Below are 57,445 nucleotides of genomic sequence, written 5' to 3' on the forward strand. Positions count from 1 at the left end.
GTAGCGGTTATAAATGCGGATGTCCTTAGCCGGTATTCAGGTGCTGTTCGTCATGGCGACAGAGGCGGAATACGGGCCCGCCCTCCGCGCCCTCATCACGCCGCTCATCACCGGGGTCGGTCCGGTGGAGGGAGCCGTGACGCTGACCGCCGCCCTGGCCGAAATGCGGCAGCGACCAAGGTTAGTTGTTTCTCTCGGCTCTGCCGGATCGAGGAAGCTGGAGCAGGCGCAGGTCTACCAGGTCTCCTCCGTGGCCTATCGGGACATGGATGCATCGGCGCTGGGATTTGAACGCGGTCTTACGCCGTTTCTCAACCTGCCAGTGCGGATCGACCTTCCGCATCATATCCCCGGCCTACCCAATGCCAGCCTGTCCACCGGGGCAAATATCGTCAGCGGCATAGCCTATGATCGGATCGACGAGGAGATGGTGGACATGGAAACCTTTGCCCATCTGCGCGCGGCGCACCGGTTCGGCATTCCTCTGATCGGCCTGCGCGGAATATCGGACGGCGCCGCTGAATTGACGCACTACACCGATTGGACCCAGTACCTGCATGTAATAGACGAACGGCTTGCAGCCGCTGTGGTCATGCTCCGTGACGCGCTGGAAAGCGGAGCGCTGCGCCTCTGAGCGGCGCCCTTCGTCCCGCGTGACTGCTGCCGCACTGTGCAGAGGCGCTGAACTGCAGGCAAGCCCGATAGCGGCTTCAACGGGTTTCCTCCCTGCTAGCCTGCGAAAGGGCCGACCATGACGCGGCCTCCACCGTCGGCGTGTCGCGGGCAGCCAAGAGAGGCAAAAGCAGGGATCTGGCCTCCGATGCTGCGCCATCAGGGGGAGAATACCCGCTCTTCGGCCAGTCGATGTGTGCAGGTTGCTGAAAAATTCCATAGGTGTCGTCTATGCTCCGGGAATCGGGAAATCCGCCCGTGAATGACCCGAAATATGTGGGTCTCCCGCTGTAATTTAACAGATGAAACGATTTCCGCTTCGGCGTGGACCTGAAAATCTTTTCAATCGCCTGTTGGAGTCAGGGCGGCAGAAAATCGGTGGAGAGGTCGACCGCTGCAGATTATTGCAGCTCCGGCCATCACCAACAATCTTCGGGGCGAAGCGCAGGGCCGACGATCCGCAAATGTGGCGCTGCATGGGCAGAAGGTCCATGCAGCGCTGTCTATCAAGACGCGAACATCAAGCAGAGCCTGGCAGACTGCTTAAAATGGTTTTATGGCCTGTGTTGGAGCGGAAATCGTTCGCAATTTGACGAATCCAGCCGAAAATCCATGCACTTCCGAGCATTTACGGGCCTATTTTCTGCTTCCCGCACATAGGCATGACACTTCAGGACTTTTCAGCACCCTGTTAGCGGCCCGCCTGCCGAAAGCGCATGCCCGCCCGCCCTATCCAAGCGTCTTGCGGACGGCATCTGCGGTTACGCCGACGATGATATCGGCCTCCGCCTCCGTCAGGCACAGGGGTGGCGCAAAACCCAGAATGTCGCCTTGGGGCATGGCGCGGGCGATGACGCCGCTTTTCAGCATCTCGGCCACCACTTTCGCCCCGACGCCGTCCGAAGGGTCGAAGAACATGCGGGCATCGCGATCCTTTACCAGTTCGACGGCGCACAGCATGCCTTCCCCCCGCACATCACCGACATGCATGTGATCCCCCAGCGCGGCTTTCATCCGGGCATTCAGATAGGCCCCGACGCGGGCGGCATTGCCCACCAGGCCCAGCTCGTCGATAAGGTTCAGGTTGGCGATACCGGCCGCTGCCCCAAGAGGATGGGCGGAATATGTCCAACCGTGGCCCAGCACGCCATTCTCGTCCGTTCCCTGCATCAACACCTCCCAGACCCGCTGGCCGATGATGGAACCCGACAAGGGCGCATAGGCGCTGGTCAGACCCTTGGCACAGGTGATGATATCGGGCGTCATGCCGTAGTGATCACTGCCGAACATGCTGCCAAGCCGTCCGAACCCGGTCACCACCTCATCGGCGATCAGCAGGATATCGTGTTTCGTCAGCACCTTCTGGACCGCATCCCAATAACCCGCAGGCGGGGGCACGATGCCACCTGTGCCCAGCACCGGTTCACCGATAAAGGCGGCGATGGTGTCAGCTCCTTCCGCGACGATCAGCTTTTCCAGCGCATCGGCGCAATGGGCACTGAACTGCTCCTCTGTCATTCCCGCATCGCTGCGGCGGAAGTAGTATGGCGCTTCCGTATGGATCACCTGCGCCAAGGGCAGGTCGAACTTCTTATGGAACAGGTCGAGCCCGGTCAGGCTCCCCGTCATCAGGCCGGAGCCGTGATATCCGCGCCAACGGCTGATGATCTTCTTCTTCTGCGGCAGGCCGCGAATATTGTTGTAGTACCAGACGAGCTTGATGTTGGTCTCGTTCGCGTCGGACCCGCCCAGACCAAAATAGACCCGTGCCATTCCCTTGGGCGCGCGCTCCATCACCATCTTGGCCAGGGTGATCGCGGCCTCGGACCCGTTCCCCGCATAGGCGTGGTAATAAGCCAGATCCTGCGCCTGCCTGGCGATGGCATCCGCGATTTCCCTGCGGCCATAGCCAACGTTCACGCAGTAGAGGCCGGCAAATCCATCAAGCAGACGGTTGCCGTCCCTGTCTATGATATGGACACCCTCCGCGCCTTTGATGATGCGCTGCGCTCCCTCTCCGCGGGCGAATTGGCCAAGGTTGGTCGAGGGGTGAAACAGGCTCTCGCGGTCCCATCTGGACAGTTCGTCATTGGTCAGCATTCTCATGCCCTCCTGTGGTCCGCCCAGTCGCGGCAGACATATTTGATTTCGGTAAACGCCTCCATGCCGTGACGGCTGCCCTCGCGGCCCAGACCGGATTGCTTCATGCCGCCGAACGGAATCGGGGCTCCGGTAACCTTGGTGCGGTTCACGGCGACCATGCCGAATTGCAGCGCCCGGCTCAGCCGGTAGATCCGGCGCGGGTCGCGGGAATGGACATAGGCGACAAGGCCATATTCGGTTGCGTTCGCGATACCGAGCGCCTGTTCCTCGGTATCGAAGGGAGCAATCGCCGCGACCGGGCCAAAAGTCTCCTGGCGGAAGATCAACGCATCAGGCGGCACATCGGCAAGAACCGTGGGCTGATAGAACAGCCGCCCCTGCACGTCCCGCCTGCCACCCGTCAGCAATGTCGCGCCGAGCGAAAGAGCATCGGCCACGTGTTCTTCCTGCTTGCGGACCGCGGCTTCGTTCATCAAGGGGCCGAGGTCCCGATCCTGATCCCCCGGGCCGAGGGTGAGCGCTGCGGCCGCCTGAGCGAAGCGGTTGCAGAAGTCCTCATAGATCGGCCGTTCCACGAGAAAGCGGTTGGCACCGAGACAATCCTGCCCGGATGTCGCGAACTTCGCCTTGATCGCCTCGTCCACCGCAAGATCGAGATCGCAATCAGCGAAGGCAATGAACGGCGCATGTCCGCCCAGTTCCAGCACCAGTCGTTTCACCGTGTCGGACGACTGCCGATACAGCAGCTTGCCGATTTCGGTCGATCCTGTGAAGGACAGCGCCCGGACGCGCGCATCGCCGCACCAGGCCCCCACGATCTCGGGCGCATCGCCCGTGACGACGTTGAAGACGCCGGGTGGGAAGCCGGCGCGGTGGGCCAGCTCTGCAAGCGCCGTTGCCGAAAGAGGCGTTTCGGCGGAGGGGTGAATGACCACGGCGCATCCCGCCGCCAACGCGGCCGCCGCCTTGCGGGTGATCATCGCGCAAGGGAAGTTCCACGGCGTGACGAGCGCGGCGACGCCGAGGGGTTCGCGCCACAACTCCATCTCTGCCGTCGAAAGATGAGAGGTCACGCTCTCGATGTTCGGGCGCTTGGCTTCCTCGGCATAGAATTCGACAAAGCTCGCTGCATAGTCGATTTCTCCGCGCGATTCCGACAGGGGTTTGCCCTGTTCCGCCGTCATGATCCGGGCCAGATCCTCACGGCTGTCGCGCAGGAGCAGGAACCATCGGTGGAGAACCGCCGCGCGTTCCTGCGGCAGCGCGAGCGCCCAGGCGGGGAACGCGGCGGCGGCAGCATCGACGGCGGAACGGGCGCCTGCGGCATCCAGCTTTGCCATCCGCGCGATGGTCTCGCCCGTGGCCGGGTCGGTGACGGCGAAGCGCTCAGCCCCGATCCATCTGCCATCGACAAACGCGTCCTCCCGCCAGAGGGTGATGTCGGAGATCATCCCTCCACCTCCACGCCGATGACGGCAACACAGTCGCCGGGTTTCACGATACCCGGGAAATGCCGCGCCATCATTACTCCGGCACGCCCGGCAGTGACGGTCACAGGGAGCAGTCCTGTGCGGGCGACGGGAAAGATGCGGGCAACGGGCTGATCCTGAACGACGTGATCGCCCAGATCGGCCAGAAATTCGATCAGCCCGCCGTCCTCCGCGAAGGTGAAGCAGTCGGCGTCCGGCATGTCGAGCCACTGGGTGGGCTGTGCATCGACATCGCCCTTCAGCAGGCCGGCCGCAATCAGCAGGTTCTTCAGACCGCGTTTGGCGATGCCTGCCGTATGCGCTGTGGCCGTGCCGCCGCCGCCCAACTCGGTGGTGACGAAGATCTTGCCCATCTCCTCTGCCGCCGTGTCGTACATCCCGACCGCGTCGATCTCGAGCATCCTGACCGACCAGGGCGCGCCGAAGGCCCGGACGAGATCGAAGCTCTGTGCCTCCTGCCGTTTGTCGGGCAGGATATGGGCCGCGCAATAGGGCAGGAAATCCAGCGTTTTGCCGCCGGAATGAAAGTCGAGCACGATATCGGACATGGGCAGAAGCACCCTTTGAAAATAGTCCGCAATCTTCTGGGTGACGGAACCGTCCGGGCGCCCGGGGAAGCTCCGGTTCAAATTGCCCCGGTCAATGGGAGAGGTCCGCGTCCCCGCACCGAAGGCCGGATAGTTCATGGCAGGAACGATGATGATCCGCCCCGATACATCCTCCGCCCGTATGGTCGAGGAGAGATCGAACAATGCGATCGGGCCTTCGTATTCATCACCGTGATTTGCCCCGGTCAGCAACGCGGTGGGGCCGTCGCCGTTGTTGACGACGGCAATCGGGGTCATGATCGATCCCCAGGCCGCGTCATCGCGTGAATAAGGGAGCCGCAGGTATCCATGCTGAACCCCTGGGGCCGCGAAGTCCACCGTCGCTGTGATCGGCGAGGGGACGAGTTGCATCTGCATGGGCAGCATCGCGTCAGTCCTTCACGAACAGCTTGCGCGGCACGGAGGCCAGCAGCTCCGGCGCGCCTTCGGTGATTGCAATGCTTTCGGTGATCTCCAGTCCCATTACGTCCGACCACAGGCCGGTCATGAAATGGAATGTCATGCCCGGTTGCAGCACCGTCCGATCACCGGGGCGCAACGACATGGTCCGCTCGCCCCAGTCCGGCGGATAGCTGACGCCGATGCCATAGCCCGTGCGCCCGTCCTTGATGATGCCGTATTTCCTCAGCACGGCGTAGAAGGCGCCGGCAAACTGCTCGCAGGTATTGCCCGCGCGCGCGGCTTCCAACCCGGCCTCCATTCCCTCCAGCACAGCCTTCTCCCCATCGAGAAACACCTGCGGCGGCTTGCCCAGAAACACCGTGCGCGACAGTGGCGCGTGGTAGCGGTTGTAGCAGCCGGCGATCTCGAAGAATGTGCCCTCCCCCGCCCTCATGGGCCGGTCGTCCCACGTCAGGTGCGCGGCCGCCGCCTCACGCCCGGAGGGAAGCAACGGCACGATGGCCGGATAATCGCCACCGAAACCTTCCGTGCCGCGAACACCCGCATCGTAGATTTCCGCGACCAGGTCGCATTTCCGCATTCCCGGCTCGATCCTCTCGAAGATGCGCTCGTGCATTTTGGTCACGATGGCTCCGGCCTTGCGCATGTAATCCAGTTCAGTCGGGGATTTGACGGCACGCTGCCAGTTCACGAGGCCGGTCGTGTCACGGAACTTCGCGTCCGGCAGGTGCTTCTGCAAGGCAGCGAAGGCCGCGGCAGTGAACCAGTAATTGTCCATCTCAACGCCAATGCGGCGGGCACCCCACCCTTTGTCCGTCAGAATCCGCGACAGCAGGTCCATGGGGTGCTTCTGCGTATTCTGGACGTAGTCGTCGGGATAGCCGATGATATTGGCTTCGGACAGATATGCGGTGAACCGCGCCCCGACCGCATCCATCGCGCGCCCGAAGAAGAGTGGCTCGCCCTCCTCCGGAACGACCACACATTGGTGGACATAGAATGACCAGCCGTCATAACCGGTAAGCCAATTCATGTTCGAGGGATCGGTGACGATCAGAAGATCGACGCCCTTTTCATCCATCGCCCGCCGTGTCTTCGTCAGGCGATCTGCATACTCCTGACGGGTGAATTTCAATGCGACATCTGTCATCGGTTTGCTTTCAGAGGGTGAAGGTCTGGCCGGCCCCCGCGCCGGAGGCGCGAGCGAGGGCAAGCGTGGCAATGGCCGTGTCCTGAATGCCGGTGCCGGTCAGGTCTGCCAACGTGATCTGCTGGGCATCGCTGCGGCCCGGCGCCAGCCCTGCAAGGATCTGGCCAAGCTCGGGGAAGTCGCCGCCGAGACCGGCATGGTGCAGCTCGCCGAGTGTGCGCGTCTGCGACAGACGGTCGGCGACGTAATGGGCGGCGGCGACGAGTTCGGGCGCGATCTCGTTCTTGTGGCCCGCGTCCGAGCCCATCGCCGTGACATGGGTGCCGGGTGCCACGCGGTGCAGTATCGGGGCGGTTGCGGGTGTGGTCGTGACGACGACATCCGCCTGCTCAGCGGCCTCGCTGGCAGTGGCTGCGACCCTCACCGGGAAGGGCAGCGCCGCCGCCATCTCTGCGGCAAAGGCCTGTGCTCTGCCGGCATCGCGCGCCCAGACCGTTGCCCCGGCCAGCGGACGCACCAGCGCCAGCGCCTGCAACTGCATCCGCGCCTGCATGCCCGCGCCAAGGATCGCTACTCGCGTGGCATTCTGGCGCGCCAGCACATCGGCGGCGACGGCCCCGGCGGCAGCGGTGCGGATGTCGGTCAGGTAGCCGTTATCGAGCAGCAATGCCTCGACCAGACCCGTGGTGGCGGACAATACCACCATCATGCCATTGGCGGATGGCAGGCCGAGCGCGGGATTGCCGAAGAAGCCCGGCGAGATCTTGATGGCGAAATGCGACAGACCAGGCACATAGGCGGTCTTCACATCGACCTCTCCCCGGTGTTCGGGAATGTCGAGGCGCAGGATGGGGGGCATCGCGACGGGTTTTGTCGCCAGAGCCAGGAATGCATCGCGCACGCAGGTTACGGCCTCCGCGTCGAGCGGCACGAGCGCCCGCAGATCGGCTTCAGTCAGGATCTTTACGGGTGGTCTCATGCGGCCTCCGATGCGCCTGCCATGACGCGGGCGTGCAGGGCGGGGTCGATGTTCCCCCCCGACAGTATGGTGACGATCGGGCCGTCCGCGCGGACATCGGCGGGCAGCTTGTCGGCCAGCAATGCCGCCGTGCCGACGGCCCCCGCCCCCTCCACACGATGTCCGGCGCGTCCGAGATGACGGATGCCCTCGGCGATCTCGGCCTCGGTCAGCAGGATCACCTCGTCCAGCAGTGCCCGGCAGAGGGAAAAGGTCACGCGGTTGTCCTCCCCGATTCCCCCACCGAGGCTATCGGCAAGGCTTCGGGTCTCGATCACCTTGACAGGCCGTCCTGCTTGGAGACTTGCGGCCATTGCCGCGCCGTTTTCCATCGTCAGCCCGATCACGCGTGTGGCGGGCGAGATCGACTTGACGGCGACCGCGATGCCCGCGTCCAGCCCCCCGCCCGACAGCGGCACCAATACGGTCGCGGGCGCGCCGATTTCCAGGCCGATGGTGCCCTGCCCCGCGACCACGGCAGGATCGTCGAAGGGCGGGATATACGTCATGCTTTCATCGGCGATGGCACGGGCGACCTCGGCCATCGCCTCGTCCTGGCCGGCGCCGGTGATGCGCACATCTGCCCCCAGATCGCGGATCGCCCGGACCTTGTCGGGCGGCACAAGACGCGACAGGCAGACGGTGGCGGACACCCCAAGCCGCTGCGCCGCATGGGCGACCGCCCGGCCATGGTTGCCGGTCGATGCCGTGACGACCCCGCGCGACACGTCCCGCGTCGGGATGGCGTTTGTCGCCCCCCGCAGCTTGAACGCGCCCGTGGCCTGCCGATATTCGCATTTCAGCAGAACCGGAAGGCCAAACTCATCGGACAGGGCATCGTCGCGGACCACCGGCGTTTCGGCGATATGGCCCGCGATACGATGGCGGGCGGCGCGAATATCGGCGAGCGTCACGGTCATGGCTGCCTCATCAGCTGTCCGGGCAGAGCCGCGCCGGGATCGCCACAGGCCCGCATCGCCGCCCAGAGCGTTGCGAGGTTGGAGGTAACGACCGGAACGCCCAAAGCATCCTCGATCCGGGCTGCAACTCCCGCGGCGCGAACAGCGGTGCAGGAGATGAACAATGCCTGCGAGCCCGGCACGAAGGCCGCGCGGGCAGCTTCCACGACGCTGTCCTGCGAAAGCCGCGCCATCTCCCTGTCATCCGTCATGTTGAGGCAGGACACCCCTTGCAGCGCAAAACCCGCAGCCTCGAAGCATTCGGCCATCGGTTGCGTCGTTTCGGGCGTATAGGGTGTGAGCAGCGTGACTCGCGCGGCACCCAGGGCTCGCAAGGCCGTGAAGCCCGCGTAGATCGGTGTTATCGCCTGCGCGCCCGGCTTGCCCGCAGTGATTGCCGCACGCACCCTGTCGTCGCCGATCACCACGGAGGCCGAGGTGCAGCTATAGACAACCGCATCCAGTTCCTCTTCCGGCAGGATCAGGGCCGCAGCGCGTGTCACATCCCCCGCCATGGCAGCCAGCGTCTCCGGTGTGACGGGATTGGCAAAAGGTATGCGGGTTGCATAGACGCCGATCCCGCGCGGCGGCAGAACAGCGAAATCCACCTCCGTCGTGTGGTCGGTCGCCAGCGTCACCAACCCGATCCGGCGGGGAACGGCCCGATCATCCAGAGTGAGGGCCAGGTTCAGAACGCTCATCTCCTGCTCCCCCCGTAGCGGTGCTCCAGCCAGCGCAGGACGATGACGGAGAGCACGCTGACGATCAGGAACATCACGCCCACCATCGTGATCGGTTCCACGTAGCGGTAGGAACTGTTGGCGACAGACCGCGCCTGATTCATGAGCTCCAGCACAGTGATCGCCGAGAGCAGCGGCGTTTCCTTGAATATCGCCAGCAGATAATTTGCCATCGCCGGGATCATCGGCGGGACGGCCTGCGGCAGGATCACGTGGATCCACGTCTGGCGTGCTGTCAGGTTGGAGGCCTTGGCGGCCTCCCACTGGCCGCGGGATACGGCCTCTATCCCGCCGCGATACACCTCGGCGGTATAGGTGGCGTAATGCAGGCCCATCCCGATGACACCCGCGGTCAATGCGGGAAGGCGGATACCAAGGTCGGGCAGCACATAGAAGATGAAGTAGAGCTGAACCAGCAGCGGGGTACCCCGGATGAACTCGACAACGAAGGCGGTGGTACGCGAAAGGAGCCTGTTCTTCGAGCGGCGCAGGATCGCGAATGCAAGCCCCAGCACCGCCGCGACGATCGCGCCCAGAAAGGTGGCGAGCAGGGTGATCTGGAACCCGCGCAGAAGCTGCGGGAGGATCGACCAGGCGAAATCCCAGTCCCACTCCATCAGCGCACCCCGTCCATACCGCGCGTTACGCGGCGTTCGTAGGCGCGCACGGCATACGAGATGACCGACGACATCGCGAAATACAGGATCAGGATCGTCACGAACGGCAGAAACGTGTTGCCGGTCTGGGAGCGGACGACCTGTGCCTGAAATGTCATATCCGCCAGCGAGATAAGGGAGACGACGGAGGTTGCCTTGAGCAGTTCGATGGCATTGTTGCCGAAGGTCGGAAGCATCAGTGGCAGCGCCTGCGGCAGGATCACGTGACGCATCCGCTGAAACCGCGTGAGATTGACGGCGGTGCAGGCCTCATGCTGATCGCGCGGCACCGAGAGGATGGCGCCTCGGACGACCTCGGCGCCATAGGCGCCCACATTCAGGCCAAGCGCCATGACCCCGGCCTGCATGGGCGTCGGTGTCCACAGTCCGGTCATGGGCAGCACGAAATAGATCCAGAAGAGCTGCACGAAAATGGAGGTGCCGCGAAAGAACTCGATATAGACCGTCGAAAGCCAGCGGATCGGGGCGATCTGCGACAGCCGGCCAAGCCCGGCGGCGAAGGCCACGCAGAGCGCGAGGATGGAGCCCAGAACCGTCAGCAGGATCGTGACCTTGGCGCCGTTGAGAATAAGCATCAGGTATCCAAACCAGTCGCCCATGCGCTGATGCCGCCTTTCTTCGTTTGGGGAGGAGGGGCAGGAGGAACCTGCCCGGCCGGATCACTGCTGCGCGCAGAGCTTCTCGCGGCTGGTGGAGATCGCGGCCTGCGCCGAGAAGCCGTAGGGTTCGATGATCTTCGCGAACTCGCCAGATTGCTTGAGCTTCGCGAGTTCGACGTCGAACGCATCCCTGAGTGCGGTGTCGCGCTTGTTGAACGCAGCGCCATCGCAATAGACAGGTGCCCCTTGCACCGGCGCAAAGACCTCTATGCTGTTGTCCCCCGATTTCGACAGCAGGTCGTTCAGCGAAAGGATCGGCAGCGAATAGGCGTCGATACGGCCATCCTGCAGCATCTTCAGCCCCGACTGGGCATCCGGAACGACGATCAGGCGGTCGCGCGGAACGCCGGCATCAAGCGCCAGCTTCTCCTCTGTTCCACCACCGGGAGCGCCGAGCTTGGCATTGGGATCATTCGCGAAATCGGCATATGACTTGAAGCCCTTCGGATTGCCCACCGGGATCAGAAGGGCTTCGGCATCGCAAAGGATCGGTTCGGAATAGGCCACGGCGTTGCAGCGCTCGGGCTTCATGAACAGGCCCGCAGTGATCGCATCGACGCGCCCCGCCTGAAGGCTGGGGATCATCGCGCCATAGTCGAGGATCGAGGCCTCCAGATCCGCCACGCCTAGCGCGGCGAACACCGCGCGCGCCACGTCGGGCGCAGCGCCGGACACCTTGCCGTCGGCACCGATGGCGGTATACGGCGGCTCGTTGCCTATGGCGATGCGGACTGTGCCGACATTCTTCAGGTCTTCAAGCTTGTCCGCGAGGGCGGGCAACGGCGCCGCCAGAAGAAGGGCGGCGATCAGGGCGGTTTTCATTGTTTTCTCCTGTTGGATACTTATCCCACGCGCTGTCCTGCAGCGATGATCTTGCGCAGGAAGGACTTCGTGCGGTCCTCTTGCGGCGCGGTGAAAATCTGGCCCGGCGGGCCCTGCTCCACGATGCGGCCCCTATCGAAGAACAGCACACGGTCGGCGAAGTCATGGGCAAAGCCCATCTCGTGCGTGACGAGCAGCATGGTCATGTCGGTCTCACGCGCCAGACGTTTCATGACCTCCAGCACTTCTTCCACCAACTCGGGGTCGAGGGCTGAAGTCACCTCGTCGAACAGCATGATCTGCGGCTGCAGGGCCAGGGCGCGGGCGATGGCCACACGCTGCTTCTGCCCGCCGGAAAGCTGGCTGGGCATGTGATCAGCCTTGTCCGCCAGACCCACCATGTCCAGAAGTTCGCGCGCCCGGCGTTCGGCCTCGCTGCGCTTCTCCCCCTTGGTCAGGATCGGGGCCATGGCGATGTTCTGAAGAACGGACTTATGCGGGAACAGGTTGAAGTGCTGGAAAACCATGCCGATGTGGCGACGCATTTTGTGAAGATGCGCTTCATCCGCCGGAACCTCCGCGCCGTTCCTGTCCATGTGGTACAACGGCTCTCCGCAAAGCTCGATGCGACCGCCGGATATGTCCTCCAGCGTCATCAGGATGCGGAGGATGGTCGTCTTGCCCGACCCGGAAGGGCCGATCAAGGCGAGCTTTTCGCCCTTTTCCACATCAAAGCTCAGGCCGTCGATGACCCGCAACGTGCCAAAGGACTTTTGCAGGTTCTGGATGCTGATGATCGGTTGGCTCAATGCGTCCCCCTTGCTGCCTTGAAACCTTTGCAGCAAGACGAAATCAGTTCAATAGCAAAATAATATCATGACAATATTCGGGTGTCATGCCTACCTGACACGCCTAACCAATGAGCGGAAGCGGGGTTTCCACTGCCCCCTCCAATGTCTCAGAGACAAAGGACAGGCCCCTGCGCAAATCATCGGCGCTTGTTGAGCCCAGGGCGATTCGTACGGCATCGCGCCTGTTGCGATCGTCCAGGCGAAAGGCACGCCCCGAAGCTATGGCCACGCCGCGCTGCCGGGCCTGCGCCACGAAGTCTTCCTCATTGCGGCCCGGCGGCAGCTCCAGCCACACGTGCAGGCTCTGCGGATGAGCGCGAAAGGTTGCCGTGCCAAGGCACTCGCGCGCAATCTGGTGGCGTTCGCGCAATGCGTCACGCTGCCACGATATCAGCCTTGTGACCGTTCCATCATTGATCCAATGGCTCAGCAGTTCGACCATTGCGGGTGTCGCCATCCAGTTTGTGACCAAGTGCCGGTTGGCCGCTGCCAGAGCGATACGCGGCGGCGCTACCAGCCAGGCGACACGCAGCCCGGGCAGCGTCGTCTTGGTGAACCCGTTGATATGCAGCACACGCTCGGGTGCCAATACGGCCAGCGGGGGCGGACGATCGTCGATCATCGTGTTCAGTATGTCGTTCTCGATGATGAGGATGTCGTGCCGGCGGCAGATCTCGGTCAGCTCGACGCGCCGCTCGGCGCCGCTGACGATGGCCATCGGATTGACAGCCGACGGTTGGGTGTAGAGCGCATACAGATTTCCCTTTCGGGCAACGTGGTCGAGCGCCTCGGGAATGATCCCCTCGTCATCCACCGGAAGACCCTCGAGATGGATCCCCAGATATTTGCACAGGGGCATGAGCAGGTGATGCGTCAGCGATGCCGCCGCCAGCGTCGCGCCCGCCGGAACGGCAGTCATCACCGCTGTCGTGATGGCGGATGTGGCGCCGTCGGTCAGGATTATATTTTCGGCGGCGACGTCGATACCCGTCCGGCGGAGCCACTTGGCAGCGACCTGCAGATGCTGTGGCAGGACCGAATTCGGACGGAAGGAGAGGGCGGCGGAGGCAGTCAGGTTCTCCGCGACCCAGTGCAACCCCTTGCGGAAGGTTTCCACATGCATCTGGGTCGTGACAGGCTTCAAAATCGACAGGTCGATCAGCCCACCCAAGCGCTCTGACAGATACGGCGGGGCGTTTTCCGCACCTGCCGGCAACACGAACGAGCCGCGGCCGACTTCTCCCGCCACCAGCCCCCGTCGGATCAGTTCCTCATACGCGCGGGAGACGGTTTGCACGGAAAGGCCCATCTCATCGGCGAGCTTGCGATGGGGCGGCAGTTGCGCACCGGCGGCCACAAGCCCGTCCCGGATGGCGCGGGCATACTGCTCGGCCAGCGAAAGATAGGCTGGGCGGTGCAGGGCCGCAGGGTCGGGACGCCATATTGTCATGATTTCATCTCGGATCAATTCAGCAGATTGGCAAGAACAATCTTAACCCATATCGCATCAGCCCTCCTAAAGGGGAGCCAGCATGTTTGACAGGCTTGTGCGCAGGTGGGTCCGGTGTTTGGACCGACATCATGGCCCCACCGCCCTGCGATCCTGGGCACGCCCTGCCCTCTATCCAATAACGAACGCCCCGTGTCCCTGACCAGAAACAAGCGTGCGCCTCAAGAGGCGAGACAAGCATCACCCATGAGCTCGTGCCAAAAGGGTTGTGAGAGTTTGCGCCCTCCGGCGCACGGCTCCGTGCCGCACCATGCAGGTGGAGGGGCGGGCGATCGAAGTGATGTCCGTCCGCTCCGCATAGGCGCACTGTCCCGGACTCACGAACCGGAGCGTGCAGTTCTTCGGCAGAAAAACGCCCGCAAGATCAGCTCCGAAAAACCAATCCTCACCGACAGGCGCATCGTACCTGTTACCCTGCTGAAAACGGCTTTCTGGCCTATGTTGGAGCGGAAATCGTTCGCAATCTGACCATATTCACCCCGAAATCTATATATCTCCGGACGTTTCCGGGCCGATTTTCCGATTTCCCGCGCATAGGCCCGCGCAAGGGATGCTATTTCAGGACTTTTGCAGCAGCCTGCTAGGACCATGAGCACCCTCAGCAGGCCCCTCCAGGTCATTGAATACGGATTCCGAAACGTCGCTCTGCCACGGAGGGCAGCCTTCGTGCGCAGGAGTGCAGCCTACCGGGCGGGGCGGAAATCCAGTCCAGGATCGATACGGACGGGACGGTCTTTCAGCGAGAGCGTGGCGGTCAAGGGAGGTGTGCTGCTGATCACGCGCCCTCCCCGCAGCACAAAAAGCCGCGCCGGTTTGAGCCGGATGGCCTCGGTCACATCGGCGGCCTGCAACACGACCAGATCCGCGCGGCATCCCGGCGCCAGGCCATAATCCGCAAGGCCCATCGCCCTCGCCGGGTTGAGCGTGATCGCCTCGAAAAGCCGGGTCTTGTCGGCAACGCTGCCCATCTGCGCCACGTGGACGGCCATATGCGCGACCTCGATCATGTCGGCCGAGCCCATTGAGTACCACGGGTCCATGCAGCAATCCTGCCCCAGCGAGACATTGATCCCCGCCGCCATCAGTTCCGGCACCCGCGTCATGCCCCGCCGCTTCGGGTAGGTGTCGTGTCGTCCCTGAAGCATGATGTTGATGAGCGGATTTGGGATCGCATGTATCCGCGCCTCGGCCATCAGCGGGATGAGCTTGGAGACGTAGTAATTGTCCATGGAATGCATGGAGCTGAGATGGGATCCCGTCACCCTGCCCTCGAGACCGAAGCGGATCGTCTGCGCGGTCAGGGTCTCTATATGGCGGCTCAACGGGTCATCGGTCTCGTCGCAATGCATGTCCACCCGGAGGCCGCGATCTGCGGCGATGCGGCAGAGCGCTTCGACAGAGGCGCGGCCATCCTCCATCGTGCGTTCGAAATGCGGGATGCCGCCGACGATCTCCACCCCCATGTCGAGCGCCCGCTCCAGCGTCGCTGCGCCCTCCGGCGTCCGGTAGTAGCCGTCCTGCGGAAAAGCCACCAGTTGCAGGTCGATGTAGTCCCGGACAAGGTCGCGCACCTCCAGAAGCGCCTCTGCCGTCACCAGGCGCGGATCGGAGGTGTCGACATGGCTGCGGATATGCAAAAGCCCTCGGCTCACCGCAAGGTCGCAGTAGCGGAGCGCCCTTTCCACAAGAGCCTCCCTGGTCAGCAGCGGGCGGAGCTCCCCCCAGAGCGCGATACCCTCCAGCAACGTGCCCGACACATTCATCCGCGGCAGCCCGAGAGACAGGGTCGCATCCATGTGGAAATGCGGATCGCAGAAGGCGGGGCTGACAAGCCGCGCAGTCGCGTCGATCACCTGCCCCGCCTCGGCGGTGATCCCCTGCTCCACCGCAGCGATATGGCCCGCCCTTATGGCGATGTCGATGCCCTCCCGCCCGTCGGGGAGGTTGGCGTTGCGGATGAGGGTATCGAACATCGTATGGCCTTTCAGCGTTCGCCACGGCGGTAGGGTTGCATGAGCGCCTGCGGCACGCGGGCGCGGCGCGCCATCACCGCCAGCGCGATGATCGCAAGCACATAGGGTATCATGAGAAATATCTGGTAGGGGATCTGGCCGCTGAACCCGGCCTGAAGGCGGAGTTGAAACGCATCGAAGAATGCGAAAAGCAGCGCACCCGCCAGCGCGCGGAGCGGGCGCCAGGAGGAAAAGACCACCAGCGCGATACAGATCCATCCCCGTCCCTGCACCATGGTGGGGATGAAGCTATCGAAGGCCGACAGAGTGAGGAACGCACCCCCCGCTCCCATGAGCGCCGAACCCGCGATCACCGCGCCATAGCGGACGGCCATCGGGTTGATACCCTGCGCCTCGGCGGCATGGGGGTTTTCGCCCGTCATGCGGATCGCGAGCCCGAGCGGCGTGCGGAACAGGATCCAGCCCATCAGCAGCGCGAGCACAAAGGCGAGGTAGGTGGGCGCGGTCTGACTGAACAGTGCCTGACCGAAGAACGGCAGATCCGACAGACCCGGGATCGCCAGCGGGGCAAAGGGTGTGATCTTGGGCGGAGTGCCCTGTATGGCGACCAGCAAGCGAAAGAGGTAATAGCTGAGGCTGGAGGCGAAAAGCGTCACCCCCAGCCCCGCGACATGCTGCGAAAGGCCGAGCGTCACCGTCAATACGGCATGCAGCAAGCCAAAGAGAGCCCCTGCGGCCGCGGCCGCGATCAACCCCGTCCAGAGATCGTGCCCCTGAAAGACCGTCAGCCAGCCAATCATCGCGCCGAAGGTCATGATCCCCTCGATCCCGAGATTGAGCACTCCCGCCCGCTCGCAGAGCAATGCTCCGAGCGTGCCGAAGATCAGCGGCGTCGCGATCCGCAGCACCGCCGCCCAGAGACCGGCAGAGGCAAGGATGTCGAACAGATCGGTCATCGACGGATCCTGTATTGCGTGAAGAAGAGGGCGACGAGCATCGACAGCAGGGCAAGCGCCACCGTGACATCGGCGATATAGCTTGGAACGGCGAGCGCCCGGCTCATCGCATCGGCGCCCACGAACATCGTCGCGGTGAAGAGCGCGGCGAGGACCACCCCGAGTGGGTTGAGATTCGCCAGCATCGCCACCACGATGCCGGAATAGCCATACCCCGGGGAGAGTTCCGTCGTCACGTAGCCCATGACGCCCATCACCTCCATCGCGCCCGCCAGGCCCGCCAAGCCCCCGGAGATCATGGCGACCCCGATCAGCGTCCGCCCGAGAGGCACTCCCGCGAATGCCGCCGCTGCGGGGCTGAGGCCCGCCGCCCGCGCCCGCATTCCGAAGACGGTCCGCGCCTGCACCCACTGGATCAGCACCGCCAGCCCCAGCGCCACGATCAACCCGATATGCAGCCGCGACCGTGCGACGATGCTGGGCAGGGTTGCATTGTCATCGACCGGGATCGACTGGGGCCAGCCGAAAGCCATCGGGTCCTTCAGCACAGTGTCGATCAGCATGGAGACAAGGAGGATGGCGACGAAGTTCAGAAGCAGCGTCGTCACCACCTCGTCCACTCCGAAGCGAAGCCGGAGCCACAGGGGAATGAGCAGGAGTGCCGCCCCCGCCATGGCGCCGGTCAGGAACAGCAGCGGGATCTGGATGACTGCGGGCAATCCGGCAAAAGCGGTGCCGCTGGCCGCGGCGACCGCGATCGCGCCCATGTAGAATTGTCCCTCCGCCCCGATGTTCCAGAGCCGTGCGCGGAAGGCGACCGCGGCTGCGAGACCCGTCAGGATCAGTGGGATCGCGCGTGTCAGCGTCTCGGTTATCGCAAGACGGGAGCCGAAGGCGCCGGTTGCGATCCGCCCGAACGCGTCCAGCACCGGCGCACCCGCCATGGCGATGAGCCCGCCGCTGATCAGCAGCGCCACCGCAACGGCGATTAGCGGTGCCAGCAGGAGAAGCGCGGCGGGGCGTTCTGCACGGCGTTCAAACCGCATGCGCCGCCCCCCACTCGCCCGCCATCATCAGGCCGAGCCGCCGCGCATCGGCAGACTCCGTCGGAATGGCAGGCGACAGCCGACCACCCACGATGGCATGGATGCGATCCGAGAGCGCCATGACTTCCTCCAGATCCTCGGAGATGAGCAGCACCGCGGTGCCTTGCCGCCGGGCATCGAGCAGACGCGCATGCACGGCGGCAACGGCCCCCTCGTCCAGCCCGCGTGCCGGCTGCGCGGCGATGAGGATGCGGGGCGGTTCAATCAGGTTACGGCCGAGGATGAGCTTCTGCATGTTCCCCCCTGAGAGCAGCCGGACGCGGCTCGTCGGCGTGCCACCGCGCACGTCGAACCGGGTGATGATCTCCTGCGTGCGCCCGATGGCGGCCTGCTGATTGACGAGGCCGAAGCGCGCATACCGGGCCAGACGCTCCAGCACGACGTTCTCCCACAAGGTCATCTCCCCCACGGTGCCCTCATGGTTCCGGTCCTCGGGGATCCGGCCGATACCCGCCGCGATGGCCCCCGGAACCGTGAGCCGGTCCAATCGCTCGCCATGAAGCAGGAGGTCGCCCTCCGTCCAGCGCGCCATGCCGCCCAGCACCCGTGCAAGCGGCGTCTGACCGTTCCCGGAGACGCCGATCACGCCCAGAACCTCACCCTCATGGAGGCGGAAGCTCACGGATTTCAGCCGCTCCACGCCGCCGTCGCGCAGCGTCAACCCTGCCGCCTCCAGAACGACGGGGCCGGGTGTCGCTGGCGCGCGGCGCGGGCGTTCGACCGCCCGCCCCACCATCAGCTCCGCCAGTTCCCCCTTGCTCGTCTCCGCCGCGCGACGCTCCGCCACGAGCTTGCCGCCCCGCAGCACGGCCACGCGATCGGCGGTGGCCATCACCTCCTCCAGCTTGTGGGAGATGAAGATGAGCGACAGGCCCTGCCGCGCCATTTCCTTGAGGGTGGAGAACAACCGGGTGGATTCCTGCGTGGTCAGCACCGCGGTCGGCTCGTCCAGCACGAGGATCTGCGCATCGTTGTAGAGCGCCTTCAGGATTTCCACCCGCTGCTGCTCTCCGACCGACAGATCGCCCAGCCGCGCGTCCGGCGCGACGCTGAGACCGAACCGGTCGGAGATGGCGGTTAGCTTCGCCCGCGCGGCCTCTGTCGCGGAGCGGGGGCGCCAGAGGCTCTCCGTCCCCGTCATGACATTCTCCAGCACCGTAAGATTGGGCGCGAGCGAAAAGTGCTGATGCACCATGCCGATCCCCGCCCGTATCGCGGCACGGGGCCGCCCCGGTGGCAGCTCCGCCCCCATGACCCTGATATGCCCGGTATCCGGGGTGTAGTGGCCGAAGAGAATGCTCATCAGGGTCGTCTTGCCCGCGCCGTTCTCTCCCAGCAGGGCAAGGATCTCTCCCCTGTCGAGGGTCAGGGTTATCGCATCGTTGGCCAGCGTGGCGCCAAAGCGCTTGGAGACATCGACGATCTCGAGAACGGCATCGCTCATGCGGCATCTCCCATGGGCCTGGACCAGCGTCCCTCCCCCTCCAGGAGCGCCGCGAGCGCCAGCAGCACCGGCTCCGCCCCCCTGGGGGCGATCATCTGGACGGGAAGCGGCAGGCCGTCCCCATCCGCGCCGAAGGGCAGTGTGATCGCCGGAAAGCCCGAGACATTGGCGAGTGTCGCGAGCGGCGCAAAGCCGGATAGCGCAGAAAAATGGCGGTCTGTGTCGGTTTCCGTAACCGGAAGCCAGCCAACGGGCCGCGGTGGCCCCGTCAGCATCGGTGTGAGCAACACGTCGACACTCTGGAAGAGACCAGAAAGAACGTGACCGACTTGCGGGAGTTCGGCCAGAACCTGCCAGAAGGCCGTGGCGGCGGTTGCTTGCCCCTCCGCGATCACACGCTGCGTCAGCGGCTCTGCCCGCGCCGGATCCAACCCTGCCTCCGTGACGAAGGCTGCGAGGTTCACCGTAACGATAGCACGGAAGATCCGGTCGCTTGCCTCTGCCTGCGCGCTGATATCGGCCCAGCCGAGAGGGCTGAGCCGGTGTCCGTTTCTCGACAGCGTCTCTGCCGCAAGCTCCACCGCCACACGGCGCAACGGGTCCGTCGCCGGTTCGGTTTCGGTCAGCAGGCCAATTCGCAAGGAACGGGGATCAACCGCAAAACGGCGCGGATCCCGTGCTGCGCCGCTCAACACGGGGAAAAGCCGGGCCGCATCGCGGACGGAGCGGCAGATGGCGAACTCGCTGGCAATCCCGCCCAAGTGGTTGCCGAAATCCGGCCCTTCCACCACCGATCCCCGGCCCGGCTTCAGGCCCACAAGCCCGCAACAAGCCGCCGGCACCCGGATAGATCCGCCCGCATCCGTGGCATGGGCGATGGTGACGATTCCCGCGGCCACCGCTGCTGCCGCACCCCCAGACGATCCACCGGGGCTGAGGCTCGGCTCCAGCGGATTGCGCGCGATCGGGCCGATGGCCGGTTCACTGGCCAGCGACAGCCCGAATTCCGGGCTGGTCGTCAGTCCGAACGGCAGAAGACCCGCCCGGCGAAATTCGGCGGCAAGGCGGGACTCCCCGGCCGCCATCGGCTCGATCATGCCCGATCCCAGCCGGAGGGGCAGGCCCGCGAACGGCCCGCCCAGATCTTTCGCAAGCGTCGGAACTCCGGCAAAGACCGCCTGGCGCCGGGGCGATGCAAGAGCCAGCGCGTCAAACTCTGCGGCGGCAGCCCGCCCGGCGGCGGCGTCGAGCCACGCCACCGCACCGAGAGCGGAAAGACGGTCGGCGGCAGACAGCGCCTCCTCCATCGCGGCGCCCGCGGAAGTATCCCCGCTCAGGATCGCCTGTGCGAGTGCGGTGGCGTCAGACGGCACGATCAACCCTTGGTCGGATCCGCGAAATTCTGCGGAACGGTGAAGGACCCGCTGCGGATCTCGGCATGCACAGTCTCCATCGCGGCCTCCGCCGCTGCTGGTGCCACGCCTTTGACATAGGCGATATCGCTGCCGCCTTCCTTCATCAGCCCGTAAGCCGTGTAGTCGCGACCTGCAGGCTTGCCCGCCTGAACATCAGCGATGGCGGCATTCAGGATCGGGCGAAAGCCCCAGAGCGCATTGGCAAAGACGGTGTCGGGATACATCGGCGTGTAATCGATGAGCGAGCCGACCGCCTTGATGCCACGCTCCTTCGCGGCATCGGCGGTCCCGATCCGTTCGCCAAACAGGATGTCCGAGCCCGCATCGATCAGGGCAAGACCGGCCTCCCGCGCCTTGGGCGGGTCGAAGAACGTGCCGATGAAGGTCGTGGTGTGCTGCGCCTCCGGGTTCACGGCCTTCACCCCCTCGGCAAAGGCATTGATGAGCAGATTGATCTCCGGGATCGGGATGGCTCCCACCGAACCCAGCCGGTTCGTCTTGGTCATCTTGCCAGCCAGCATACCGGCCAGATAGGCGCCGTCGTAGTTCCACGTGCCGAACACGCCGAAGTTGTCGCCGGACGGCTTGCCGCTCGAGCCCATGACGAAAGCGGTCCCGGGATAATCCGCCGCCACGTCGCGGGCCTGCTTCTCCACCGGGAAGGTCTCACCGATGATGAGGCTGGCGCCCTGCTCCGCATATTCGCGCATGGCGCGCGGATAGTCGGTGGCGGATACGCCTTCCGAGAACACGTACTCGATCATCCCCTCTGCAGCCGCGTCCCGGAGCGCCTTGTGAAGGACGGAGTTCCAGGCGTTCTCCACCGGTGAGCCGTGGATACCGGCCACCTTGATCGGCGTCGCCGCACGAAGAAGTGCAGGTGCAAAGAGCGTGGCCGTACCGATGACGAGCCCGCTTTGCAGCAGCAGCCGCCGTGTCGGTGTGGTGAAGGAAGTCATGACGTACATCCCCGTGATGTTATGGCTGTTTTTTTGAGCTAAGGGAGAGGTATCACGCGCTGTCAACGAAGACCGCTCCCTGCCCGCCCGCAGCAAGAACGTCTTGTCACCGATTGCTTAATAATGCGCCAAATGAGAGATCGCTATGCCCCAACTATCCGTTGTTGGGAGGAGCACTGACGCGCAGGGAGATTCGCATAATGCATAACTTCCGAGCAGTCAGCCGTTCCATTGTGCAAAGGACATGGCCGCTGCACCTGCCTCACGGTTGCGCGACTGCAGCATCTTGCCGCACCTTCAGATCAAAAATACAGCGGACCTGCCGTCTTTGGCGGCAACCTACGCATTTTGACGAAGGCAACAACAATGACAGACGTGCCGACCGGCATGACGCGTCGCAATCTGCTGACGCTGATCGGGACCGTGGCGGGTAGCGCCGCAATGTATAGCGCAATGAGTTCAATGGGCTTTGCGCAGGCGTCCAATTACGACGGCCGCCTGAAGCTCGAAGGCGATCCGAAGGGCGCTTCCGTGCTGATCCTCGGTGCCGGGCTGGCGGGCATGAGCGCGGCCTATGAGCTGCGGGCCGCGGGTTACAAGGTGCAGGTGCTCGAATACCGCGAGAAGGCGGGCGGTCGCTGCTGGACGCTGCGCTCGGGAGATACCTATACCGAACTTGGCGGCTTCACGCAGAAGGTGGACTTCGCAGAGGGTAATTACATCAACCCCGGCCCGTGGCGCATTCCGCACGACCATTATGCGGTGCTCGACTACTGCAAGCGTTTCGGTGTGAAGCTGGAACCGTTCATTCAGGTCAACCACAACGCCTATCTGCACAATACCAATGCGTTCGACGGCAAGCCCCAGCGCTTCAAGGAGATTGCGGCGGACTACCGCGGCCATGTCGCGGAATTGCTGGCCAAGGCAGCCAATGCCGACAAGCTCGACGACATCGCCACTACGGAGGATCTCAAGATTCTCGTGGCCTCGCTGAAGCGCTACGGTGGCCTGAACGAGGATCTGGAATATGTCGCCGGAGAGGACAGCTCCGAACTCCGCGGCTGGAAGAAGGCGCCGGGCGGCGGCGTGGATGGCAAGCCAGAACCATCGGAGCCGATCAGCCTTTCGGAAATCCTGAAATCCAACCTCTGGCGCTCGCTCGTCACCGGCGAGTCGATCGACCATCAGGCGGCGATCTTCCAACCGGTCGGCGGGATGGACATGATCGCACAGGCCTTCCAGCGGGAGGTGGGCGACCTCATCACCTTCAATGCCAAGGTCATCCGCATCGCGCAGGACGACAAGGGGGTGAGCGCGACCTACGTCCCCTCGCACGGCACGGGCGAGGAAACGACGGTCACGGCGGATTACTGCATCTGCACGATCCCCTTCTCCGTTCTTGGACAGATCGACCACAACTTCTCCTCCGAGATGACGTCGATCATCGACAGCACGTCCTATTATGCGTCGTTCAAATGCGGGCTGGAGTTCAAACGGCGCTTCTGGGAGGAGGACGAACATATCTACGGCGGGATCAGCTACACCAATCTGCCGATCTCGCAGATATCCTACCCCTCCACGGGCTATTTCTCCTCCGGACCCGGCGTGCTGCTGGGCGGGTATTGCTGGGGAGCGTCGGCCTATCAGTTCGCGGCGCTGCCGCCCGAGAAGCGGATCGAGAAGGCACTGGAGATGGGGGCGCAGATCCATCCGCAGTATCATGAGGAGTTCAAGACCGGCGTCGCCGTCGCATGGCACCGCGTGCCGTGGGTGCTGGGCTGCTACGCGAACTGGAAAGACAAAGAGAACGACTATCCCAAGGCCGTTCAGATGGACGGCCGGACGCTGATGGCGGGTGAACATCTCTCCTACCTGCCCGCCTGGATGGAAGGTGCCATCCTGTCGTCTCTGGACGCAGTGAAGCGTCTGCATTCGCATGTAACCAAGGCCTGAGCGCGAGGATGACCCAGATGAAGACGTTTCTGACGGCGGCGCTCGCACTGCTGGCCGCACCGGCGCTGGCCGATGACCCGGAGCTGTTCAAAAGCCCGACCGTTCTGACCCAGAAAAGCGGCGAGGCGATCTACAACGCGATCTGCGCGGGATGCCACATGCCGCAAGGAGAGGGTGCTGTCGGCGCGGGTCACTACCCCGCGCTCGCCGCCAACCCGATGCTGGAAGGCGCTGACTATCCGGTTTACATCGTGCTCCACGGTCAGAAGGCGATGCCCGCCATCGGAAGTCTGCTCGATGATGCCCAGGTCGCGGAAGTGGTGAACTACATCCGCACCCATTTCGGCAATGACTATCAGGAGCCGGCGACGCCGGAGATGGTCAAGGCCGCCCGCTGACCCGGCTGGCCCCGCAAGAGGCGGGGCTGCCCCTCCCGCCTGCCCGGCGGGCAATGAGACAAGAAGGAAGTTGACAGATGAAGAAACTCGCCCTTGCGGCCGCGATCCTCGCACTCCCGGTTGCCGCCCAGGCCGAAGACGTGGTGCGCCACCTCACGCCCGGCTCCACCTTCCCGATCGCCCGTGCGGTCGAAGTGCCGGCTGGCAAGACCACGGTCTATGTGTCCGGGATGGTGCCGAAGGTGACGAATGAAGCCGCGCCCAAGGGCTCGGTCGAGTCCTATGGCGACATGAAAACCCAGACGGTCAGTGTGCTGGAGTCGATCGAGGCAACACTGAAGGACATCGACCTGACAATGGGCGATGTGGTGAAGATGCAGGTCTATCTTGTGGCGCCCGAAGGTGCCGCGGCCGACTTCAAGGGCTTCATGGAGGGCTATACCCAGTTCTTCGGCACGGAAGCGCAACCGAAGCTGCCCGCCCGTTCCGCGATGATCGTGGATGCGCTGGTCAACCCGGCATGGCTCGTCGAGATCGAAGTCACCGCCGTCCGGCCCTGAGGACGTGATCTTCCCTCCACGCGGGGGGAACTAACAGGCTGCTGAAAAGTCACTGATCTGTCGCGTTTGCGTTGGAAGCCAGACAAGGCCTGGTAGCGAGCCAGAGCTCCGAGTTCTCCCGTGCGCTCAACACGATGGAGAAGATCTCTGCCCGGAGAGCAAGCCGGAATTGCTTGTTCAGCACCTGCAAAATGGGGCGCCGGGGACGGCGCCCTTCTGGCTACAGCGCATCTTTCGATGCGCGGGCGGCGACCGATCCCATGGAAGCACCGCCAGCCCATTCGTCGCCCCGGGCGGTTTGGAGCACCCGCTACCCGGGTCAGACCACTTCACATCCTATGCGCCGGGTCTGACTGTGCGCCTAGCCGGACTGCGCGCCGGGGCTGACTACCGGTCAGCCCTGCGCTGCCATCCACGCGTCGATACCGGCCTGCGCGACGGCCTGGTCCTGAGCGGGTGAGCCGGAGGATATGCCGATGCCGCCGACAACATCGCCGTTCCATACCACAGGCAAACCACCCCCGACGACCATCAGGCGGCCCCCGATAGCGGAGTTGATACCGTAGGCAGGGGATCCCGGCTGACTTGCGCTCCCATAATCGTGGGTCGCTTTCTTGGCCGCGGAAGCCGTGAAGGCCTTGTCGATCGCGATGGTTGTCGAGGTGACCTTCCCGCCTTCCATCCGCTCGAAAGCAATGAGCTGTCCGCTTTCATCCGTCACGGCGATGCACATCGGTACGCCGATTTCCTTTGCGTGTGCAGCGGCACCCGCGATCAACTTTCGTGCGTCTTCGATGTCCAGTCTCGTGAATGTCTTCATTAATCTTCCTCGGTCTTGGTGGAGAACAATCGCGTATAGGGCTTTGTCATGAGAGACCTCCGACATCCACTGCCTAACGGGGTTTCTTTTTGCTCACCGCACCTCTGACGGGCGCGGCGAAGCCATCGCATGCTCACTGCAACGATCACCTGTTTCACCAGTATCTTCTGATGTCCTCCAGCGATCCCCACGCGCCGTTCCTAACTCAGTTCATGAGAAGGGGATCGTTGAGCCCCATAACATAGAAGGCAATACAGAGAAGGATCCCGGAAAAGCACAGGTAATAAATCGTCGGCAGAATGGTGATCCTGAGCGTCGCACCTTCCCGCCCGAGCAGGCCCACCGTCGCAGAGGCCGCCACGACATTGTGGATCGCGATCATATTACCCGCGGCCGCGCCCACGGACTGGCCCGCCACCATCAGGGCCGATGAAAGTCCAAGCCCTTGGGCAACCGAGAACTGGAACTGGCTCAGCATCAGGTTGCTGACAGTGTTAGAGCCGGCAAGGAAGGCCCCGAGCGCGCCGACCGCGGGCGCAAAGAACGGATAGACGGAACCGACCTGCATCGAAACCCAATCGGCGACGAGGATGGGCATGCTTTGCAGATCATTGGCATTGACGCCCGAATTGATCATGACCCGTACCATCGGAACGGTGAAGATCAGCACGAAGCCTGCGCCGGCGATCGTGGTGGTACTCTCCCGCATTGCCGCGGCGAAGCCCGAAAAGGACATGCGGTGCAGGAAGAAAGTAATCACGCAGATCATGACGAGAATGCCACCGGGCGAGAAGAGCAGCGAGAAATCACCGTTGATCCCCTGTTCCCCCATGATCCCGTTGAACATGACATTGGCGGATTTCAGAAGGTCGCCGAACGGCGCGAATGTCCGGCTCAGAACAAGCACCAGCGCCAGGATCACGTAGGGGGCCCAGGCCAGCGCCAGAGAAATTTTCTGCCGGGAAAGGTTGTCCAGCTTGATGTCGACCTTGCCGAACCATTCCTTTGCCCAGGCAGACGTCTCCGGGAAATCCCACGAGTCGCGCGGCACGAGGATGCGCCGCTTTGCCGCGAATGTCATGAGCGAGAGGCCCACGAGGCCACCGATGATCGAGGGAAACTCCGCCCCGAGGAATACGGCTGCCAGCACATAAGGGACCGTCATCGCGAACGCCGCCATGATGGCGAACGGCGCAATGGAAAGGCCCTCCGTCCAAGATTTGTTCTTGCCGAAGAACCGCGTCATGATGACGACGAGAAACAACGGCATGAACGTGCCGCAAATGGCATGGAGAATCGCCACCTCAGAGGTGATGAGGTGGAAGAAGTGCTGCCAGTTCGATCCGGCCGCAACGAGTTCGCCGGTGATGGCGGTCTGGTCCAGCCCGCCCTGCACACCAACGATAAGCGGTGTTCCTACCGCCCCGAAAGAAACGGGCGTGGACTGAATGATCAGACCGAAGACAACCGCCGCCATCGCCGGAAATCCTACAGCCACCATGAGCGGTGCCGCCACGGCAGCCGGCGTTCCGAAGCCGGATGCACCTTCTATGAAAGAGCCGAAGAGCCAAGCGATGAGGATGACCTGAATCCTCCGGTCGGGACTGATGGAGGTGAATCCCGAGCGGATTGTCGAAACCGCGCCCGAATGTTTAAGCGTGTTGAGCAGCAGCAGGGCACCGAAGATGATCCACAGCAGGCCGACGCTCTGTAAAAGGCCCTGCAGCGTGGAAGCGATCACGCGGCTTGGGCTGACCCCCCATGCAGTGAGAGCGACCACGACCGCGATGATATAGGTCAGCGGCATGACGTATTTCGCGGGTGCCCGAAAGCCCACCAGCAGGACGCCTGCCGTAAGAATTGGCAAAAACGCCAATAGCGCCAAGAAACCAGAACTCATCCCGCAACTTCCCCCCTAATGCAGCATAGACCGGCACCGCTCGCCTCGCTTGCTGGCTGCGGTCAATTTATCGTTTTGTTTCATCGACCCTCCCAGACCGATGATATTTTTTGGTAAAATATTTTTACCCGGCAAGTCAAACGGTATACCGATCTACCTTTGTGGAAACCGATTGCCTGCGCTACGGGCATCAAGATATCGGTGGGCATGATTATCAGCAGAGGTCGCGTCGATGAGCGAGACCAAGTCTATCGGACCGGAGCGGGCATCCGACTGCATACGCAAACACATTGAAAACCTGATCCTGGAAGGCTCCCTGAGGCCGGGCGAACCACTGCTGCCTGAGCGGGAGATGGCCGCCAGGCTCAACACATCCCGACCCACACTTCGGGATGCCCTCAAGGCCCTTGAGGCGGGTGGTCTGCTCATCAAGGACGGACGAACGGTCAAGGTCGCTCGGCTCGGCGCGAAAAGCATTACCGATCCCCTGCTCAAGATGCTATCCGATCACGGCGAGGTGGCCGACGACTATCTGGAGTTCCGGGATGTCGTGGAAAGTTCCGCCGCGGCAATGGCGGCAGAGCGCGCCAACGCACCCGAGATCAAGCGCATCCAGGATTGCGTGGCGCATATCGAGGCCGCGCATGATAACGGACGCCCGGCGGACGAAGTCGATGCCGACGTGGCACTTCATATCGCGATCTATGAGGCAAGCCATAATCTGGTATTGCTTCAGGTCATGCGTGCCCTCGCGGAAAACCTGAGAACGGACATTCTTCACAATCGGCAGCGCTTGTTCACCGTTCCAGATGTTCGCGACCTCCTGCGCGATCAGCACCTTGCGATCGCCCGTGCCATTATCGAACGGCAGCCGGAAGCGGCACGATCCGCAGCACATGAGCATCTGAGCTATCTTCGCCGCGCGATCCGGGAAGTCGATGAGGCACAGGTCAAGCTCGAACTCTCCCTACGGCGGCGCGACAGCGGGGGACTCAGCGCGCTCAAAGGCCAGACAAGCTCACACGAATGATGCGGACGGTGAGAATGACGCTCGATGAGCTACTCCCCGATTCTTGGACAGATTTCCGGCTGATTTAAGCTACTGCCTGGAGATCAGCAAACGTCAGATCGTAGCTCCCGTCACTGTCCGATTTTCGTGGAGTAGCTGAGATAGCGAGAGAACGATATTCAAAACGGCGATCAGGATGGCAGCGATGATACCGCAGCGTCGCCGGATAGCGCGCGCGTTATAAAATGAGTTGATGAGAAGGTTGTCGTAGCCATGCAGTTTTTGCAATGCAGCATTTTTCTCTATGACACGACGAATCGACTTGCAAAATCCATGCTGCGGTGCAAAATAACTTTCATAGGCGCTGCGATGCGCCCACGGGTTTCCCAAGGCTCACTCCTCCTCCCCGAGCCTCGGAAAATGGCGGCGACCCTCTCCTCCTCCCTGGGGTCGCCGCTCCCTCACTTCCGTTCTAGTAGAGATAGAACTTGTATCGCCGCACTGAGCCGACGCCTTGCGCCGGCTCGTTTTGGATCTGTCGCAGCGGCTTGGCGTCCTCGAGGCGCAGGTGGCCGAATTGGGGGAACGAGCTCGAAAAGTCAGAAATTCCCCCGACGACACTGCAGGCCGAGACCCAGGATCTGCGCGACGAGATCGCGTGGTTGAAGAACCTGCCGCCACGGCCACCGTTCAAACCCTCCGGCATGGACAAGATCACGGAACAGGAGGTTCGCAAGCCCGGCGGTCAACGGCGGGGCCGTGGCCCGAAGCGCGACAAGGACCGCGTCACGCGCGAGGAGGTTCTGGCGGTAGCTGTGCCCTCGGGATCGCGCTTCAAGGGATACGAAACCATCCTGGTTCGTGATCTGGCAATTTCGGCCGAGCTTATCCGCTATCGGCGCGAACGCTGGCTGACACCAGAGGGCAGGACGCTCATCGCGCCCTTGCCGGACGGGCTGCCGGGCGGTTTCGGCGCCAGCCTGCGTCGGTCTGCCTCGTGCTGCATGCCCAGGGCCAGGTGACGACGGAGCGGCTGACCTCGATCCTGAACGGGATCGGGATGGAGATCTCCAAGCGCCAGGTGGTGCGCATCCTGACCACGGGCCTCGATGACTTCGTGGCGGAGGATCAGGCCATCCTTCGAACAGGTCTGGCCACGGCGCCCTATATCAGCGTCGACGACACCGGTGCCCGTCATGCCCGCCGCGACGGGATCACCACGCAGATCGGCGGCGAGCGGTTCAGCGTGTTCCGCACGGGCCGCTCGAAGTCACGGCTGAACTTCCTTTCTCTCCTGCGGGAAGGACACGAAGATTACATCATCAACGATGCGGAACTCGACTATATGCGCCAGCGCAAGGTTGCGCCGGACGTCATCGCCCGGCTTGCTGGCCACCCCGAGACCTCATTCTGTTCACAGATGGCCTGGTATGATCACCTGGTGAGGCTGCGCCTGGATGTCTTCGACCCCAGCCTGGTGCGCGAGGTCAGCGAGGCCGCACTCTGGGGCGCGGTGCGCCATCACGGGCTGATGGGCCATGCAGTGGTCGTGTCCGACGATGCCGGACAGTTCCGCATTCCAATCATGCCCTGTGTTGGGCCCATGCCGAGCGGCTGCTGCAAAATGCCGAAAACACCTGAGCAGACCCGCAAATGGCTCCTCTACCGCGATCTGAAGCTCTGAAAACAAAAGTCGTCGGCTGTGAACGGGCCTGACCTCGCTCAACGCTTCGACGAGGTCTTTGGGCAGCGCACGCGCTACAAAGAACCGGGTCAATTGCTGGCTCGCCTGCACAGGCGAAAGCACGAACTGCTGAAGGTTGTGGAGCGACCGGAGATCCCGCTCCACCCCAATGCCTCCGAAAACGACCTGCGCGCCTGCGTCACCAAGCGCCGGATCTCGGGTGGCACGATGAGCACCGATGGTCGCCAGGCACGCGACGTCATGCTCGGCCTGATGAAGACCTGTCGCAAGCTCGGCATCTCCTTCTTCGCCGACTTGGGTGATCGCCTCGGCATCAACCCGACCCATGAGCCGGTTCCACCACTCCCCAGACTGGTCGAAACCACGCTCGCCTGAAACTCATTGCCCGGAAATCTGCCCCGCTTACGCGCACAACCTCCTTCGGTTCTCTGTATGCACAAGCTGAGAGCAAGCAGATCATTGGCGTTGCCGAAGGCCTCGTGTATTGGTTTATTTTATAACAATCGCTTATCCTTGGCGATTGGCTTTGCCGCGTCGCCGTTGAATTCCGCCCGACATTTTGCGCAAATCCGAAAGCGGGCGTGGATTGGATCGAGCGCCCGCGTTTGATCGTGGCGCTGTATCGTCAGCCCCTCGCCATCTCTCAGCAACTTGATCTCTGTGCAGTTCAACAGCAGCCTCAGGGGGCCACGCCGCGGGCGATGCGGGATCAGAGCCATGATGGCTTTTTGACTGCGGATCAGGCTGCAAAACTCGGAGAAAGGCCGTTAAAAGTCAACTTGCTGGTTTCTGGCAGCCATCGCGGTCGTTCGCCGCAAGGGCAAACCCGGTAGCGCTTCCCCAAGGATGCATTGCACCGCGGCATCGGAGATTACCAGTGGCTTTCCTTGAGGTCCGCACCACTGACCCTGGATCGCAGTCCTCGCCTCACGCGGTCGCGCCTATGGCACGGAACTGCGAAAAGGATTGGGACAGTGAAGTAAACCTTTGTCCGGCATCGTCAGCCTGCTGCGGGGGGCGGGGCAACGTGGGGTTCACACTCTCTGCTGACAATATGGCGGCGGGAGTATCACGACAGCGAGGCGGATGATCAGAGGTAACCCGTGTTCATCTCGCTAACGCTCGCGCTCAAGGCTGCGTATTCTTACTCTGGTACCGCCGGCGCCATATCGTTCGCACTGGAGGCGGTGCCCGGATCGACGCGTCTTCGCGATATTGAGTGCCCGCATCATGAGTTCAACGAAACCGTCAGGCGGCCGGACCCGGCCATCCCCCTCTGAACAAATATCTTCCGCGCTAGGCTGTAAGCCAAGCACTCCAGCAGCAAAGGCGATTGTGTACATGGTCAAGGTGACGCCTCTGGGCGATCAACATCTGGCAGGGTAGACCAGCGTGAAAGGCGTAGCTTTGTCGGTAAGCCCTTGCTCTCAGACGCAATTATCCACTGGCAGGGCGCTGAAAGCATCCCGCGGTTGCCGGAGGCGGAGGTCTTTCCGCATTGTTGAGCGCTCCGAAGGCCGCAAGTTTTTGCTCGTGACCGAACCGATTTTCTGGCTTTCGAGGCAAGCCCGAACAGGTGCCCGGCCTTTTCAGCAGCCTGCCAGGACCCGGGCACCGGAGGCTTCGGCCCCTCCGGCAAGACCGGAAGACCGGGCTATTCCGTCGTCATACCATCGCGAGCCATAGGATCCCGGGCCATACGCTCGCCCGCGCCGCGCATGGTCTCCGCTATGCGGAGGAGCTGCGGCCCGAGCGGGTTCGTCCGGCGCCATACCATGCCGATCCGCCGTTTCGGTCGCGGAGCGCTCAACCGCGTGACGGAGACAGCGGCAGAACGGCTTTCTACCGCGACCGCCATCTGTGGAATGAGCGTGACGCCGATCCCCGCCGCGACCATCTGGACCAGAGTGGAGAGCGAGCTACCCTCCATCAACTCGTTCGGCCCGTTGCCCGCGAGGCCGCAGAAAGCTAGCGCCTGATCGCGGAAACAATGTCCTTCTTCCAACAAAAGAAGTCGCATCTCGCGCAGCATCTCCGGGTTCGGCGCGGGACGGCCAGCTTCCTCCGGGTGGCGGACCAGCACGAACTCCTCCTCGAACAGCTCGTATTCCTCCAGCGACGGCTCCGAAACGGGCAGCGCGACAATGGCCGTGTCCAGCCGCCCCTCCCCCAGTTCCTCAATCAGCTTCTGGGTCACCGCCTCCCGGGGACGAAGGTCGAGATCGGGGAAACATTCCGCAAGCCGCTTGATGACGCCGGGCAGCAGATAGGGAGCCGCGGTGGGAATTACCCCGATCCTGAGCCGTCCCGCAAAGGGACTGGTCGCGGCACGAGCAAGATCGTCCAGCTCATCCACCGAGCGCACGATGTCCCGCGCGCGCTCCGCGAAGGCTCGGCCCAGCAAGGTAAGACGGATCTGCCGCCCGCCCCGTTCGATGAGCGGCGCGCCCAGCATCTCCTCCAGCTCCTTCATCTGCAACGACAGGGCGGGCTGCGAAATGGCGCAGGCCTCCGCCGCGCGCCCGAAATGCCCATGCCGGGCCAGAGCGTCGAAATAGCGGAGCTGTCGGATCGTGATGCCTATCATTAGTTCTACTTATCGCGCCAATTTGAAAATGCAAATTTCCATTATCGACAACTTCACATATAGTTCTGCCAGCAATCAGGAGGCCCCAACGGGCCGCCCGCCAGCGCGCACAGCAAGCGGAGACGGAACATGGACGGAAACGACATCAAGGGCGCGGGCAAATGCCCGGTGATGCACGGGGCGATCACGTCGGAGGGGGCCAGTGTCACCTCCTGGTGGCCCAACGCCCTGAAGCTGGAGATTCTCGCCCAGCATGACACCAAGACCGATCCGCTCGGTCGCGACTTCAACTATCGCGAGGCGTTGAAGTCGCTGGACGTCGAGGCGCTAAAGGCCGATGTCCGCGCCCTGATGACCGAAAGCCAGGACTGGTGGCCGGCGGACTGGGGCAGCTATGTCGGCATGTTCGCCCGGACGGCCTGGCACTCCGCCGGATCCTACCGCGCGACGGACGGTCGTGGCGGCGGCAGCCGGGGCAACCAGCGGTTCGCTCCGCTGAACTCCTGGCCGGACAACGTCAACACCGACAAGGGCCGCCGCCTTCTGTTCCCGATCAAGCAGAAATACGGCAATGCGGTCAGCTGGGCCGACCTCATCATGCTGGCCGGCACCATCGCCTATGAGGTCGCCGGTCTGAAGACCTACGGCTTCGCCTTCGGTCGCGAGGATATCTGGGCACCCGAGATCGACACCTACTGGGGCGCGGAAAAGGAATGGCTCGCCGCCTCCGACAACCGCTACGGCAATGTCGAGAAGGCGGACACGCTGGAAAACCCGCTCGCCGCCGTGCAGATGGGCCTGATCTACGTCAACCCCGAGGGCGTGAACGGCAAGCCGGACCCGATGCGGACCGCCGCAATGATGCGCGAGACCTTCGCCCGCATGGGTATGGATGACGAGGAGACCGTGGCGCTGACCGCGGGCGGCCATACCATCGGCAAGACCCACGGCAACGGCGACGCCGCCCTGCTCTCCGCCGACCCGGAAGCGGCGGATGTGGAATATCAGGGCCTTGGCTGGTTCAACACCAAGACGCGCGGCATCGGTCGCGACACGGTGGTTTCCGGTCTCGAAGGCGCATGGACGACGAACCCGACCAAATGGGACAACGGCTTCTTCGAGATGCTGTTCAACCATGAATGGACGCTGACCCGCAGCCCCGCCGGTGCACAGCAGTGGGAACCGATCGCCATTGCCGATGCCGACAAACCCGTGGACGTGGAGGATCCCTCGATCCGTCACAACCCGATGATGACGGATGCGGACATGGCGCTGAAGGTGGACCCGGTCTACCGCGAGATCTCGCTGCGCTTCATGAACGATTTCGCGGCGTTCTCGGATGCGTTCGCCCGTGCCTGGTTCAAGCTCCTGCACCGTGACATGGGGCCGAAGGTCCGCTACTTCGGGCCGGACGCGCCGCAGGAAGACCTGATCTGGCAGGATCCGGTGCCGCAGGGCGCGACCGGCTACGATATCGCCGCGGTGAAGGCGAAGATCGAGGCGTCGGGACTGTCCACTTCCGATCTGGTGACCACCGCCTGGGACAGCGCGCGCACCTTCCGCCAGTCGGACCGTCGCGGCGGTGCGAACGGCGCGCGGATCCGGCTTGCTCCGCAGAAGGACTGGGCGGGTAATGAACCGGAGCGTCTGGGGCGTGTGCTCGCCGTTCTTGAGCCGATCGCGGCTGAGTCGGGTGCAAGCCTTGCGGACGTGATCGTGCTCGCCGGGAATGTCGGGGTGGAGCGGGCGGCCAAAGCCGCGGGCTTCGACATCACGGTGCCTTTCGCTCCCGGCCGCGGCGATGCGACGGCGGAGATGACGGATGCCGACTCCTTCGACGTCCTGGAACCGATCCATGACGGTTTCCGCAACTGGGTGAAGCGGGACTACGTCGTTCCGGCCGAGGAACTGCTGCTTGACCGGACGCAGCTCATGGGGCTAACCGCGCCAGAGATGACGGTGCTCGTCGGCGGGATGCGGGTGATCGGCACGAACCACGGCGGCGCGAAGCACGGCGTGTTCACTGATCGCGAAGGCGCGCTGACGACCGATTTCTTCGTCAACCTGACAGATATGCGCAATACCTGGGCGCCGACCGGCGAGGGGCTCTACGCTATCCGCGATCGCAAGACCGGGGCGCAGAAATGGACGGCAACGCGCGTTGACCTCGTCTTCGGGTCCAACTCCATCTTGCGTGCCTATGCTGAGCTTTACGCCCAGAACGATGCGAAGGAGACCTTCGTGAAGGATTTCGTCGCCGCCTGGACCAAGGTGATGAACGCCGACCGCTTCGACCTCGTCTGAAGCACGGAAAACGGAACGAAACGGCCCGGCGGTCCTCCGCCGGGCCGTTTCATATCCGGCGCGTCCATGGAACAGGAGTATCCGCCCGCGCGTTTGGTGTCACGTGACCGAGTGCAGGAGGATCCCCCATGGTCGGCCAGACGCCTCAGAACCAGACATCCACGGGCCAGAAACCCGAAGACAAGCCCCCCGTCCCCCATGAGCAGCGCAAGGATCAGCCGTTGAAGGAGATCGCCGATGAGCAGGACGATCCCGACCGCAAGGGCGGCCCAGCCCCCGCGCCGGGTGCGAGCGACTAGGTCAGAGAGAACGGCCTGTTAGTTCCACACCTCGGGCATCACCGCATTCCGCCTGCTGGACGGAGCGCACACACGCTTTGACAGGCCGGACCTCCGCTTGGGCGGAGATCATCAACAACACGATAAGTCCAGCCCGAAACCCGCCTTTACAGCGGGCACATCCGGCCATTGCCGAACATGACAGCCACCTTCAGGTTACGAGGCTACCCCTAGACTTGGAATATCCACGTAATTTCCAATTGTTGGCCGATTTTCGAGGTCGCGACGTCGGCGTCGTGTCGCACAGAACCACCGCAAACCGTTGGAAGAAACTGGGATTCCGATCAGATTGGGTTGCCTGCCACATTCGGATCCCAGATGACTCTTCCACGGTCGCTCTCCGGGTGAATGACAATCACGGGCCGCTGCGAGATCAGCTTGGCGCTCTCAGTCTTCCCGCTTCGCAGCCACTCCAGGACGGACGCCGTTGGCGATTGGTCGGGGTCGCGACGGATTGACCTGCCTATGATGTCGACGCACTGGCCTTGAAAGCCGATATCGTTCGGGTGGCGTCCAAAGCGCGAAGGGCCGAAATCCTGGACGCCACGGCGCCGGTATGGGAAGGGCCGCGCAGGATGCTCGGCTAAGAAGGCCCATACATCCAGATCTTTCACGCCTCGGCTCCTGCGAACAAAGTGCTCGGCACCACCTTGGCAAAGGCACAACATCATCAGGCGGTCCGGTAGAGATCGCCCGTCTCGGGTCGCCTCGCGAATAACTGCTGCAGGTCATCGTAGGCCAGCTCTGCAAGACGCTGGAGGTGAGTAGCGGCGAACGGCTCGAATGACCGCTCGGATAGTGGTGAGGATGTTGGGTCATCTTGCATGATGACGCCAGCTTACCCCAACAGATTCGCCTCGACCATGACCATCGCCTTTTGGTGATCGGGCGAGGGGAATAGGTGGCCGTAGCGCTCCATGGTCATCTGGATCGAGGAATGGCCCGGTCATGACCTCCTTGATCGAGAACCCCTGCTCGATCCACAGCGACACGGCGAATGCGGGGCAGCACAGGCAGGACGACGGCCCTCCAAAAACAGCCGTCCGAAAACCAGCCGGGAAGCGCATCCGCCACGGGTCCAGACAGCCGGCGGCGTTACTTCGGAGCCGCGTGGATGGGATCGACCCAATAGACGCTCTCCGGCGGCTCAACCGGATCGACGTCGGTTATGTTGACCACCACCGCCTCGTTGTCCGAGCGCACCAGCACGCATTGCAGCACCTGTTCCGGGTCGGCGTTGATCTCCTGATGCGGCACATAGGGTGGCACGTAGATGAAATCCCCCGGCCCCGCTTCCGCCACGAATTCCAGCCGCTCGCCCCAACGGAGCCGCGCGCGCCCGCTCACCACATAGATCACGCTTTCCAGCGGGCCGTGATGGTGCACGCCGGTCTTGGCGTCCGGTTCGATCGCCACGGTGCCCGCCCAGATCTTCTGCGCGCCGACACGGGCATGGTTGATCGCGGCCTGCCGGAACATGCCGGGCGTCTGCGCGGTGTTCGGGTCGAGCTGGTCGCCGCGGATTACCCGGACTCCGTCATGTTTCCAGCGTGGCGTGTCGCCCGAATGATCGTGCCCATGGTCATGGCCATGCGCGTGTCCGTCGGAATGGTCGTGCGGCATTTCTGATCTCCTTCTTGGCCGCGAGGCTAGCGCCACGCCCGCCGCACCGGAAGAGCCAATCTCACCGCTCGCCCTTCCCGGCGAGATCGGCGAGGATCGGGCACTCCGGGCGGGCATCCCCGTGGCAGCAGTCCACCAGCGTCCGCAGCGTGTCGCGCATGGCGGCGAGTTCGTCGATCTTGCGCTCGATCTCCCCCAGATGCCCCTCCGCGATCCGGCGCACATCGGCGGAGGCCCGCCCCCTGTCGGAATAGAGCGCCAGCAGCGCCCGGCATTCCGCGATGGAAAAGCCGAGCGACCGCGCCCGCCCGAGAAAGCCCAGCCGGTGCAGGTCCTGCCCTGAATAGCTGCGGTAGCCATTGCCCCGGCGCGCCGGCGTGACAAGGCCGATATCCTCGTAATACCGGATGGTCTTGGCGGGCATGTCCAGCGCCTCCGCCACTTCACCTATGTTCATCGCCCGCTCCTCATTCCGCAGGAACGGCGCGCGCCGCCGTCCCCTCCGCCATGACCGGCCGCACGAAGCGCAGCCGGAGCGCGTTCGTCAGCACGAAGACCGACGAAAGCGCCATCGCCCCCGCCGCCAGCATCGGCGACAGCATCATGCCGTTCACCGGATAGAGCACGCCCGCCGCCACCGGGATCAGCAATGCGTTGTAGCCGAAGGCCCAGAACAGGTTCTGCCCGATGTTGCGCATCGTCCGGCGGGAAATGTCGAGCGCATTGACCACACCCCGCAGGCTGCCCGACATCAGCACCACGTCGGCGCTCTCGATCGCGACATCGGTGCCGGTGCCGATCGCCAGCCCGACATCCGCCTGCGCCAACGCCGGGGCGTCGTTGATACCATCGCCGACAAAGGCGACCGGGCCGAACCGTGTGCGGAGCGCGTCTATCGCCTCCACCTTGCCCGCGGGCAGCACCTCGGCCACCACCTCGTCGATCCCCGTTTCCCGCGCGATGGCGGCGGCGGTGGCGCGATTGTCTCCGGTGATCATCGCGACTTTCAGACCCATGTCGTGCAGGGCTGCGATGGCGGCGGGCGTGTCCGGTTTCAGCGGATCCGACACGGCGATCACCGCTGCTGCCCTACCGTCCACGGCCATGTAGAGCGGCGTGCGCCCGCGCGCGCCGAGCGCAGCCCCCCGCTCCGCCAGAACGCCAAGCGCAACGCCCTCCCGCACCATCAGCCGGTCGGCGCCGATCAGCACCCGGTGCCCGTCCACGCGGGCGGCAAGGCCGTAGCCGGTGAGGGACTGGAATTCCTCCGCCTCCGGCAGCGGCCCGGTTCCGAACGCCCGCCGGATCGCTTCCCCCACGGGATGTTCCGAATTGGCCTCCGCCGCCGCGGCAAGGCGCAGCACCTCCGCCCGGTCGAAACCGTCGGCGGGGATCAGGTCCGTCAGCTCGGGCCGCCCCGCCGTCAGGGTGCCGGTCTTGTCGAGTGCGACGACCTTCACTTCCTGCAGCTTCTGCAGCGCGTCGCCCTTGCGGAACAACACGCCCATTTCCGCCGCGCGGCCGGACCCCACCATGATGGAGGTCGGCGTGGCCAGCCCCATCGCGCAGGGGCAGGCGATGATGAGCACCGAAACTCCCGCCACAAGCGCATGGGCGAGGTCCGGTCCCCAGATCAGCCACACCGCCACGGTCAGCAGCGCGACCGCGATCACCGCCGGCACAAAGCGCAGCGTCACCTTGTCCACCAACCCCTGAATGGGCAGCTTCGCGCCCTGCGCCTGCTCCACGAGCCGGATGATCTGGGCCAGCATCGTCTCCGCCCCGACCCGCGTCGCGCGGAAGCGCAGGGTGCCCGTGCGGTTCACCGTGCCCGCAACGACTTCCGCGCCCTCCCCCTTCTCCACCGGGACAGGTTCGCCCGTGATCATGCTCTCATCGACGAAGGTGGAGCCAGAGATCACCGTGCCATCCACCGCAATGCGCTCCCCCGGGCGGACGGAGACGATATCGTCCGCCGCGATGCGGTCGATGGGCAGTTCGACCGTTTCGCCGTCCCGCTCCACCCGCGCCGTGCGGGGCTGCAGGCCAACCAGCCGGCGGATGGCCTCGCCCGTGCGGCCCTTGGCCCGCGCCTCCATCCAGCGCCCGACAAGGATCAGCGTCACGATCACCGCCGCCGCCTCGAAATAGACCGCGCGGGCGGAGGCGGGCAGCCAGCCGGGCGCGATCAGAACGAATGTCGAATAGATCCAGGCCGCCGAGGCGCCGAGCGCCACGAGGCTGTTCATGTCTGGTGCACCCTTCGCCAGCGCCCGGAACCCCTGCGTGAAGAAGCGCCGCCCCGGACCCGCCAGAACCAGCGTGGTCAGCACGAACTGGATGACCCAGCTCACGCGCATGCCCAGCGTGTTCATCACCCACATATGCACGGCCGGTATCAGGTGGCTGCCCATTTCGAGGACAAAGACCGGCAGCGTCAGCACCGCCGCCAGCAGCACACGGCGCCTGAGGGCCGCGGCCTCCTCGGCCTTGCGATCCACGGCCTCCGCCATCGCCGCGCCCTTCACCGTCGCCGGATAGCCCGCCGCAGCCGCGGCAGCCGCGATTTCCCCACGGCTGACGGCACCCTCCAGAAAATCGACGGTCGCCGTTTCGGCGGCAAGGTTCACACGCGCATCCGTCACGCCGGGAAGCGCTTTCAGCGCCTTCTCCACCCGGCCGACGCAAGACGCGCAGGACATTCCCTGAATATCGAACACCGCTTCCTCGACCCGCGCCGGATACCCGGCCCCGGCCAGCGCCGCAATCAGCGCGGTGGGATCGGGACGGGTCGCGCCTGTGCTGGTCATGCCTGTGCCGGCCGGGGCGGAACTGGCCGGCGCGGCGTAATCCACCGTCGCCGTTTCGGCGGCAAGGTTCGCGCGGGCATCCGTCACGCCGGGTACCGCCTTCAGCGCCTTCTCCACCCGGCCGACGCAGGACGCGCAGGACATCCCCTCCACGCCGAGCGTGATGGACTGTTGAATGGTCATCTGCCCCTCCTTTGTTTGCGGGACAACGTGACAGATAAAGGTTCCAGAAACTGGAAGGTCAAGCCCTGCCGACAAATCGCCTTCAGGCAATGCCCTGCGCCACTGGCACGCTTCTGTGGCAGCGCCGGTCCGCATGCGACGAGGGCTTGCCGCAGCCTCACCGCGCGGCATCTTCTCCCGGAGGGGATATCTGCACGGGGGGCTGGCCCATGTCACGCCGGAGCGCGGGGCTGCTTCTCTACCGCCGTCCCCCTACCGGGGTGGAGGTGCTGCTCGTCCATCCGGGCGGGCCATACTGGCGCCGCCAGGACGCGGGCGCATGGTCCGTTCCAAAAGGGGAATACGGCCCGCAGGAATCCCCCGAGGCCGCTGCCCGCCGTGAAATGATGGAGGAAACCGGTCTCGTTGTGGGCACGCCGCTCCTGCCCCTCGGCACGATCCGGCAGAAGGGCGGCAAGGAGGTCACCGCCTTCGCGACCGAGGGGGATTTCGACCCCGCAACGCTGGTCAGCAACAGTTTCGAGATGGAATGGCCCCCGCGCAGCGGCCATACCGTCTCCTTTCCGGAAGTCGATCAGGCCCGCTGGTTCCCCTTGGCAGAGGCCCGGATCCGCCTTCTGCCCGCGCAGGTTCCGTTTCTTCACCGTCTGGAACAGGCGCTTTACAGGTGAGCAGGTGAGCAGGTGAGCAGGTGAGCAGGTGAGCAGGTGAGCAGGTGAGCAGGTGAGCAGGTGAGCAGGTGAGCAGGTGAGCAGGTGAGCAGGTGAGCGCCTTCTCTCCTCAGCCCGTCAAGCGGAGAACACAGTTCTGCAGATCATCCCGGATATTTTCCGCCCATGCACGATGGGGCAATCCTCTATGTAGAGCAGGTGCGAACCGGGCAACGGGAACTCGCCATGCTTTCGATGGACGCGCCGAAACGCCTCCACAATCGGCGCCCGCCGTGCTCACCCGGCGCTCGGAGCCTCCCAGTAGGAGGAGAAATAGTTCAGCCCGCGCTCGATCCGCCCTGCTGCGCGGAAATGCTCCTTTGCCTGCCGGACCACAGACTGCTCCGCCGCGACCCACAGATATGTCCCCGCCTCCGGTAGCGGAATGGCGCGCAGCGCCTCCAGAAGACCCGCGCCCGGCTTCCGCTCCACCCAGTCGATGGTGATACCCGGCGGCGCGGCGATCCCGCAGCGGTCGGCGGGATCGCCGAGTTCGATGATCGCGCGCCCCTGCCGCGTGGCGGGCGAGGCTTCGAGGATGCGGCGGATCGCGGGCAGCGCGGTCTCATCCCCCGCGATCAGCAGCCGCTCCCCCGGCGGAAAGTCTCCGCCTCCCGGGCCCATGACCGCCACCCGCTCCCCTTGACGGGCGGCCAGCGCCCATTCCGACGTCCGCCCGCCCTCATGCAGATAGATGTCGAAGGTGAAACGCCCCGCGCCGTCCGGCCCGGACTCGAGTGTCACGAAGGTGTAGCCGACCCGGTGCAGCGCATCAGCGCCCGCCGGCCAGACGGTCCGCCCGCGCTCGTTCAGATACGGCAGGACAAGCGCGCGCCCCTCGGGCGGCAGAAGAAGCGAGAAGTGCATCCCTCCCCGCCCCAGCGCCCCGGCTCCGGGCGTACCCAGCTCCACCCGCAGGAAATTCGCGCCGATCCGGCGGGTGGAAAGCACAGTCGCATCATGCAGGCTCGGCGGGCGTGCGGGCAATGCCGGGCCATCCGCCCATGTCAGCCCCGTGGCGACCTCCGGGCTCACATGGTCGAGCAGATACATCGCGCTCTCCCGCATGTGATAGAGCTGCACCGCATCCACCGCGCGAATGGCGATGTCCAGCCCCCCGGGGGTCAGCACCAGCGCCGCGCTTGCCAGTGGTCCGGTGATTTCCAGACGCCCCGTCGCGCGCCGAACCGGAATGTCGAAGGCAAGCAGATGCTCCTCCAGATGCGGCAACATCTCCTCAGACAGGGGGCCGTGATAGTGCCCCGTGGCGCTTTCGGTATGGGTCATGCCAGCCTCTCCTCGGGGCGATGTGCGGGGATCACCATGGGGGTGCCCGTGATGGGATCGGGATGGACCTCGGCCGCAAGGCCGAAGGCGCGGTCGAGATGTTCGGGCGTCAGCACCGACTCCGGCACGCCTTCCGCCACCAGCCCGCCCGGTCCCAGCAGCACGAGAGCATCGCAGAACCGTGCGGCAAGGTTCAGGTCGTGCAGGACGGCGACGACCCGTAGGCCCGTGCCCCGGCTCTGCCGCCGCAGCAGCGCGAGCAGGTCGAGTTGGTGCGAAAGGTCGAGGAATGTCGTCGGCTCGTCCAGCAGCAGCAGCGGCGTCGTCTGCGCAAGAACCAGCGCGATCCACGCCCGCTGCCGCTGACCGCCCGACAATTCCTCCAGCGGGCGATCCGCCAGGTCTGCGACGCCTACGGCCTGCATGGCCGCGACGCAGGCGCTCTGGTCCGCCTCCCGCCAGGGTGCGAGCATACCGCGCCACGGCAGACGGCCGCGCCGCACCAGATCGGCGACCGTGATGCCTCCCGGCGCCACCGGCGATTGCGGCAGCACCGCCATCCGGCGGGCCAGCGTGCGGCTTTCGATCCGCCGCACATCCTCTCCCTCCAGCAGCACACGGCCCGATTGCGGTGTAATGAGCCGCCCCATGGCGCGGAGCAGCGTGGACTTGCCACAGCCGTTCGGGCCGAGGATCGCCGTCATCGGCACATCGGGAAGCCGCAGATCCAGCCCCCGGATCACCGTCCGCCCGTCATAGCCGAGCGTCAGCGCCTCTGCCGCCAGTCTCATAGCGCGCCCCCTTTCATCTCTCGCATCAGCCGCCACAGCAGGTAGGGCGCGCCAAGCAGCCCCGTCATGACCCCGGCGGGCAGTTCCACGCCGGGAATGACCGTGCGCGCCAGCGTATCCGCGCCCGCCAGCACCACCGCCCCCGCAGCGGCTGCAGCCAGCATCCGCCCCGCAAGGCCCCGCGCCCCGCTCAACCGCTGGCCGAGCGGGGGCGCCATCAGCGCGACAAAGGGCACGGGCCCCGCCACCGCAACCGCAACCGCGGCGAGCAGCACGCCCGTCGCGACAAGCATCCGCCGCGCCGCCGCCACCCGAAGGCCAAGCGCACGCGCCATCTCCTCGCCAAGCTCGAGCGCGGCGAGCCAGCGCATCTGGCCCAGCAGGAGGATCGCCAACACCCCGCCCGGCAGCCAGACCTGCGCCACGTGCCCCCAGTCGCGCGCGGCGAGGGAGCCGGTCATCCAGCGCTGCGCCTCTGCGGCCGTGTTGCTGGGCAGGCTCGACATCAGGAACATGGCCAGCGCGGAAGTCACGAAACCGACGCCGAGACCCACGAGGATCACCGTGAGCGGCGGCACCGCATGTCCCCGCCGATAGCTGAGCAAGGCGACCAGAAGCGCCGCCGCCAGACCACCCCCCGCGGCGAGGAGCGGCATCGGCCACATCAGGCCGAGCGCGGTGCCCGCCACCACCGCCAGCGCCGCGCCCGAGGTGAAGCCGATCAGGTCGGGCGAAGCCAGCGGATTGCGGAACAGCGTCTGGAACAGCGCCCCCGACAGGCCGAGCGCCGCCCCGGCCCCCAGCGCCACCGCCACCCGCGGCCCGCGGAAGGTGGAGAGCATCATCGCGCCCGCCCCCTCCCCCGTGACCGCGCCGTGCCACAGCACATCCGGGCCGACCCAGACCTGCCCGAAGGCCAACCCCGCCAGCCCGGCGATCAGGAGCAGCACCGGCAGAAGCAGGGCCGGCCTCCGCGCGCTCATGCCTCCTCTCCCGGCCGCACGCCCCGCGCGATCCACAGAAATACCGGCCCGCCGATGACTGCCGTCATCACGCCCACGCGGACCTCCGAAGGCGCCAGCACCAGCCGCCCCAGCGTATCGCTGGCCAGCAGCAGCGCCGCGCCCAGCAGCAGCGACACGGCCAGCTCCACCCGCAGGCGGTGGCCGACCAGCCGCCGCGCGAGGGGGGGCACCACCAGTCCCAGAAAGGCGATCGGCCCCGCGACTGCGACAGCAGCCCCTGTGGTCAGCGCAACAGCGGCCAGTGCCGCGGCCTGCGTCCGGCCGGGATGCGCGCCAAGGCCCCGCGCCATCGCATCTCCGAGCGACAGCGCCTCGATCCGCGGGGCGATCATCAGCGCGATCGCCGCACCCCACGCGCCCGCCAGCGCCATCGCGGCCAGCGGGCGGGCATGGGCCTGCGCCAGCGAACCGGCCACCCAGAACCGCATGACATCCAGCGCATCCTGCCGGATCAGCACCACTCCGGTGACGAGCGACAGCAGCAGCGCGTTCAGCGCAGCCCCGGCCAGCGTCATCCGCATCGGTCCTGCACCCCCATGCATCCCGCCCGCCAGCAGGAACACTGCCGTCGCCGCCAGCGCCGCGCCTGGAAAGGTCAGCGCGCTCGCCGTCGCCTGATCCATTCCGCCGAACAACAGGGTGCCGCCAAGCAAGGCAAATGCCGCCCCGGCGTTGATGCCCAGAAGGCCCGGATCGGCCAGCGGGTTGCGGGTCATCGCCTGCAACACGGTGCCGGCCACGCCAAGCGCGCCGCCCGCGATCACCGCCGCCGCGATCCGCGGCCCGCGGACGAGCGCCAGCGCCACGTGATCGGCATTCGCCGGATCATAGCCGCCGCGGATCAGGTCGAGAAACACCGAAGGCGCGATGGGCCGCACCCCCACCGCCAGCGACAGTGCCGCCGCCAGCAGCAAAAGCGCCGCCGACCAGACGACCCCCCTCACGGGGCAAGCCCCGCTCGTGCCGCCGAAGGCACCACCGTGGCCGGATCGCCATCCACCGCCAGCACGATCTCCGGCTCGATCTCGCGCAGCGCATAGGGCAGCGACAGCACCGTGCCGAATGACAGCGCCCCCGTCAGCACGGTATCGGCCAGTATCTCCCGCCCCTCGCGGAAGGCGCGCATCGTCCGGCGCATGGGAAGCGCCGCAATGTCCGGCGCACGGGCGAAATCGGAAATCCAGACGATCAGATCGGCGGCGATGGGAGTGAAATCTTCGGAGGAAATCGTGGTGTAGAATCCGTCGATGGCCGAAAGCTCCCGTAGTCCGGCGGGCTGGCCGAAGCCGATCTCCCGCAGAAAGCGCGCCCGCGTGTCATCGGCTGTGAAAGCCCCTGTCTGGCCGCTGTCCTGCCAGGCGGCAACGGCGGTCATGCGCTGCCAGTCGGGGTGGCGCGCGCGGATCGCGGCGAACTCCGCCTCCAGTCCCGCCACCAGCCGCCCGGCCTCCGCCTCCCGGCCCGTGGCGCGGCCCAGAACCTCCGTCATTGCCTGCCACGACGTGCCATAGGGGGTCGTTCCCTCCGCCTGCATCAGCACCGGGGCGATCTGCGAGAGCAGCGCATATTCCTCCCCGGACATGCCCGAGCCGATCCCGACGATCAGGTCCGGGCGCAGGCTCGCCACCGTCTCCGCGGAAATCTCTCCGCCGATCACCACGGGCGACGCATCGCCCAGCCGGTCCTGCGCCCAGGGCCAGACGCCGTAGTTGTAATCGCCATACCACCGCCGGATCGCCACCGGCACGACGCCAAGCGCCAGCAGCGGATCCTGCGTATTCGCACCGAGCGAGACAACCCGCCGCGCGGGCGCGGGGAGTACGATCTCCCCCATCGCGTGACGAAAGCGCAGCCCGCCCTCCCCCGCCGCCCGCAGCACCCGAGGCGCCGCCAGCATACCTGCCGCGCCCAGAAGCACGCTCCGCCGTGACAGGGCGCGGGGAGCAAAACGGGGCAAGGCCGGGAAAAGCGGCATGGGGGTCTCCTCTGTCACCAGGTGTATTTCAGCGTCGCGGTCACAGTCCGCCCGTCGCTGAAATACTCGGTGCCGTGATAGTCGGTGACAAGGTAGTGCCGGTCGAACAGGTTCGACACGTTGGCCTGAAGCAGCACGTCCTCCGTCAGCCTATAGCTCGCCATCGCGTCGAACACGGCATAGCCGCCGACCCGCACAGTGTTTGCATCGTCGCCATAGGTGCCGTCCATGTACCGCATACCGCCACCGATGCGCACGTCGCCGCGCGCGGCAGTGCCCGGGAAGGTGTAGTCCGCCCAGATCGCGCCGATATGACGCGGCACCCGCGCGGGCCGGTTGCCCAGATTGCCCTGCACGCCGTCCTCGCGTATTTCGGCATCCCAATAGGCATATGCAAAGGTGAGGTTGAGGTTGTCCAGCACCTCGCCCTTCGCCTCCAGTTCCAGCCCGCGCACCCCGATCTTGCCGATCTGGCGGTAGTTCACCGGGTCCACCTGAACGCTGACATTGGTCTGGGTCAGGTCAAAGACGGCGGCGGTCAGCAGCGCCTCCGTGCCGGAGGGCCGGTATTTGACACCGGCCTCATACTGCTTGCCCTTCTTCGGATCGCTCGCTGGCGCCCAAGGGTCCGGCTCGAAGCTCTCCGAATAGTTGGCGTAGAACGACAGGTCCGGGGTCGCCTTGTAGGTCACGCCCGCGCGCTTGGTGAAGGCGTTGAAGTCGCGATCCGCCCGGCCCGGCCCCCGGTAATCGCCCGCGCCATAGTCGATATCTATATTGGTCCGGTCGTAGCGCCCTCCGAAGGTCAGGATCCAGCGGTCGTCGAAGGTCAGTTCCTGCTGGAGATAGAGCGCGTGGGTCGTCTGCTCCGGCCGCCAGTCGATATAGGGTCCGAGCGCCACGCAGCCCCGCCCACAATAGGCGATATCGAAAATGTCGAGCGGCCCGGCGGTGCCGACCTTGGCCAGCTCGTCCACCCTGATCCAGCTGTATTCGTAACCCGCCAGCGTCCGGCCCCGCACATCACCGAAGCTCGTGTCGAACTGCAGCTGGTTGTCGATGGCGAACTGCCGGGCCTTGCTCCCCACGAAGAAGGAAGTCCGGTCCGCCGTGGGATCGGTGGAGGCGCCATAGACCTGCCGGTAATCCAGATCGAGCCACGAATACCGCGCGTTCTGCCGGAAGGTGAGCCCGCCGCCGAAATCATGGCTCAGCAGATAGCCGAGGCTTTTCTGCCGCGTGTCGAACGTATTGAAATCCGGCTCCCCCAGGAACGTCCTGTAGCCCAGCCGGTCCGCCGTTCCCTTCGGAAAGCCGGTCCCCGGCCAGCCGTCCCGCCGGTTGTAGTCGCCCAGCAGCGTGAGCGAGGTAGCCTCCGTCGGCGCCCATGTCAGCGCCGCACCCAGATAGCGGCGGTCATCGGGGGAGTGGTCGTAGTAGCCCTCCGCCTCCTGCGCCTTGCCGGTCAGCCGGTAGCTCAGCGTCCTGTCCGCTGTCGCATCGCCGAAGTCGAACCCCGCCTCCGTATGGTCGTCGCCGAGCGTGGTATAGACCTCCCCGAACCTGTAGGGGCGCGGCATCTTGGTGACGGAGTTGATGACCCCGCCGGGAGAGGACAGCCCGAACAGCGATGAGTTGGACCCCTTCAACACCTCGACCCGCTCCAGCCCATAGGGCTCCAGCCGCCCGAAGGTCCAGCCGAAGCCGCGCGTGGGCAGCCCGTCGCGGAAGGTCAGAAGGGTATTCTGATCGAACCCCCGGATACGGATGTAGTCGTATCGGTCGTCGCTGCCCCATTCGTTGACCAGCACCCCCGCCGTGTAGCTGACGACCTGCTCCAGCGTCTGGGCACCGCGGCTTTCGATCTCCTTCTGCGACACGACGGAAACGGAGGCGGAGGTGTCGAGCGCATCGCTCGCCATCTTGTTCGCGCTCACCTGAAGCCGCGGAGCGAAGGTGACGGCATCGCCGCCCGCCTGACTGTCGATGACGACAGGGCTCAGGCCCACCGCCGCCTGCGCAGCTTCCGCTGCGACCCCCTGTGCCGTCGCGGCGACCGGCAGCAATGCTGTCGCGCCACATAAGGCCACAATGTGCCAGCCGCGATATCCGTCTTGCCGATTGGATGCCATGCCGTCGCCCCCGCAGGATGTGATTTCGGCTGGCGCGCGGGCGGAATCCCCTGGCTGGCGGTTTGCAGCCTTCCTACAGGGGACATCCTGCGATGAAAAGCGTCATTGACGGCTTTTTCGGGGGTCCGCCCCCCACTCCGGCGGCGCGCTATCTCGTGCTTCCGTTTCCGCTGGGCGGTGCCTTGCGCGCTCAGTTCCGCGCTCAGGAAACTGCGCTCCCGACATGCCAAATGCGCCGCGTCCCCTCCCTCCGGGTGCTCCGCCGCAATATGTCGAAAAATTGGGCTACAAAACCCGCGCCGGGAAGCGTAAGCACGTCCTGCTACGGAGGAACCCATTTCAGCAGCGCGCGGGCCCGCCCGTGCCAGCCAGACACATCTCATCCGGCTCCGCCTCACGCGGGCGCTGGAGAGCCAAACGGAAGATGATCCCATGCCCGCCTATCGTTCCCGCACCACCACGCACGGCCGCAACATGGCAGGGGCCCGCGGTCTCTGGCGCGCCACCGGCATGAAGGACGGCGATTTCGGCAAGCCGATCATCGCCGTGGTAAACTCCTTCACCCAGTTCGTGCCAGGCCACGTCCACCTCAAGGATCTGGGCCAGCTCGTCGCGCGGGAGATCGAGGCCGCGGGCGGCGTCGCCAAGGAATTCAGCACAATCGCGGTCGATGACGGCATCGCCATGGGCCATGACGGGATGCTCTACTCGCTGCCCTCGCGGGAGATCATCGCCGACAGCGTGGAATACATGGTCAACGCCCATTGCGCCGATGCGATGGTCTGCATCTCAAACTGCGACAAGATCACCCCCGGCATGCTGAACGCGGCCATGCGACTCAACATCCCGGCGGTGTTCGTCTCCGGCGGGCCGATGGAGGCGGGCAAGGTCGTCCTGCATGGCAAGACCGTGGCGCTCGACCTTGTCGATGCAATGGTCGCCGCCGCCGACGACAAGGTGTCGGACGAGGATGTGAAGGTCATCGAACGCTCCGCCTGCCCGACCTGCGGATCGTGCTCGGGCATGTTCACCGCGAATTCGATGAACTGTCTGACGGAGGCGCTCGGCCTGTCGCTGCCGGGCAACGGCTCCACGCTCGCCACCCATGCCGACCGCAAGCGCCTCTTCGTGGAAGCGGGTCACCTGATCGTCGATCTGGCCAAGCGCTATTATGAGCAGGACGACGCCTCCATCCTGCCCCGCAACGTGGCCAACAAGCGCGCCTTCGAGAATGCCATGTCGCTCGACATCGCCATGGGCGGGTCGACCAATACCGTGCTCCACATCCTCGCCGCCGCCTATGAGGGCGGGATCGACTTCGACATGGCCGATATCGACCGGCTGTCGCGCCGCGTCCCCTGCCTGTCCAAGGTCGCGCCGGCGAAGAACGACGTGCACATGGAGGATGTTCACCGCGCGGGCGGGATCATGGCGATCCTTGGCCAGCTGGAGGCCGCGGGCCTTCTGCACCGCGACACGCCCACCGTCCACACCCCCACGCTGGGCGAGGCGATCGACCGCTGGGACATCTCCCGCACCCAGTCGGAAACCGTGCGCACCTTCTTCAAGGCCGCGCCCGGCGGCGTGCCGACGCAGGTGGCCTTCAGCCAGTCCTCCCGCTGGGACGACCTGGACCTGGACCGGGAGAACGGCGTCATCCGGTCTGCGCAGCACCCGTTCTCCAAGGACGGCGGTCTCGCGGTGCTGAAGGGCAACATCGCGCTCGACGGCTGCATCGTGAAGACGGCGGGGGTGGACGAATCCATTCTGAAATTCACCGGCCCCGCGGTGGTCTTTGAAAGTCAGGACGCGGCGGTGAAGGGTATTCTCGGCGGAGCGGTGAAGGCAGGCGACGTGGTCGTAATCCGCTATGAGGGGCCGAAGGGTGGTCCCGGCATGCAGGAGATGCTCTACCCCACCAGCTACCTGAAATCCCGCGGCCTCGGCAAATCCTGCGCGCTCATCACCGACGGACGGTTCTCCGGCGGCACGTCGGGCCTCTCCATCGGCCATGCCTCGCCGGAGGCGGCGCAGGGTGGCGCCATCGGTCTCGTCCGGGACGGCGACATGATCGCCATCGACATCCCGAACCGCACCATCGACCTCATGGTGGATGTGCCCGAACTCGACCGCCGCCGGGAGGAGCAGGACCGGCGCGGCTGGAAACCCGCCGAAGCGCGCAAGCGCAACGTGACGACCGCGCTGAAAGCCTATGCCGCCTTCGCCTCCTCCGCCGACAAGGGCGCAGTGCGCATCCTCGGTGATCTGGCGGACTGATCCGGCAGCGCCAATCCCTCCGGGCGGCATCGGCTCCGATGCCACGCCCGGAGAACACCTTTGACGGCTGCCTGCCCCCGCCCGGGGCAGGCGGCCGTGACTCCACATTTCCCGTATGTCCGGAGATGACCCTCGCGACCCCGCGCGCGACAGGTGCGGCGCCCAAGAGTGCCCGGGATCAAGGCCCTGCTCGCTTCAGTTCTTCGTCCGTCGCGTATGACCCGTCTCACCGGAGCGCGCATGTCACCCGCCATGCACGATGCGCCTCTCCGCCCTTGCAACCCTTGCGACCGGTCGTGAGAGCATCCCTCGCTCAGGGAGCCTCCGAACCGGACATCGGCAGGATGGGCGGGTGCGGCAAGCCCCTTTCCTACAGCCCGGGCACCTTCCAGCGCCCTGACAACGGAAGCAGGATAAGAACCCACAGCCGACGCCGCGAACGGACAGGCGCGGAAGCGGCAGGGGCGGGTGATCTTCGCTGGACCATAGCACCGGGCGCACAACACTCCCCCCGCAGCTCTTTGGGAGACCAGCATAGAAACCCGCTAACAGGCTGATGAAAAAGGTTTTCTGGCCTGTTTTGGAGCAGGGATCGTTTGCCATCTGACGAAATCCAGCCGGAAAGCCGTATACCTCCGTTCGTTTCCGAGCCGATTTCCGATCCCGCACATAGGCATGACACTTCAGGACTTTTCAGCAGCCTGCCAAAGCGCAATGGGCGCCCACTCCTGCGGGCACAGGGCCGCGGGCAGGCGCTGCGGCCGTAGCCGGCGAACAAACGACAAGCGCGTGCGCGGAACGCGCGGTTCACCGCCACGGAATATCACCGGCGGCGCGGGCCGTATCAACAAACCGCGCTTATCGTGCACGAGGGCGACGACGTGTATCCTGCAGAGAAACGCGCACATAGGATCGATGCCGGATTCTTGCCGCGCGCCCTTGCCGGAACTGCCCCTGCCGGAGCGGCAAGCACCCGTATGGAAGCAACAGCGGCAAGCCACCGCAAGCTCTCTTAGAGCCCGCGGTCTTAGCTGCAGTTCGAACGACAGGCAGCCCCGCATCCTCGGCATCAGGCAGATGCCCCCGTGGAAATGCACCTGCCCCGCGAATGCGCCACGAATACATCGATCAGGTTCGCGACCGTGCACCCGACTCTGCGCCCGCCCACGCTGCGCCCTCTCATGGGGACGTCCTTCGAGCGGTCCGCCCCACCGTCATCGTTCCGCCACGTTTCCGCAGCCCCGCTGTCATGCGGAGCCGCTAGCAGGAGCCCCGGCACACCCCATGAAGGAGTTCTCCGAATGCGCCCCTCTACCGCCACGGCGATGGCCGTCGCGCTCACCACGCTCGCAGCACCCGCTTTCGCCGAAGAGACCTTTTCCGCCACGCTCGCGGGTCATGCCCTTCTGCCCGCATTCACGCTGATCGCCCCGCCCGCCGACGCGCCGCGCGACCTGTGGGTCTCGGGCAAGTTCACCGGCCCCGCAAGGAATGATCAGCCGATGAGCGTGGCCGGCGATGTCGGCAAGGCCTACGGCAACCATCCGACCGGCCTCTCCTTTCCCTTCCTCGGCCAGCCGGTGCAGGGCATGTCCGGTGTCGCCATGAACCGCGCGCCGGACGGAAGCTGGTTCACGCTCACCGACAACGGCTTCGGCACCAAGGCCAACAGCGCCGACGCCATGCTGTTCTTCCACCGTCTCGCGCCCGATTTCACCACCGGCAAGGTCACGCGGCTGGAGACGGTGTTTCTCCGCGATCCCGACCGCAGGGTGCCCTTCCGCATCGCGAACGAGGGCACCGACAGCCGCTACCTGACGGGCGCGGACTTCGACCCTGAAAGCATCCAGTTCCACGACGGCACCATCTGGATCGGCGAGGAATTCGGCCCCTCCCTGCTTCGTGTCGCCCCCGATGGCCGCATCCTCTCCGTCCACCGCACGAAGCTCGATGGGGCCACGCTCTCGGGGCCGGACAGCCCCGGCGTGACGGTGCCCGCCGAACCCGGCAAGGACTTCCGGGTGCAGCGCTCCGGCGGATATGAGGGCATGGGTCTGCAACCAGGCAGCGGGCTGCTCTGGGCCATGCTCGAAAAGCCGCTGCTGGTGGAAGGCGGCAAGACGGAGGGCGACTTCCTCCGCGTCATGACCTTCGACACCGCTGCGGGAGACTGGACGGGCGACAGCTACCGCTTCCGCCTCTCCGAAGGTGCGACCGCGATCGGGGACTTCAACTTCATCGACGCCACCCGCGCGCTGGTCATCGAACGCGACAATGGCGAAGGCGACGCCGCCCGCGCCTGCGCGCCGGGGTCCGACGACTGGTCCGCCTGCTACCCGCAGCCCGCAAAGGTGAAGAACATCGTTCTGGTCGATACCGCCAGCGTGGACGATCAGGGCTATATCCGCCGCATCGCCCATGTGAACCTGCTCGACATCGCGGACCCGGAGGGCAAGGCACTTCCCGCCCACAAACCCGCCGAAGGTCCGTTCACCTTCCCGTTCTTCACCATCGAGAACGTCGCGCGGGTGGACGAGACGCATATCCTCGTCGCCAACGACAACAACCTGCCGTTCTCCGGCGGGCGGGAGATCGGGCGCGCCGCGGATAACGAGTTCATCCTGCTCTCCGTCCCGGAGCTGCTGGCGGCACGCTGAACATGAACGCGCGCGCCCCGGAGCGATCCGGGGCGCTGTCCTTCCTGCGCCGCCGCGATGGTCAGATGAACATCTGCCGCAGCTTCTGGGAGGCAAGATCCATCACCGATACCGTGATGACCACGATCAGCAGGATGGCCGAGGCCTGCGGATAGTAGAAGCCGCGCACCGCTTCGAACAGCACCTGCCCGATGCCCCCTGCCCCGATGATGCCCAGCACCGTGGCGGAGCGGATATTGGATTCCAGCCGGTAGAGCGAAAAGGAAATCCACAGCGGCAACACCTGCGGGATCACCCCGAACACGATCTGCTGCACGCGGGAGGCGCCCGTTGTGCGGATCGCCTCCACCGGGCGGGGGTCGATCGCTTCCACCGCCTCGGAAAACAGCTTGGCCAGCACGCCCGTTGTATGGACGAACAGCGCCATAACGCCCGCGAACGGGCCAAGGCCCACGGCCACCACGAACAGCACCGCAAAGACGATCTCGTGGATGGCACGGAACAGGTCCATCAACCGGCGGACCGGCTGCAACACCCACCACGGCGCCATGTTGTGGGCCGAGAGAATGCCGAAGGGCACCGACAGGATCACGGCGAGGAACGTCCCCCAGAGCGCGATCTGAATGGTGACGACCATCTCCTCCAGATAAAAGCGCCAGGCGGAGAAGTCCGGGTGCAGGAAGCCCCTCGCATATTCCGCCATGTTGCCCGCGTCGGTGAACAGATAGGTCCAGCGGTCCATCTCCGCCGCCTGCCAGGACAGCGCGAGCGCGAGCGCGAACCCTCCTGCAAGGGCAAAGCCGCGCCAGCGCGTCGCGCGGGCCTCGGCAGCCTCGGCCGGGAGAGAGGGGGTGGCGATGTCTTGCATCTTGTCCTTCCGTAGATAGGGCCCGCCATCGGGCCATGTTGGTTGACCCGTTCTCCCGCAGCCGCTCTCCGTCCGAAGGGGAGCGGCGCGGACAAGGGTCCGATGGTGCAGAAGCCTCCGCAGAACCGGGCCGGGGCATGGTGCTGGCGACAGTACCGTGACAGCGCCGGCGACATCCGCCCCCCGCGGCTTCCTCCGCCGACGCCGGCCTTCACACACAGCGCAGCGCCCGCATGGAAACCCCGCGCTCCCGCCAGCGTCAGCGCCGGTAGCCAGTAGCCAGTAGCCGGTAGCCAGTAGCCAGTAGCCAGTAGCCAGTAGCCAGTAGCCAGTAGCCAGTAGCCAGTAGCCAGTAGCCAGTAGCCAGTAGCCAGTAGCCAGTAGCCAGTAGCCAGTAGCCAGTAGCCAGTAGCCAGTAGCCAGTAGCCAGTAGCCAGTAGCCAGTAGCCAGTAGCCAGTAGCCAGTAGCCAGTAGCCAGTAGCCAGTAGCCAGTAGCCAGTAGCCAGTAGCCAGTAGCCAGTAGCCAGTAGCCAGTAGCCAGTAGCCAGTAGCCAGTAGCCAGTAGCCAGTAGCCAGTAGCCAGTAGCCAGTAGCCAGTAGCCAGTAGCCAGTAGCCAGTAGCCAGTAGCCAGTAGCCAGTAGCCAGTAGCCAGTAGCCAGTAGCCAGTAGCCAGTAGCCAGTAGCCAGTAGCCAGTAGCCAGTAGCCAGTAGCCAGTAGCCAGTAGCCAGTAGCCAGTAGCCAGTAGCCAGTAGCCAGGAAGAGTATCCCCTCCCCTCCCCCACGCGGAAACCCTCATTCTGCCGACACCCGCGCGGCCGTCTCGCAGCTGGTCAGGCGGGTGTCGAACCCCGGCTTCGCCGCCATCCCGCTGCCCGGCGGATAGTGGAAGGGCAAGCGGAGGCAGATCATGCACGATGGAGGCGCGCACGTCTGCTGGGGCGGCCGCGCGCTCCACCTGCCCCACCGAATAGCCGGCCAAGTGATGGATGCGCGCGCATCTGAGGGCGGCCGGGGCAGCTGACCGCAGGCTTGCTCTGCCGGGTCTCGCCCGCCTCATTCATGCGGAACCCGCGAAGAATTCGCCGCTCCGGCTGCAAGGGTTTCTCCGCTCTGATCGGTCCGCCCGGCCGTTTCCCGCGCTCCGCCCTGGGCCAGTGCGCAAGATGTCACATGGTCGGCCCTGAGCGCGCGCGACACCTGATGCCATCGACTCGTTCGCATAGTCGGCCCGGCGCGCGCGCATATGCCCTCATCAGCCGGAGGTGGCCAGTTCAGCCTCATACCTGGCCTTGCGGGCGTTCAGATCTTCCAGCTTCGCCGCCTTGTCGGCCGCTGAAAGGCTCTGGTCGGCCTCGGTCTGCACGATGGATTTCTGAATCTCCATCACCCGGATCGGCAGCAACTGCGCATCGGAAGAGGGGCGGAAGGGTGCCCATTTCAGCCCTGCAAGAATTTCGCGTTCCCGTGCCACATCACCCGTGGACTTGTCCGTGCCGTAGGTCAGAAAGAAGGTCCGCACCTTCTCCTTGGTCTCCGTATCCATGTCCTTGCGCCACACGATCGGGTCGGAGGGGATCAGCGGCGAGCGCCAGATCTCGCGGATCTTCGCGAATGCCGCGGGCTGGTTCTGCGCGATGAGCGCCATGTTCTCCGTGTTGTTGGCCGCCGCATCCACCTGCTTGTTGGCAACCGCCATCGCGTTGCTCTCGTGGTTGGCATTGGTCACATTGCGGAAGCAGGTCTTGGGGTCGATCCCGCGTTGCGCAAAGACAAAGGTCATCGGCACCAGATAGCCCGACGTGGAGTTCGGATCGCCCAGTCCGAAGTTCATGCTCTTGTCGCAGGCGAGCAGATCGTCGAGCGACTGCACCTTGCTGTCGGCGGGAACGATGATCACCGACCAGTAGCCGGGTTCGCCCGTCACAGCGACGGACTGGACGAATACCTCGCCATCCGCGCGGTCCACCGCCTCCATGGCCGACTTGTTGCCGTACCATGCCATCTGGACCTTGCCGAAGCGCATGCCCTCAATGATCCCGGCATAGTCGGAGGCGAAGAACGGTTTCACCTCCAACCCGGTCTGCGCCTCCATGTCCGCAAGAAAGGCTCCCATTGCGTGCGCAGGTTCTGCTGGCTCTCGGTGGAAATGATGCCGAAGTTGATCGGATCGGCGGCAAGCGCGGGGCCGGTCAGGGCGGCTGTCAGCGTCAGCGCCGCTGCGGCCTGCAGGAAGGCTTTCATGAGGGGTCTCCGTTTCATGCAAGAGTAAGGACCGGGGCGGCCGCCGCGACGGGCGGCGCCTCCGGCAGAACCAGTTCCTCCGAGGCGGCTCCATAAAGCTCCGCCAGGAAGTCGTTGTTGAGCGCGGTCGTCGGCCCGTCATAGACCACGCGGCCATCGCGCATAGCGATGGTCCGGCGGCAATAACGCCGCGCATATTCGACCTGATGGAGCGAGACGAGCACCGTCATCCGCTCCCGCGCATTCACATCGGCCAGCACATCCATCACCCGCCGGGCAGAGGCCGGGTCCAGCGCCGAGATCGGCTCATCCGCGATCAGAATGCGCGCCTTCTGCACGAGGCAGCGCGCGATGGCGGCCCGCTGCTGCTGCCCGCCCGAGAGCGTTGACGCCCGTTGCCCCGCGACCTGCCCGATGCCGACGCGCGACAGCGCGGCCAGCCCAGCCGCCTTCTCCTCCGCCGTGAACAGCCCCAGCGTTCCGCGCAGCCGCGGCGCCCTGCCCAGATGGCCCATGAGCACATTCATCAGCACCGACATGCGGCCGACGAGATTGAACTGCTGGAACAGCACCGCGATCGACCCGTCGGGGCGCGACAGCATCCGCCCGCCCTCCTGCCCCGTGCGGCCCAGCACCTCGACCCGCCCGGCGTCGGCCCGTTCCAGCCCCGCGACATGCCGGATCAGCGTGGATTTGCCGGAGCCGGAAGCGCCGATCAGGGCGACCATCTCGCCGGTGCCGATCTCCACCGTGACGCCGTCCAGCGCCTGCGTGCGTCCGAAGCGTCGTGAAAGTCCGTTGGTCGTTATCGCCGCCATGCTGTCTCCGGGCCGTCGTAGTTTGTCGCGGCGGACCTTGACGGCAAAGCATGAGCGTTTCGTGTCGGAAAGATGTCACCCGGGTGACGATTGCCTCTCGCCGGTCAGCGCGGAATGGCCCGGATCACGACCCGCCCCCCCGGCGCGATCCGTTTCAGCGCAGCTTCGATCCGGGAGAGGAAATGCGTCTCTATATAACGCGCGTGAAAATCGCTCGGCGCCTCGAGCAGCAGATCGTGGCCGCGCCATTCTGCATGGAGCGGCGCGAACCACGCGCGGTAGCGGCCGGCGTCCTCGGCCCGAAGCAATTCGGCCACCGCCCCCCAGACCGGCCCCGCGCTTCCCAGATCCGGTCCCTCGGGCTGCGGAAAGGGAATGACCTTGACCTCCTCCGTCCCGCCCGGCTGGGCATCACCGTCGAGCCGCTGCACGAGGTCCGGCCCGACGCGCTCCCAGACCATGCGCGTATCCTCCAGTATCCTGCGGATGCCCAGGCCGTGCACCGCCACCCTGCCCCGGGCCGCAGCGCGGCGCTCGATCAGCCAGCCCCGTGCGCGGAATGCCGCCATCTCGCGCTTGACTGTCCGGGGATCGACCGACCAGAGCCGCGCGATCTCCTCCTGGCCAACCGATAGCGTATCGCCCTGCCAGTTGTAGCGCGCAGTGATGAGGCAGATGAGGCGGAGCGTCTGCCGCTGCAGGGTCTTGTCCTGTGACAGGGCGTAGGTGCCCAGCACGGTGAGCAGGTCATATTTATAGGTGGCGCTGCCGCGCCCCACCGCCTTGCGGATCAACATCGCTCTGCCCCTTCGACGGTTTTCCCGCCTTCGCCTTCTGCATGGCCACGCCAGATGCCAACGCTGATCGGCGGAGATGTGGGAACGGCGTCCTTCTGCTCCTCCGGACGATGACTGCCAACGCTTTTCGCCAGATTGACGTCATTAGCGTTGGATAGCG

Annotated in this window: 52 protein-coding genes; 14 read left to right on the forward strand and 38 right to left on the reverse strand. The window is 64.9% G+C overall.

Translation table 11 applies throughout. From position 1 onward, the window contains the following. Positions 1-13: 13 nt before the first annotated feature. Positions 14-634, forward strand: a complete 621-nt coding sequence (locus CG51_RS13335; protein WP_088239015.1) for a 5'-methylthioadenosine/S-adenosylhomocysteine nucleosidase — start codon at positions 14-16, stop codon at positions 632-634. Positions 635-1,401: 767 nt separating this feature from the next. On the opposite strand, the gene CG51_RS13340 is transcribed toward CG51_RS13335, so the two are convergent. From CG51_RS13340 to CG51_RS13425, 18 genes are all read right to left on the reverse strand, one after another. Then, positions 1,402-2,772, reverse strand: a complete 1,371-nt coding sequence (locus CG51_RS13340; protein WP_035745810.1) for an aspartate aminotransferase family protein — start codon at positions 2,770-2,772, stop codon at positions 1,402-1,404. Positions 2,773-2,774: 2 nt separating this feature from the next. Further along, positions 2,775-4,226, reverse strand: a complete 1,452-nt coding sequence (locus tag CG51_RS13345; RefSeq protein ID WP_035745812.1) for an NAD-dependent succinate-semialdehyde dehydrogenase — start codon at positions 4,224-4,226, stop codon at positions 2,775-2,777. Continuing rightward, entirely contained in the window at positions 4,223-5,224 is a 1,002-nt protein-coding gene (gene doeB / locus CG51_RS13350) for a N(2)-acetyl-L-2,4-diaminobutanoate deacetylase DoeB (RefSeq protein ID WP_084695194.1), read from the reverse strand. Before doeB ends, CG51_RS13345 begins: the two co-directional genes overlap by 4 nt. A gap of 19 nt (positions 5,225-5,243) precedes the next feature. Next, positions 5,244-6,425 carry an ectoine hydrolase DoeA gene (doeA, locus tag CG51_RS13355; RefSeq protein ID WP_035745814.1) on the reverse strand — a complete coding sequence of 394 codons (1,182 nt, stop codon included), beginning with the start codon at positions 6,423-6,425 and terminating at the stop codon, positions 5,244-5,246. Positions 6,426-6,435: 10 nt separating this feature from the next. Beyond that, positions 6,436-7,404, reverse strand: a complete 969-nt coding sequence (locus tag CG51_RS13360; protein ID WP_035745816.1) for a cyclodeaminase — start codon at positions 7,402-7,404, stop codon at positions 6,436-6,438. Further along, the gene (eutB, locus tag CG51_RS13365; RefSeq protein ID WP_035745817.1) at positions 7,401-8,363 is read right to left on the reverse strand and encodes a hydroxyectoine utilization dehydratase EutB; all 963 of its coding nucleotides are present in this window, start codon (positions 8,361-8,363) and stop codon (positions 7,401-7,403) included. The genes CG51_RS13360 and eutB overlap by 4 nt, the downstream gene beginning before the upstream one ends. Beyond that, positions 8,360-9,103: an ectoine utilization protein EutA gene (gene eutA / locus CG51_RS13370; RefSeq protein ID WP_035745818.1), complete on the reverse strand. Its 744-nt coding sequence runs from the start codon at positions 9,101-9,103 to the stop codon at positions 8,360-8,362. Before eutA ends, eutB begins: the two co-directional genes overlap by 4 nt. Next, positions 9,100-9,759, reverse strand: a complete 660-nt coding sequence (ehuD, locus tag CG51_RS13375) for an ectoine/hydroxyectoine ABC transporter permease subunit EhuD (protein WP_035745819.1) — start codon at positions 9,757-9,759, stop codon at positions 9,100-9,102. Before ehuD ends, eutA begins: the two co-directional genes overlap by 4 nt. Beyond that, positions 9,759-10,394: an ectoine/hydroxyectoine ABC transporter permease subunit EhuC gene (ehuC, locus tag CG51_RS13380; protein WP_233141229.1), complete on the reverse strand. Its 636-nt coding sequence runs from the start codon at positions 10,392-10,394 to the stop codon at positions 9,759-9,761. The genes ehuD and ehuC overlap by 1 nt, the downstream gene beginning before the upstream one ends. 84 nt (positions 10,395-10,478) lie before the next feature. Further along, on the reverse strand, positions 10,479-11,300 hold the full coding sequence (gene ehuB / locus CG51_RS13385) for an ectoine/hydroxyectoine ABC transporter substrate-binding protein EhuB (protein WP_035745821.1): 822 nt from the start codon (positions 11,298-11,300) through the stop codon (positions 10,479-10,481). A 20-nt stretch (positions 11,301-11,320) separates the two neighbouring features. After that, positions 11,321-12,109, reverse strand: coding sequence for an ectoine/hydroxyectoine ABC transporter ATP-binding protein EhuA (ehuA, locus tag CG51_RS13390; protein ID WP_035745822.1), 789 nt, complete (start codon positions 12,107-12,109; stop codon positions 11,321-11,323). Between the two features lie 103 nt (positions 12,110-12,212). Then, positions 12,213-13,601 carry a MocR-like ectoine utilization transcription factor EhuR gene (gene ehuR, locus CG51_RS13395; RefSeq protein ID WP_035745823.1) on the reverse strand — a complete coding sequence of 463 codons (1,389 nt, stop codon included), beginning with the start codon at positions 13,599-13,601 and terminating at the stop codon, positions 12,213-12,215. 743 nt (positions 13,602-14,344) lie between these two features. After that, positions 14,345-15,634 (reverse strand): amidohydrolase family protein, encoded by a 1,290-nt coding sequence (locus CG51_RS13400; protein WP_035745825.1) that lies wholly within the window; start codon positions 15,632-15,634, stop codon positions 14,345-14,347. Between the two features lie 11 nt (positions 15,635-15,645). After that, positions 15,646-16,590, reverse strand: a complete 945-nt coding sequence (locus tag CG51_RS13405) for an ABC transporter permease (RefSeq protein ID WP_035745827.1) — start codon at positions 16,588-16,590, stop codon at positions 15,646-15,648. Continuing rightward, positions 16,587-17,636: an ABC transporter permease gene (locus CG51_RS13410; protein WP_035745829.1), complete on the reverse strand. Its 1,050-nt coding sequence runs from the start codon at positions 17,634-17,636 to the stop codon at positions 16,587-16,589. Before CG51_RS13410 ends, CG51_RS13405 begins: the two co-directional genes overlap by 4 nt. Continuing rightward, positions 17,626-19,140: an ABC transporter ATP-binding protein gene (locus tag CG51_RS13415; protein WP_035745831.1), complete on the reverse strand. Its 1,515-nt coding sequence runs from the start codon at positions 19,138-19,140 to the stop codon at positions 17,626-17,628. Before CG51_RS13415 ends, CG51_RS13410 begins: the two co-directional genes overlap by 11 nt. Continuing rightward, positions 19,137-20,513, reverse strand: a complete 1,377-nt coding sequence (locus CG51_RS13420; RefSeq protein ID WP_035745882.1) for an amidase — start codon at positions 20,511-20,513, stop codon at positions 19,137-19,139. Before CG51_RS13420 ends, CG51_RS13415 begins: the two co-directional genes overlap by 4 nt. Positions 20,514-20,515: 2 nt before the next feature. Further along, on the reverse strand, positions 20,516-21,514 hold the full coding sequence (locus tag CG51_RS13425; protein ID WP_035745833.1) for a BMP family protein: 999 nt from the start codon (positions 21,512-21,514) through the stop codon (positions 20,516-20,518). A 366-nt stretch (positions 21,515-21,880) separates the two neighbouring features. On the opposite strand from CG51_RS13425, the gene CG51_RS13430 reads away from it, so the two are divergent. The 3 genes from CG51_RS13430 to CG51_RS13440 all read left to right on the forward strand — a co-directional run bounded on the left by CG51_RS13430 (position 21,881) and on the right by CG51_RS13440 (position 24,425). Further along, positions 21,881-23,467, forward strand: coding sequence for an NAD(P)/FAD-dependent oxidoreductase (locus tag CG51_RS13430; protein WP_035745834.1), 1,587 nt, complete (start codon positions 21,881-21,883; stop codon positions 23,465-23,467). Between the two features lie 17 nt (positions 23,468-23,484). After that, positions 23,485-23,865 carry a c-type cytochrome gene (locus CG51_RS13435; RefSeq protein WP_233141230.1) on the forward strand — a complete coding sequence of 127 codons (381 nt, stop codon included), beginning with the start codon at positions 23,485-23,487 and terminating at the stop codon, positions 23,863-23,865. 77 nt (positions 23,866-23,942) lie between these two features. Next, positions 23,943-24,425: a RidA family protein gene (locus tag CG51_RS13440; RefSeq protein WP_035745838.1), complete on the forward strand. Its 483-nt coding sequence runs from the start codon at positions 23,943-23,945 to the stop codon at positions 24,423-24,425. Between the two features lie 394 nt (positions 24,426-24,819). On the opposite strand, the gene CG51_RS13445 is transcribed toward CG51_RS13440, so the two are convergent. Continuing rightward, positions 24,820-25,245, reverse strand: a complete 426-nt coding sequence (locus CG51_RS13445; RefSeq protein WP_035745840.1) for a GlcG/HbpS family heme-binding protein — start codon at positions 25,243-25,245, stop codon at positions 24,820-24,822. 205 nt (positions 25,246-25,450) lie between these two features. After that, the gene (locus CG51_RS13450) at positions 25,451-27,145 is read right to left on the reverse strand and encodes an L-lactate permease (protein WP_035745841.1); all 1,695 of its coding nucleotides are present in this window, start codon (positions 27,143-27,145) and stop codon (positions 25,451-25,453) included. A gap of 232 nt (positions 27,146-27,377) precedes the next feature. Here CG51_RS13450 and CG51_RS13455 point away from each other — a divergent pair, with 232 nt between their 5' ends. Next, on the forward strand, positions 27,378-28,175 hold the full coding sequence (locus CG51_RS13455; RefSeq protein ID WP_035745843.1) for an FCD domain-containing protein: 798 nt from the start codon (positions 27,378-27,380) through the stop codon (positions 28,173-28,175). Between the two features lie 93 nt (positions 28,176-28,268). Here the strand turns inward: CG51_RS13455 and CG51_RS20120 are convergent, their stop codons facing one another. Then, complete coding sequence (locus CG51_RS20120) at positions 28,269-28,544, reverse strand: hypothetical protein (protein WP_143412867.1); 276 nt, start codon at positions 28,542-28,544, stop codon at positions 28,269-28,271. Positions 28,545-28,642: 98 nt separating this feature from the next. Here CG51_RS20120 and CG51_RS20125 point away from each other — a divergent pair, with 98 nt between their 5' ends. The 4 genes from CG51_RS20125 to CG51_RS20135 all read left to right on the forward strand — a co-directional run bounded on the left by CG51_RS20125 (position 28,643) and on the right by CG51_RS20135 (position 30,692). Next, the gene (locus CG51_RS20125) at positions 28,643-29,176 is read left to right on the forward strand and encodes a hypothetical protein (RefSeq protein ID WP_156961347.1); all 534 of its coding nucleotides are present in this window, start codon (positions 28,643-28,645) and stop codon (positions 29,174-29,176) included. Beyond that, a complete protein-coding gene (locus CG51_RS20560; RefSeq protein ID WP_198947684.1) occupies positions 29,152-29,838 on the forward strand; it encodes a hypothetical protein in 687 nt (228 codons plus the stop codon). The genes CG51_RS20125 and CG51_RS20560 overlap by 25 nt, the downstream gene beginning before the upstream one ends. 18 nt (positions 29,839-29,856) lie before the next feature. Beyond that, the gene (locus CG51_RS20565) at positions 29,857-30,234 is read left to right on the forward strand and encodes an IS66 family transposase (RefSeq protein ID WP_198947683.1); all 378 of its coding nucleotides are present in this window, start codon (positions 29,857-29,859) and stop codon (positions 30,232-30,234) included. A 206-nt stretch (positions 30,235-30,440) separates the two neighbouring features. Continuing rightward, the gene (locus CG51_RS20135; protein ID WP_143412879.1) at positions 30,441-30,692 is read left to right on the forward strand and encodes a hypothetical protein; all 252 of its coding nucleotides are present in this window, start codon (positions 30,441-30,443) and stop codon (positions 30,690-30,692) included. An 821-nt stretch (positions 30,693-31,513) separates the two neighbouring features. Here the strand turns inward: CG51_RS20135 and CG51_RS13470 are convergent. Further along, on the reverse strand, positions 31,514-32,446 hold the full coding sequence (locus tag CG51_RS13470) for a LysR substrate-binding domain-containing protein (protein WP_035745845.1): 933 nt from the start codon (positions 32,444-32,446) through the stop codon (positions 31,514-31,516). Between the two features lie 129 nt (positions 32,447-32,575). On the opposite strand from CG51_RS13470, the gene katG reads away from it, so the two are divergent. Together katG and CG51_RS20140 are read left to right on the forward strand one after the other, a co-directional pair. After that, positions 32,576-34,750 (forward strand): catalase/peroxidase HPI, encoded by a 2,175-nt coding sequence (gene katG / locus CG51_RS13475; RefSeq protein ID WP_035745846.1) that lies wholly within the window; start codon positions 32,576-32,578, stop codon positions 34,748-34,750. Positions 34,751-34,878: 128 nt separating this feature from the next. Then, positions 34,879-35,049, forward strand: coding sequence for a hypothetical protein (locus CG51_RS20140; protein WP_156961348.1), 171 nt, complete (start codon positions 34,879-34,881; stop codon positions 35,047-35,049). Between the two features lie 323 nt (positions 35,050-35,372). Here CG51_RS20140 and CG51_RS13480 read toward each other — a convergent pair whose 3' ends face one another. The 4 genes from CG51_RS13480 to CG51_RS13495 form a co-directional block, all read right to left on the reverse strand. Then, positions 35,373-35,702: a hypothetical protein gene (locus CG51_RS13480; protein ID WP_051930589.1), complete on the reverse strand. Its 330-nt coding sequence runs from the start codon at positions 35,700-35,702 to the stop codon at positions 35,373-35,375. 481 nt (positions 35,703-36,183) lie between these two features. Beyond that, positions 36,184-36,711: a cupin domain-containing protein gene (locus CG51_RS13485; protein ID WP_035745849.1), complete on the reverse strand. Its 528-nt coding sequence runs from the start codon at positions 36,709-36,711 to the stop codon at positions 36,184-36,186. 61 nt (positions 36,712-36,772) lie between these two features. Then, positions 36,773-37,168 (reverse strand): Cu(I)-responsive transcriptional regulator, encoded by a 396-nt coding sequence (gene cueR, locus CG51_RS13490; RefSeq protein ID WP_035745851.1) that lies wholly within the window; start codon positions 37,166-37,168, stop codon positions 36,773-36,775. 10 nt (positions 37,169-37,178) lie between these two features. After that, positions 37,179-39,704 (reverse strand): heavy metal translocating P-type ATPase, encoded by a 2,526-nt coding sequence (locus CG51_RS13495; protein WP_035745853.1) that lies wholly within the window; start codon positions 39,702-39,704, stop codon positions 37,179-37,181. 209 nt (positions 39,705-39,913) lie between these two features. Here CG51_RS13495 and CG51_RS13500 point away from each other — a divergent pair, with 209 nt between their 5' ends. Continuing rightward, positions 39,914-40,375: an NUDIX hydrolase gene (locus tag CG51_RS13500; RefSeq protein WP_035745855.1), complete on the forward strand. Its 462-nt coding sequence runs from the start codon at positions 39,914-39,916 to the stop codon at positions 40,373-40,375. Positions 40,376-40,651: 276 nt separating this feature from the next. On the opposite strand, the gene CG51_RS13505 is transcribed toward CG51_RS13500, so the two are convergent. Genes CG51_RS13505 through CG51_RS13530 form a run of 6 tightly spaced genes read right to left on the reverse strand, consistent with a single transcriptional unit; the run spans position 40,652 to position 47,624 of the window. Next, positions 40,652-41,701, reverse strand: a complete 1,050-nt coding sequence (locus CG51_RS13505) for a siderophore-interacting protein (protein WP_035745857.1) — start codon at positions 41,699-41,701, stop codon at positions 40,652-40,654. Then, the gene (locus tag CG51_RS13510) at positions 41,698-42,492 is read right to left on the reverse strand and encodes an ABC transporter ATP-binding protein (protein WP_035745859.1); all 795 of its coding nucleotides are present in this window, start codon (positions 42,490-42,492) and stop codon (positions 41,698-41,700) included. The genes CG51_RS13505 and CG51_RS13510 overlap by 4 nt, the downstream gene beginning before the upstream one ends. Beyond that, the gene (locus CG51_RS13515) at positions 42,489-43,475 is read right to left on the reverse strand and encodes an iron ABC transporter permease (RefSeq protein WP_051930591.1); all 987 of its coding nucleotides are present in this window, start codon (positions 43,473-43,475) and stop codon (positions 42,489-42,491) included. The genes CG51_RS13510 and CG51_RS13515 overlap by 4 nt, the downstream gene beginning before the upstream one ends. Continuing rightward, entirely contained in the window at positions 43,472-44,461 is a 990-nt protein-coding gene (locus tag CG51_RS13520) for a FecCD family ABC transporter permease (RefSeq protein WP_035745861.1), read from the reverse strand. Before CG51_RS13520 ends, CG51_RS13515 begins: the two co-directional genes overlap by 4 nt. After that, a complete protein-coding gene (locus CG51_RS13525) occupies positions 44,458-45,492 on the reverse strand; it encodes an ABC transporter substrate-binding protein (RefSeq protein WP_051930592.1) in 1,035 nt (344 codons plus the stop codon). The genes CG51_RS13520 and CG51_RS13525 overlap by 4 nt, the downstream gene beginning before the upstream one ends. A 14-nt stretch (positions 45,493-45,506) precedes the next feature. Continuing rightward, complete coding sequence (locus CG51_RS13530; RefSeq protein ID WP_035745863.1) at positions 45,507-47,624, reverse strand: TonB-dependent siderophore receptor; 2,118 nt, start codon at positions 47,622-47,624, stop codon at positions 45,507-45,509. Between the two features lie 432 nt (positions 47,625-48,056). Between CG51_RS13530 and ilvD the strand changes: the two genes are divergently transcribed. Together ilvD and CG51_RS13540 are read left to right on the forward strand one after the other, a co-directional pair. Next, positions 48,057-49,901, forward strand: a complete 1,845-nt coding sequence (gene ilvD, locus CG51_RS13535) for a dihydroxy-acid dehydratase (protein WP_035745865.1) — start codon at positions 48,057-48,059, stop codon at positions 49,899-49,901. A 1,301-nt stretch (positions 49,902-51,202) separates the two neighbouring features. Further along, positions 51,203-52,558 (forward strand): esterase-like activity of phytase family protein, encoded by a 1,356-nt coding sequence (locus CG51_RS13540; protein ID WP_035745868.1) that lies wholly within the window; start codon positions 51,203-51,205, stop codon positions 52,556-52,558. Positions 52,559-52,619: 61 nt separating this feature from the next. On the opposite strand, the gene phnE is transcribed toward CG51_RS13540, so the two are convergent. From phnE to CG51_RS13560, 6 genes are all read right to left on the reverse strand, one after another. Next, positions 52,620-53,426, reverse strand: a complete 807-nt coding sequence (gene phnE, locus CG51_RS13545; RefSeq protein WP_035745870.1) for a phosphonate ABC transporter, permease protein PhnE — start codon at positions 53,424-53,426, stop codon at positions 52,620-52,622. Positions 53,427-53,685: 259 nt separating this feature from the next. Further along, positions 53,686-54,225 (reverse strand): hypothetical protein, encoded by a 540-nt coding sequence (locus tag CG51_RS20570; RefSeq protein WP_211254209.1) that lies wholly within the window; start codon positions 54,223-54,225, stop codon positions 53,686-53,688. Positions 54,226-54,681: 456 nt separating this feature from the next. Beyond that, positions 54,682-55,521, reverse strand: a complete 840-nt coding sequence (gene phnD, locus CG51_RS13550; protein WP_198947680.1) for a phosphonate ABC transporter substrate-binding protein — start codon at positions 55,519-55,521, stop codon at positions 54,682-54,684. Continuing rightward, positions 55,494-55,670: a hypothetical protein gene (locus tag CG51_RS20575; protein WP_198947679.1), complete on the reverse strand. Its 177-nt coding sequence runs from the start codon at positions 55,668-55,670 to the stop codon at positions 55,494-55,496. The genes phnD and CG51_RS20575 overlap by 28 nt, the downstream gene beginning before the upstream one ends. Before the next feature lie 14 nt (positions 55,671-55,684). Further along, a complete protein-coding gene (locus CG51_RS13555; protein WP_035745872.1) occupies positions 55,685-56,488 on the reverse strand; it encodes a phosphonate ABC transporter ATP-binding protein in 804 nt (267 codons plus the stop codon). Between the two features lie 104 nt (positions 56,489-56,592). Continuing rightward, a complete protein-coding gene (locus CG51_RS13560; RefSeq protein WP_035745875.1) occupies positions 56,593-57,285 on the reverse strand; it encodes a DnaA N-terminal domain-containing protein in 693 nt (230 codons plus the stop codon). Positions 57,286-57,445: the final 160 nt, after the last annotated feature.

This window comes from Haematobacter missouriensis, assembly GCF_000740775.1.
GTDB lineage: Bacteria > Pseudomonadota > Alphaproteobacteria > Rhodobacterales > Rhodobacteraceae > Haematobacter > Haematobacter missouriensis.

Excerpts from the sequence above, each read along its gene's own strand:
- CG51_RS13335 (WP_088239015.1), top strand. The coding sequence starts at position 14 with ATGCGGATGTCCTTAGCCGGTATTCAGGTGCTGTTCGTCATGGCGACA.
- CG51_RS13340 (WP_035745810.1), bottom strand. The coding sequence starts at position 2,772 with ATGCTGACCAATGACGAACTGTCCAGATGGGACCGCGAGAGCCTGTTT.
- CG51_RS13345 (WP_035745812.1), bottom strand. The coding sequence starts at position 4,226 with ATGATCTCCGACATCACCCTCTGGCGGGAGGACGCGTTTGTCGATGGC.
- doeB (WP_084695194.1), bottom strand. The coding sequence starts at position 5,224 with ATGCAACTCGTCCCCTCGCCGATCACAGCGACGGTGGACTTCGCGGCC.
- doeA (WP_035745814.1), bottom strand. The coding sequence starts at position 6,425 with ATGACAGATGTCGCATTGAAATTCACCCGTCAGGAGTATGCAGATCGC.
- CG51_RS13360 (WP_035745816.1), bottom strand. The coding sequence starts at position 7,404 with ATGAGACCACCCGTAAAGATCCTGACTGAAGCCGATCTGCGGGCGCTC.
- eutB (WP_035745817.1), bottom strand. The coding sequence starts at position 8,363 with ATGACCGTGACGCTCGCCGATATTCGCGCCGCCCGCCATCGTATCGCG.
- eutA (WP_035745818.1), bottom strand. The coding sequence starts at position 9,103 with ATGAGCGTTCTGAACCTGGCCCTCACTCTGGATGATCGGGCCGTTCCC.
- ehuD (WP_035745819.1), bottom strand. The coding sequence starts at position 9,759 with ATGGAGTGGGACTGGGATTTCGCCTGGTCGATCCTCCCGCAGCTTCTG.
- ehuC (WP_233141229.1), bottom strand. The coding sequence starts at position 10,394 with ATGCTTATTCTCAACGGCGCCAAGGTCACGATCCTGCTGACGGTTCTG.
- ehuB (WP_035745821.1), bottom strand. The coding sequence starts at position 11,300 with ATGAAAACCGCCCTGATCGCCGCCCTTCTTCTGGCGGCGCCGTTGCCC.
- ehuR (WP_035745823.1), bottom strand. The coding sequence starts at position 13,601 with ATGACAATATGGCGTCCCGACCCTGCGGCCCTGCACCGCCCAGCCTAT.
- CG51_RS13400 (WP_035745825.1), bottom strand. The coding sequence starts at position 15,634 with ATGTTCGATACCCTCATCCGCAACGCCAACCTCCCCGACGGGCGGGAG.
- CG51_RS13405 (WP_035745827.1), bottom strand. The coding sequence starts at position 16,590 with ATGACCGATCTGTTCGACATCCTTGCCTCTGCCGGTCTCTGGGCGGCG.
- CG51_RS13410 (WP_035745829.1), bottom strand. The coding sequence starts at position 17,636 with ATGCGGTTTGAACGCCGTGCAGAACGCCCCGCCGCGCTTCTCCTGCTG.
- CG51_RS13415 (WP_035745831.1), bottom strand. The coding sequence starts at position 19,140 with ATGAGCGATGCCGTTCTCGAGATCGTCGATGTCTCCAAGCGCTTTGGC.
- CG51_RS13425 (WP_035745833.1), bottom strand. The coding sequence starts at position 21,514 with ATGACTTCCTTCACCACACCGACACGGCGGCTGCTGCTGCAAAGCGGG.
- CG51_RS13430 (WP_035745834.1), top strand. The coding sequence starts at position 21,881 with ATGACAGACGTGCCGACCGGCATGACGCGTCGCAATCTGCTGACGCTG.
- CG51_RS13435 (WP_233141230.1), top strand. The coding sequence starts at position 23,485 with ATGAAGACGTTTCTGACGGCGGCGCTCGCACTGCTGGCCGCACCGGCG.
- CG51_RS13440 (WP_035745838.1), top strand. The coding sequence starts at position 23,943 with ATGAAGAAACTCGCCCTTGCGGCCGCGATCCTCGCACTCCCGGTTGCC.
- CG51_RS13445 (WP_035745840.1), bottom strand. The coding sequence starts at position 25,245 with ATGAAGACATTCACGAGACTGGACATCGAAGACGCACGAAAGTTGATC.
- CG51_RS13450 (WP_035745841.1), bottom strand. The coding sequence starts at position 27,145 with ATGAGTTCTGGTTTCTTGGCGCTATTGGCGTTTTTGCCAATTCTTACG.
- CG51_RS13455 (WP_035745843.1), top strand. The coding sequence starts at position 27,378 with ATGAGCGAGACCAAGTCTATCGGACCGGAGCGGGCATCCGACTGCATA.
- CG51_RS13470 (WP_035745845.1), bottom strand. The coding sequence starts at position 32,446 with ATGATAGGCATCACGATCCGACAGCTCCGCTATTTCGACGCTCTGGCC.
- katG (WP_035745846.1), top strand. The coding sequence starts at position 32,576 with ATGGACGGAAACGACATCAAGGGCGCGGGCAAATGCCCGGTGATGCAC.
- CG51_RS20140 (WP_156961348.1), top strand. The coding sequence starts at position 34,879 with ATGGTCGGCCAGACGCCTCAGAACCAGACATCCACGGGCCAGAAACCC.
- CG51_RS13485 (WP_035745849.1), bottom strand. The coding sequence starts at position 36,711 with ATGCCGCACGACCATTCCGACGGACACGCGCATGGCCATGACCATGGG.
- cueR (WP_035745851.1), bottom strand. The coding sequence starts at position 37,168 with ATGAACATAGGTGAAGTGGCGGAGGCGCTGGACATGCCCGCCAAGACC.
- CG51_RS13495 (WP_035745853.1), bottom strand. The coding sequence starts at position 39,704 with ATGACCATTCAACAGTCCATCACGCTCGGCGTGGAGGGGATGTCCTGC.
- CG51_RS13500 (WP_035745855.1), top strand. The coding sequence starts at position 39,914 with ATGTCACGCCGGAGCGCGGGGCTGCTTCTCTACCGCCGTCCCCCTACC.
- CG51_RS13505 (WP_035745857.1), bottom strand. The coding sequence starts at position 41,701 with ATGACCCATACCGAAAGCGCCACGGGGCACTATCACGGCCCCCTGTCT.
- CG51_RS13510 (WP_035745859.1), bottom strand. The coding sequence starts at position 42,492 with ATGAGACTGGCGGCAGAGGCGCTGACGCTCGGCTATGACGGGCGGACG.
- CG51_RS13515 (WP_051930591.1), bottom strand. The coding sequence starts at position 43,475 with ATGAGCGCGCGGAGGCCGGCCCTGCTTCTGCCGGTGCTGCTCCTGATC.
- CG51_RS13525 (WP_051930592.1), bottom strand. The coding sequence starts at position 45,492 with ATGCCGCTTTTCCCGGCCTTGCCCCGTTTTGCTCCCCGCGCCCTGTCA.
- CG51_RS13530 (WP_035745863.1), bottom strand. The coding sequence starts at position 47,624 with ATGGCATCCAATCGGCAAGACGGATATCGCGGCTGGCACATTGTGGCC.
- ilvD (WP_035745865.1), top strand. The coding sequence starts at position 48,057 with ATGCCCGCCTATCGTTCCCGCACCACCACGCACGGCCGCAACATGGCA.
- CG51_RS13540 (WP_035745868.1), top strand. The coding sequence starts at position 51,203 with ATGCGCCCCTCTACCGCCACGGCGATGGCCGTCGCGCTCACCACGCTC.
- phnE (WP_035745870.1), bottom strand. The coding sequence starts at position 53,426 with ATGCAAGACATCGCCACCCCCTCTCTCCCGGCCGAGGCTGCCGAGGCC.
- CG51_RS20570 (WP_211254209.1), bottom strand. The coding sequence starts at position 54,225 with ATGAGGGTTTCCGCGTGGGGGAGGGGAGGGGATACTCTTCCTGGCTAC.
- phnD (WP_198947680.1), bottom strand. The coding sequence starts at position 55,521 with ATGGAGGCGCAGACCGGGTTGGAGGTGAAACCGTTCTTCGCCTCCGAC.
- CG51_RS20575 (WP_198947679.1), bottom strand. The coding sequence starts at position 55,670 with ATGAAAGCCTTCCTGCAGGCCGCAGCGGCGCTGACGCTGACAGCCGCC.
- CG51_RS13555 (WP_035745872.1), bottom strand. The coding sequence starts at position 56,488 with ATGGCGGCGATAACGACCAACGGACTTTCACGACGCTTCGGACGCACG.
- CG51_RS13560 (WP_035745875.1), bottom strand. The coding sequence starts at position 57,285 with ATGTTGATCCGCAAGGCGGTGGGGCGCGGCAGCGCCACCTATAAATAT.